The organism is Magnetovibrio sp. PR-2, from assembly GCF_036689815.1.
GTDB lineage: Bacteria > Pseudomonadota > Alphaproteobacteria > Rhodospirillales > Magnetovibrionaceae > Magnetovibrio.
Genome location: NZ_JBAHUR010000005.1, coordinates 47,501 through 105,171 on the forward strand (window position 1 = coordinate 47,501; position 57,671 = coordinate 105,171).

Genomic DNA, 57,671 nt, shown 5'->3' on the forward strand with positions numbered 1-57,671 from the left:
AGCACATTAGGTCCTTGAGTAGGGCGGGACACGTGAAATCCTGTCTGAACATGGGGGGACCATCCTCCAAGCCTAAGTACTCCTATATGACCGATAGTGAACAAGTACCGTGAGGGAAAGGTGAAAAGCACCCCGATAAGGGGAGTGAAAGAGACCCTGAAACGGATTGCCTACAAGCAGTCGGAGGAGCCTTGAGCTCTGACGGCGTACCTTTTGTATAATGGGCCAGCGACTTAATTTTGCGAGCAAGCTTAAACCGTTAGGTGTAGGCGTAGGGAAACCGAGTCTTAATAGGGCGCCCAGTTCGTAGGATTAGACCCGAAACCGAGTGATCTAGCCATGAGCAGGTTGAAGGTGCAGTAACATGCACTGGAGGACCGAACCCACTTATGTTGAAAAATGAGGGGATGACTTGTGGTTAGGGGTGAAAGGCCAATCAAACTCGGAGATAGCTGGTTCTCCGCGAAATCTATTTAGGTAGAGCGTCATGTATTACCTTCGGGGGTAGAGCACTGGAAGGGCTAGGGGGTCCCACAGACTTACCAAACCTTACCAAACTCCGAATACCGAAGAGTAGAGCATGGCAGACAGACATCGGGTGCTAAGGTCCGGTGTCGAGAGGGAAACAGCCCAGACCATCATCTAAGGTCCCCAAGTTATGGCTAAGTGGGAAAGGATGTGGGAAGGCCAAGACAGCCAGGAGGTTGGCTTAGAAGCAGCCACCCTTTAAAGAAAGCGTAACAGCTCACTGGTCTAGTTAAGCCGTCCTGCGCCGAAAATGTACCGGGGCTTAAGTCATACACCGAAGATATGGATTTGATCTTTAGATCAAGTGGTAGCGGAGCGTTCTGTAGGTCTGTGAAGGGTAGTCGCGAGATTACCTGGAGATATCAGAAGTGAGAATGCTGGCATGAGTAGCGACAAAGCGTGTGAGAAACACGCTCGCCGAAAGTCCAAGGGTTCCTGCGCAAGGTTAATCCGCGCAGGGTGAGTCGGCCCCTAAGCCGAGGCCGAAAGGCGTAGGCGATGGGAAACGGGTTAATATTCCCGTACCTGTTGGAAGTGACGGTTACCGGCAGTCGTGTGCACTTAACGGATTGTGTGCGCGGCGAAGGTGGCCCAGGAAATAACTCCAACGTATAGACCGTACCCGAAACCAACACAGGTGGACTGGTAGAGCATACCAAGGCGCTTGAGAGAACTACATTGAAGGAACTCGGCAAATTGCATGCGTAACTTCGGGATAAGCATGCCCCGTTTGAAGGCAACTTTGAGCGGGGGTCACAAAATTGGGGGTGGCGACTGTTTACTAAAAACATAGGGCTCTGCTAAGCCGCAAGGCGACGTATAGGGTCTGACGCCTGCCCGGTGCTGGAAGGTTAAAAGGAGTGGTGCAAGCCGCGAATTGAAGCCCCAGTAAACGGCGGCCGTAACTATAACGGTCCTAAGGTAGCGAAATTCCTTGTCGGGTAAGTTCCGACCTGCACGAATGGCGTAACGACTTCCCCACTGTCTCCAATGTAGACTCAGCGAAATTGAATTCTGAGTGAAGATGCTCAGTACCCGCGGTTAGACGGAAAGACCCCGTGCACCTTTACTATAGCTTTACAGTGGCACTAGAAAATGACTGTGTAGGATAGGTGGGAGCCTTTGAAGCGTCGGCGCCAGTCGACGTGGAGGCAACCTTGAAATACCACCCTTTTGTTTTTTGGTGTCTAACCGAGGCCCGTAATCCGGGTCCGGGACCCTGTATGGTGGGTAGTTTGACTGGGGCGGTCGCCTCCTAAAGAGTAACGGAGGCGCGCGATGGTAGGCTCAGGCCGGTCGGAAATCGGTCGTCGAGTGCAATGGCATAAGCCTGCCTGACTGCGAGACTGACAAGTCGAGCAGAGACGAAAGTCGGTCATAGTGATCCGGTGGTCCCGCATGGAAGGGCCATCGCTCAACGGATAAAAGGTACGCCGGGGATAACAGGCTGATCTCCCCCAAGAGTCCACATCGACGGGGAGGTTTGGCACCTCGATGTCGGCTCATCACATCCTGGGGCTGGAGCAGGTCCCAAGGGTTCGGCTGTTCGCCGATTAAAGTGGTACGTGAGCTGGGTTTAGAACGTCGTGAGACAGTTCGGTCCCTATCTGCCGTGGGAGTAGGAGAATTGAGAGGATTTGCCCCTAGTACGAGAGGACCGGGGTGAACAGACCTCTGGTGGACCTGTTGTTACGCCAGTAGCATAGCAGGGTAGCTAAGTTTGGACGGGATAACCGCTGAAAGCATCTAAGCGGGAAACCCACCTCAATACTAGTTCTCCCTTGAGAACCGTGGAAGACCACCACGTTGATAGGCCAGGTGTGGAAGCGCAGCAATGCGTGTAGCTAACTGGTACTAATTGTTCGATTGGCTTGATATCTCTCCATGTGCAGGTGAAAACCTGCGAACCCTTTAATGGGAAGTGGACGATGTGTTCCAAGCGGAAAATAGAAAACTAAATATGCCCCTCAAGCGCCGGGCGGAAGCGAAGCTTCCTTGGCTTACGACCATTCGGTCGGCGGCCCTTGGCCTTGCCTCAGGACTTCGTCCTTCGGATTGGTGGCATATATAAAATTGAGTGTTTGCTTTACGGCAAACAAACCTTTACCGATTTTGACGATCTGGTGGTTATGGCGAGAGTGAACCACCCGATCCCATCTCGAACTCGGCCGTGAAACCTCTTAGCGCTGATGGTACTGCATCTTAAGGTGTGGGAGAGTAAGTCGCCGCCAGATCTTCAAAGTCGGTAAAAGTTAAAAATCAAATATCTGACACACAGTATCGAAAACCCCGTCCCACCTCCATCGGGGCGGGGTTTTTACTTCAAAGAACGCAACACATGAACGCGGGGTGGAGCAGCCCCGTCCCGAAGGAGCGAAGCTCCGTGGGACAAACAGCGAAGGGCAAAGCCCGTAGCGAAAAAGCTCCCGGGCATAATAGCCCCGGTAAAACATTGACGCGGGGTGGAGCAGCCCGCCCGCGTTTGCAAAGCGCAGCGTCGCAACGCAAACAAAACAGGGCTACCGGGCTAACGCTCGGTTCTACATTTAACGCGGGGTGGAGCAGCCCGGTAGCTCGTCAGGCTCATAACCTGAAGGTCGTAGGTTCAAATCCTACCCCCGCAACCACTAAAAAAGGTCCACCTTGTGTGGGCCTTTTTTAGTGGCTTTCGAGGTCTAGGACTTGATCCTCGCAAGCCAGGCCTTAGCCTGGATTGCCAAGGTTCGTCACGAGGAGCGCACGCGACGAAGTCGACGGAGCAACGCGACGGTCCGCAGGAGCTTTGCTCCAAGGATGAAGGCAAAGCCTTCACAAATACGACCCCTGCAACCATTTTTACCGAACGTCGGTAAACATCAGGAACAGCCACATCACTTGAGGCGGCTGCTTTTGTCGTGTTGGGATTGCTTTGCTTGCTCAGCCCCATTCCTTCAGCCAATCTTGGAGGTCTGGGCCCGGCAATGGGCGACAGACGAAATACCCTTGGATCAAATCGATCCCTAGGCTTTCGACCAAATCCCAGTCTTCTTGATCCTCGACCCCCTCCGCAACGATGGTCATACCAAGTTTTTTGGCGAGCGTGACGCTGGATTCCAAGATGGAACGGGCCGTATCGTCATTGTGTGCGCCGTTCACAAAAGCGCGGTCGATTTTCAACTCGGTGAACGGAATGCGTTTCAGCTGCTCCATAGATGAATGACCGGTGCCAAAATCGTCAATGCTGAGCGCCAAACCTTTTAGTCTGAGGCGCGTCAGGATTTCCAACGGCTTGACGATGTCTTGCATCAAACGGCTTTCGGTGACTTCCAAGACGACGTGGCTTGGGTTCATTCCGGCATGCTGGGCTGTTTCTATAATGAATTCCGGCAAGTCCAATCGGTTCAAGTTATCCACGGATAAGTTGACGGCGATCTTGATGTCGAGGCCGCTGGCGAGCCATGCTGCACCTTGATCCATGGCGACGTTGAGGACCGTGTTAGTCAGTTGGTCGATCAGGCCATTTTCTTCGGCGACAGAAATAAAGGCATCCGGGGGGATAAAGCCTTTGTCCGGGTCAATCCAGCGCACCAATGTTTCCACACCAATGAGTTCTTTGGTTTGGACCGACACCTTCGGTTGAAAATGCGCGGTGATTTTTCCACCGTCCAGCGCGGCTTTGAGTTCTTCCGGTAAGACTGTGATGCCGGGGCGCGGACCGTGCGTCTTGGCCTCGTGACTAAACTGATCGAGCAGTTTGGTAAGCTCCGGTGGTGTGATGGGCTTGGACAGGGCGCCTAAGATATTGAGGTTTTGGGCTTTGCCCAGTTCCTGTGCCGTTTCCAAAATGCGTTTATCTTCGCCACTGATCATTGCGATACCACCCTTGAACTCGCGTTCGACCAAGTGGCGCAAGAATTCGATCCCGTCCATTTCAGGCATGTTGAGATCACAGAGAACGATGTCCGGTGCACCATCCGCATCAATAGTTTGCAGGGCCGCTTTGCCGCCTTCAGCGGTGCGGATATTTTCTGCGCCTAAGCTTTTGAGAATGCGTTCAACCAACGTACGGATGAATTCTTCGTCATCAACGACAAGATATGAATAACCGGAAATGGCTGTTTTGAGAGTATCAGACATGAAATATCCTATCCGTTTGGAATGAGCGCGGGATCAATCATTGGCGCGGTCAGTGCATGTTTAAGTTTTTTATCCAACATGGTTTTGGAAACCGGTTTAACCAAAAACCCGTGAATGCCAAGCTTTGCGGCCTGGATAATATTGTCACGGTTGGAATGCCCCGTCAGGACCACAATGGGAATTTTTTTGTTGGGAACCTCTTGTGCGTTTCGCACAAATTTTAAAAATTCGAAGCCGCCGACGTTGGGCATTTCCAAATCCAAAATGATGGCCGCTATGGGCGGGGTGGCACTCAGCAATGCTTTGGAGGCTTCTACACCGTCGGCGGCCTGGGTGATCTTTTGATAGCCCATTTCATTGAGCATGCGCATCACCAGCGAGCGAATGAACGCTTCGTCGTCCACCAGTAAAATAGGAAGGTTTGATAAGTCCAATGTCGTCATGGTTTTGATCCGCTTGTATCCTTATAGGTTTTCAATATATGCGGTGACGTCGGCCACAATGCCGGCCAAGCTGGGATGAAGCTCTTCGATACGGCCCCAATCACCACCTTTGCCGGCCGTTTCCAACTCTAAACACAGGTCAGCCAAAGAGTGTGCGCCGACAGCACGTGACGATGATTTGAGCTTGTGTGCTGCAGCCCCGATTTCAGATGGGTTCTTCGCTTCAAATGCAGCATCGATTTCACCTTTGATGACGCGGGCAGGCTCGACAAAGTCTTTCAAGATGCCATTGATCAAATCATCATCATCACCGAAGGTGTCGCGCAAGTAGCTTGGATCGACAATGGCTGTTTCTGTGTCTTGGCTGTCCATGTTTTGCTCCTCGGCTTGGGCCTCTTCGGCTTCATGGGTTTCAGGTGCGATTGCGACACTTGCGTCTCCCGACGCCGCCGGCATCCATTTGGCCAAAGTACGTTTCAGTTTCGCCATCTCCAACGGTTTAGAGAGGTAATCATCCATCCCTGCCGACAAGCAACGGTCCGCTTCGCCTTGCAATGCGTTGGCCGTGATGGCGACGATGGGGGTGTGATCGATCCCGCCGTCCTCTTCTTCCAGCTTGCGGATAGCCCCGGTCATTTCATAACCATCCATGTTTGGCATGTGGCAATCCGTCAAGATCAGGCTGTACCGGCCACGCTGCCAGCCTTGCAGGCCTTCGGCCCCATCTTCATAAATCTCACAGGCATAACCCAACGAATTGAGTTGACGCTTGATCACGTCTTGGTTGGTGGGGTTGTCTTCTGCGATCATGATTAGGCGACCAAGGGCAGCGGCTTCGTCGGGGGTTGGGGCTTTGCCGGCACCGGCTGTGAGTTTTTCGTGGGTGTCTTCCACATCCGGGCTGGCACGGCCACTGGCGACCCCGAGACCGCGCATGAACGAGGAGCGCTTCATCGGGTTGGCATCGACCACCACCATGTCTGGGGTGATCATGCCTTTTTTGGTTTTGCGTTCTGCCGTCAGAATGACGTAGCGCAGGTCTTTGGTCTGATCGTTTTGGCGCAAAATGTTGATGATCATATCGACCATGGAGCGTTCAGCCTCGACCCCAAAGACAACGATGTTAAAGGGTTTGCCAGCCTCGGCTGCGCCGACCACGGCTTGCTCGATATCGAACAATTCGCTGACGCTGTCGTAGGTACCGTCCCGTCCCGTGATGTAGGGCGGGATGTGTTCGAAAAAATGTTCGTCATTGCTGACCAACAAGATATGTAGACCGTCCAAGCTGGGCTCATCAGCGGGCGGATTGTAGTCGAAGTTCACTTCGAACGGTAAGGTGACGGTAAAGGTCGAACCTTGGCCTTCTACGCTGGTGACCGCAACCTCGCCGCCCATGATGTCGCTCAAGCTTTTGCAAATGGATAAGCCTAAGCCCGTACCGCCGAAGCGTCGTGTGGTGGAACTTTCTGCCTGGGTGAAGGGTTTGAACAAATTGTTTACCGCGTTTTGCGACATGCCGATGCCGTTATCAATGATGGAAAATTTGACGTTGGCAACACCGTCTGTGATCTCGCCCACCAAGTCAGCACGTAATTTCACCAGACCTTGATGGTCGTCTGTGGTTTCGGTGAACTTGATGGCATTCCCCAACAAATTGAACATAACTTGGCGCAAGCGCACTTGATCGCTCATGACCCAGTGCGGGATGGCCGGGTCAATAAAGTTCATAAACCGGACTTTTTTCGCGCTGGCGTTGGGGACCAAGGTTTCCGATACGCCTTCAGCCACATCGCGGATGGAAATGGGCACGGATTCGATTTGCAGTTTACCCGCTTCGATTTTGGAGAAGTCCAAGATGTCGTTGATGATCTGCAACAACGCAAAAGCACTGTCGCGCACAGTCTTCATCATTTGGCGCTGTTCGGTGTCCAGGCGGGTTTCGCGCAGCAGATCTATCATGCCCACGACGCCGTTCATAGGCGTGCGGATTTCGTGGCTCATGGCTGCCAAGAACGAAGACTTCGCGCGTGTCGCACTTTCCGCCTTTTCTTTGGAGAGCATCAGTTCGACTTCCATGCGCTTGCGTTCGGTAATGTCGGTCGACATGCCGCACAGCCCATCCACTTTTCCACTCACATCGAATAATGGAACTTTAAGGCTTAGGAAGGTCCGGTTGCCCATTTCGCCTTCGACGGTTTCTTCGAACTCTTGTGGGGCTTTGCTTGCCATGATTTTTACGTCGTTAGCAATGAGATCTTTGGCTATATCATCTGGGAAGACGTCAAAATCTGTTTTGCCAATGGTTTCATCACGCGACATTCCCGTGAGCTGTTCCCACTCCTTGTTCACTAATGTATAGCGCCCTCCGGCGTCTTTGGCGAAGATGACGGCGGTGGAATTGTCGATGACGCTGTCCAACAATTGCTGGCTTTCACGCAAGGTCTCTTCGGCTTCCTTGCGTTCGGTAATGTCGCGGATCGACCCGGTAAAGATGCGCCGTCCATTGGCTTCGGCTTCACCCACGGCCAGCTCCAACGGGAAGACCGAACCATCTTTGCGTTTGCCTTCGACTTCGCGGTTGGTGCCCAGAATTTTTCGCTCACCTGTGAGGAAATAGTTCTGCAAATAACCGTCGTGCTCACTGTGATAGGGCTCGGGCATCAACATGTTGAGGTTTTGACCCAGAACCTCTTCTTCGGACCAACCGAAGATACGCTCAGCCGCCGGGCTGAAGCTTTCAATGGTGCCGGCCTCGCTGATGACAATGATGCCATCGGCTGCATTTTCAAAGATGGACCGGATACGGCTTTCGTTGGCCCGAAGAGCTTCTTCGGCTTGTTTACGCTTGGTGATGTCGCTGACCGAACCACTGGTGCGGTACGCCTTGCCGTTTTCATCACGCAAAGATTTGCCCCGCGCACGGAACCACATGAATTGGCCGTTGCGCGTGATCATGCGGTATTCGATATCGTAAGGAACGTCTTTGTCCAGGTGATCGATAAACGCTTGGGTCGCGCGTTGCAGGTCATCGGGATGGACCAGCTCTTGCCATGTGTCCAGCGTGAAGGTCAAATCACCTTCATCGAAACCGAGCATTTCTGTGAAGCGCGGGGAGAACCAGTTTTCGCCCGTGCGTGCATCGTATTCCCACAGCCCGTCGCCGCTGCCCCGCGTGGTCAGCTCGAAACGTTCTTGGCTTTCACGAAGCGCTTCTTCAGCATGCTTGCGTTCGGTCACGTCACTGAACGTCACCACCGCACCCAGCAGCTCCTCACCTTTGCGAATGGGTGTGGAGGTATACTCCACCGGGAAACATGTGCCGTCTTGACGCCACAGAACTTCGTCTTCAACCCTATGGATTTCGCCATCGGTGAAGGCCTTGCGCATATAACAGTCTTCAATGGGGTACGCGTCGCCGTTCGCGTGGGTGTGGTGAATCAGAGTATGAATGGACTGACCAATGAGATCCTCGGGTGAGAAACCCAACATTTGACACGCCGCACGGTTCACAAACGTGGTGGTGCCGTCGACGTCCAATCCAAACACACCTTCACCGGCGGATTCCAAAATTAGGCGGTTGTGCTCTTCCGCCTCACGGATGGCTTCTTCGGCAAGCTTACGGTCGGTGATGTCCATGACGGTGCCGACCATGCGCGTTGGCGTACCGTCGTCGGCATAGTCCACCGTTGCACCTTTTGACGTCATCCAGCGAATATCACCGCTTTTGGTCACGGCCCGGTATTCGACTTCGTACGTGTTGAGTTGGCCATGACGGTAATTATGACCTGTGTCCAAAACGGTTTGTAGATCGTCTGGATGAATGGATATGTGCCACAGATCTTGAACGTTTTCGACCTCTTCACGTGTGTAGCCCAACATTTCCAAGTAGCGATCGTTGACCACCGTCTCACGGTTGACGAGATCAACGTCCCAAGAGCCCAAATCGCCGCCTTTCAGGGCCAAGTCAAAGCGTTCGCCACTACGTTTGAGCTCTTCTTCATTGCGCTTCATGTTGGTGATGTCGTTGAACACCACTACAGTGTCACCATTTTCAGTGCGGCGATTGCGGAACTCCAACACGCGCCCGGTGGGGGCGGTTATGACGATGGATGTGTATTTGCCTTCACGAAGGCTTTCAAGGCGGTCTTGCACGGCAGTATCGATGTCATCAATTGGCCCGTAATCACCGCGTTCAGACATAAAGCGAATGACGGCCTCTACCGGATAGCCCGGCTGGATCAACTCACCGGGTAAGTCCAGCGCCGTTTGATAGTAGCTGTTGGAAATGATGTAATTCATATCCTTGTCGAGCACATACAGCCCGTTGGACATGTTATCCATGGCCAGGGTTAACTGGTCCGTGGCCGAAGCCAATTCTTGGGTGCGGTCATGGACGCGGTCTTCCAACTCTTCTTTCGCTTGCAGCAACGACCCACTGGCGCGTTCGCCCAAGGCCAACGTGAACAAGGTTGCACCGGCAGACAGTGTAAGCGTCAGACCTAAGATCGTAATTAAGGTGTAGCCTAAGGTTTCGACAGGACCGTGTGCTTCGTGGGCATCAATTTCCGTGGTGATACCGATGTTGAGCTCATCATCCCATTTCCACGCACCGTAGACTTCGATGCCACGATAGTCTTCATAGCCCGACACATTCACACCGTTCCGGCCCGACAAGGCGCTGTCTGCCATGGCGGTCAACGCCCGTGCATCACTGTTGCGCTTGGTCTTCGCGGGAACACGGATGAGGGTGTGCATGGCGCTGGGAAGTCCCTTGGCCAGCAACCCCATTTCCACGAGTTGGTCGTCAAAGCGCGAGCCGGAAATCATCATGGCTGTGTCGCTGAAGGCGTAACTTTCACCCGTTTCACCGACGTTACCGGTTTGCATGATACGGGTGAAATCTCCGCTCGGGTCAATGCGCTTCGTCACAACCGCCAGCACAGATCCGTCTATGTCGACGATGGGCGCTGCAAAAAACATGGTCATCGGTTTTTTGTCATTGCGCTGCGAACCGCTCAAATGAACATCGGACTGGATCGGAGAAACAAAGCTCGGTTGTCCGGCGACAACGCGTTTGAACACGTTCGGTTTTGTCTGCGCGATCAAGTTTTGTGAGCCTAAATTTTCATCGCGCATCGATCCGATGGAACGGCCATCTTTGGTGATGATGAAAAAGCCCTGCGCGCCCCTCATATGATCGACATCGCGGAAATAACGGCGCATGTCTTCAAGTTCGGCCGATGATTTCAAGGCTTGTTTGTCGACGGGAACGGTGAGCAGTTTTTTGGTCAGGCTCACCAGTTGTTGATCGTGACCCAGAAGAGAGATGTTGTCCTTTTCATCTTCGACCCAAATGCGCAGACGTTCGTCGGTACTGTTGAGCACGGTCTGAAGGTTCACACCGACCACATTCAAAATTCGGCCCCGGTTGTAGTCGTAGGCCAGCCACGTCACGGCGGACACGAATACCACCAACAGGCCTAAGCTGGTCATGATCAGCATGCGAAAGCGGCGCGAACCCATTTGCAAAGCTAGGCCTTCGGTCTTTTGCGAGCGCATCAACAAACGCACACCCAGGGCAATGGCCGCGAACAACAGAACCGTTGCCCCCAACAACATCCAAAAACTCAGTGTGGATTGCTCGGTCGTCACATCCACGTTGTTGGATGCATTGATCAAAGCATTGTCGAGGGAAATCCATTGCGATTGCAGTTCACGGTGTTCGTCTGCCGAAATCGAATTGAGGCCCTTTTGCAAGATGCTTTGCAAAACCGGCCAGTCGTCGCGAGAAAAGAGGTGGATCGGCGAAGCGTCGAAGGACCTTTGATTGATGCCCTTCAGGCCGACGATGGCGTTTTCGCGCAGAGCCTGTTCAACCACGATCTGCGCTTCGAGCAGGGCATCCGCATCCCCGTTCAACACCGCGTTGATGGACCCTGCCAAATCTTTTGTCTCAAGGATTTGGGCGTCGGGGAAGCGTTCGCGCAACATCGGAATGGTGCCATACCCCTTAACCACAGCAATGCGGCCTTCGGAAATATCGTCGAAGCTTTGGATGTCCGTGTTGTCGCTTTTGATATACAGGAATTCACGCATTTGGAAATACGGCGTGGTGTATAAGCCATACGTGGCGCGCTCGTCGGTGTAATAGGTCGCGGGCAGCAGATCGACTTCTTTATGCTCCAGCCCCGTCAGCAGCGTCGCCCATTCATCGGACACAATTTTAAACCGCAGTCCGGTTTTTTCAGACAATAGGTCTAAATACCCACCAGCCAATCCCCCGGCGTTGCCGTCAGATTGGGTGTAAACCACCGGGGCCCATTCTTCCACGCCGACACGCACGACATTTTGCACGACCCATCTGCGTTCGTCGGCCGTCAACTCAGCGACCGGTTTTTTCATCAAAGACTTACTGGTTTGCTTGTCGACGTAAGTGCGCAACAAGCCGTTCCATTCTTTGTCGGAAATGGACGCCAAAGCTTTTTCAAGAATACTGTTCAAGATGGGCTGGTCTTTGCGCGATCCAATCGCCAAGACCGAACCGGGGCCCAGTCGGCGCCCATGCACACTCAGGTTGGTGAACAAATCGCGCTGAATAATATATGCCGCAACGGCACGGTTTCCGATATAGGCATCCGCAAGCCCGGTGCTCACAGCTTCAAGAGCCGCCACTGTATTTTTTACTTCGGTGATTTGAATGTCGGGATACTTCTCGCGCAGGGTTTGCACAGTGCCAAACCCCTTTTCCAAAGCAACGGTTTTACCAGCCAAGGCGTCCAGAGTTTCAAACTGCGGACCGTTGGTTTTGGCGACGATGGAATGCGGTACGGACAAATAGGGCGTGGTAAAATTGAAGTAAGGCTCACGCTCAGGCTTTGGCGTTAAATCCATCACCGCGTCCAGCCGTGAGGCTTTAACCTCTTCCAGCAAGTCTTTCCATTTTCCGGGCACGGGTCGCAGTTGTCCGTTCAGGCGCTCATTGATCAAAGCCAATACATCCATGGTGATACCGCGTCGTTCACCATGGATGCCCTTAACGTGAAACGGTGGCCAGTCTTCCATCACACCGACAGAGATGGCTGGGTTCTCACTCAGCCAGCGCTGCTCGCGTGTTGTTAGCGTATCGACTTTTGCGATCTTCGGCGTATAGACCAGCCAGCGTGTGCGCATGTCAGTGAGTTCATCGCGGCTGATGGCTTCCAGGCCCTTTTTGATGATCGAAAACAAAATTGGGTTGGATTTGTGGATGCCGATGCGCAACGCACCACCTTCGAGGTTACGGCTAGCCGCAATTTTCAAGTTTGGAACGTACGTTTTGCGTTGGGCATTGCCATAGAGAATCTGTGCCGACACATGGGCTTCGATGTCCCCCGCAGCCAACTTCTTTAGGGCGGTGGGATCGTCGTTGATTTCAACCACACGCCCGTTTGGACCAACCAGTTCCAACAACTCCGTCTTAAACGCCAAGTCCTTCAAAATGCCGACGGTGCGCCCGCTTAAGTCCGAAAATCTATTTATCTCTGTATTCCCGCTTTGGGTAATCACAATCACGGGATCGTACGCGTAGGGGGCTGTGAACAAGACATGTTGTTCGCGTTCGGGCGTGCGGGACAGGCTCAGCCCGCCTTCTACGTTTCCGGACAAAACATTGTCCACCACGTCTGTCCACCGCGGATAGAATTCCGGCTTGATGGAGGTGCCCAGTTTTTGATTGAGCATGCTGATCAAGTCTGCGTTTAGGCCTGAGAAATTGCCTTGGTCATCGACAATATCTACAGGGGTGATAAACGTGGTCACCGCCAAGCGGATCAGCGGATTGTTTTTAAGCCACTGTTCTTCGGCATATGACAGTTTAACTTTGCTTCCGGCGGGGCGGTAGAATCGGTCCTGCAGGTCCGTCAACCAGCGCTCATCCATGCGGATCAGTTTGTCCACGGGGATTTGGCGAAAGCCTTCGTTGATTTCGCGGGCAAGGTCGGGCCGGTCAATGGCAACTGCGGCGTGCACAGCATTGCTGAGCAAATCTTCGGGGCTGCGCATTACCGCACCGCGAAGCCCCATGGCGTCAATGAGGGAATAAGTGTAGGGGACTTCGTTCACGACAGCTTCGAGCTGACCGTTGAACAGACCGCGTAACATTTCGTCACCGTCTTCATAGGGCACAATGATTAGCTTGGGAAAATGTTCCACCAAATAGCGGTGTTGAAAGGTGTTGCCCATGACGCCGACCCGCTGACCCGCCATGTCGGACAGCGGCTGAACGCCATTTTCATGATTTGACCGAAAAAACACACCGGTTTTAATGGAATGGATGGGGTCGGAAAACGCCAGCCATTGGGTGCGTTCGGGGTTTTCGAACAGGCCGGAATGAATGTCGGCTTGGCCGGAGCGCACATTATCCAGAGTTTGGGTCCAGCCGGAGACCACAAATTCAATATCGCGCCCCGTGGTTTCTGACCAGGCATTCCACAGGTCAATCAACAGGCCGGCAGGCTGACCGTCCGGCCCCAACACCGTGAACGGGGCATAATTCCCATAAACCGCGATCTTTAAGGGAGGCTTTGGATCGTCCGCGGCCTGAGAAAGGGTTGCCGGCAGGACAATTGCCATTGCCACAATAAGCAATCGGCTAAATGCGATAACGCTCTTCAGCAACGCGAGAGGCTTGCCTTCGCGTTGACAAAACCAAGGAAAACTCTGTCCCGGAGTAGTCTTCGCTCCCATCGAGCACCACCTTTTTTTAAGCATCCCAGTTGTATTATATTGCAATTACTTAAAGGATAGAACAGGCTTATTCTATAAACAGCATGTAAAGGTTGTAAGGGTGCGACAAAGCAGAGGGATTGGGCTATGCGCCGTGTTCTCATAATTGACGATGATACCTTTTACGGCGGCTTGGTCGCCAAGACCTTCGGTCAACGCCGCTGGCTTCCGGTGACGTGCCTGAATATGGAAGACGCCTTAAAAGAGATAGAGGCCTTAAAGGTCGATCTCATCGTTACCGACATTTTCATGCCCGGAATCGGCGGAATTGAAGGCATTCCGTTTTTGAAATCCAAAGCACCAGACGTTCCGATCATCGCCATTTCCGGCGGGTGGGATAAGTTGCCGCCCGACGAAGCGGTCAAAGCCGCCGTTAAGGTTGGCGCGAACGGTGGTTTGTCGAAACCCATTAAAGGCGACCTTCTAGACAAACTTTTGGCGGACCTAAACCTCGGCGGCACCAGCATGGGCGAGCCCAACTGGCCGCAAACCTTTGATGAAACCACCGATTGGGATGAGGTTTTCGACGCTCCCACCAATGGCTTGATCGCGTGGATCGGAAACGCCGACACCTTCGAAGTTTTGAAAGTCAGTGCCGTGAATATGTTCGCGCATCTGTTTCAAAACACCCGCTCAACTTTGGATTCCAAGGCTTATATAGAGCGTCTCAAAGACATCTTGGCCCAAGACACGTCTTTGACCCGCGACGACACCTTAAAGCAAATCCAGTCGTTATTGAACGAGATCAAGACCAAGTTCAAACAAGAAGACGCAAAATTCATTGCTGAAAAACGTTTGGAAAAATTCGAACAGCACCGCGCCAAACGCATGGCTGTGCCCAAAGCCCCTAAGAAAAAACCCTGGTATGAAAAGTACGCCCTGCCCATCGGCGGAGGCGTTGTCGCGTGCCTTGTGGCGATCGGCGTATTGCTGATGGTGCAAGAAGAGCCGCCCCAAGAGCCTAAAGAAGATAAAATCACCCAAACGGAAAAGAAACTCATCACCCGCACCCCCATGGGCACGACGGAGCGCAGCACGCTAGACGGTCCGCGCCAAGACCCGGACAAGCTTTACCGTGCGCCTGAACGGGGCGGCAAAGCGTGGCGCGCGCCTTCGCAAAATTTCGAAAAGCCTGCCGATGCCCCACCCGACATGCCTGCCGTTTTGGCCTTGGGCGCGGTGCAGTGGGCATCTTCGCCTTATCGGTCAGAACGTGCATTGCTGCGCATGGCCCCTCTTTTGACCGTAAAAGATTGGGAGAGCATGCCCATCATCTGTGACCGTGTGCCGGCGATCACTGACTTGATCAACACCGAACTGTCGCAACTTGCCAGTGCTACACGGGTGCCCAGTGCCCAAGAGCTTGATCAATTCAGCCAAAGCTTGCAGCCTGCCATCAATCGGGTATTGGATCTGGAATTGGTGCAAAAGGTGAGCATGGTCTACGGAACACCATTGCAACAAATGGACTTCATCAACGACCCTTGCCGACCTCTTTCACCAAAGGAAATAGATGCTTTAAACCTGCTGTCCTTGCGATAGATTTTATGTTCTGAGCTCTTTAGCACGGAGTTGCAACAGTTCTGATTTGGGTGTGAAGCGGCTGTTAACGCTAATCCCAATGCTGTTCCGCTACACACCTATCAGCGGATGTCAGCTCAAATACAGTGCGTCTAAAGCTCTGAAGTCGTTGTCATTTCGAGGTGAGATGTTCGGTATGTTACGGAAGTTCGGTAAAGGTGGCCTCGAGCCCCCGCAACCAAACGTCAAAGGTCGCCCTTCGGGGGCGGTCTTTTGCGTTTAGCTGTCGGGGACTAGGACTTTGACGTGCGACCCAAGTTCCCTCCAGTTATGAGGAGAGCCCGGTTTCTAAACTTTGCCCTTTATGGGCGCTTTGTACAAGCCGATATGGGGCATGCCCCATATCGGCTTTTCTCGTGAATTCAATCGGTGTCATGCCGCCATGTGCAGAATCGGGTCGCACGTCACAGCGCGGGCGGTCGTTTCCCTTCGAGGGAGTCGGGTTTGGTGTGTGCACGATTGGCTTATGGACGGGCCACAGCCATCATTGAAAGGAGAGAAAAGATAAAACAACAGACCATGAAAAACCGCCGGTTGAACCATCAAAACAAAGCGGCTTAAACTAAAACTGGATGAACCAGAGCCTCTGTTAACTCAAATGCTCAGGTAGACCATATGTTTTGACGATGGACAGTTTCAGGTGATGAATAAGATTAAGAAGAAGTATGCAATTGGGCATGTTTGCGCGTTGTTGGTCGTCGTTGTGATGTCTGGCTGTTTGATGGGGGCTGATCGAGAGGTGTACAGCGGCCCACATCAAGTTCAACATGAAGAAACTGTTCCCGAGCATAAGATTTCGCAAACAATATCTTTAAAGAGCGCACATCAGATCATCATAAATCTAGAGTTGTTGACACGCAATGTCACTCGTATAGGAACAACTCAATACCTAGAGTATACACATTACAAAGGCATTGCTCGGATCTACGGGTTTCGGAATTTTATATGGCCGTTTAAATGTGATCACTGTGAATTGCCTCAGTTTTCGCGTCATTGTGATGACTGTGAGAAATATGCAAATACATATATTTCCTACGAGAAGCCTTATCTTGAGAACAAAGTAACTGTCAAAACTTCGCCGTGGCTGAAAAGCAAAGCACCTGACTTTGATATCAGTTACAACAAGAGCCTCATTTCAATTCGTGAAACCATCATCGAAGATGGTGTTGTTCAGTTGGAGATCGTGGCCAAACCCGGCGCGTATCTATCCCCACCAGATAATGGTCATGTCAAAGAAACGAGAACGGATATCATGATCAAACATCACAGCGCCAGTCTTACCTCTGCAATCGCTGTGTGGATTGCGAACTAAATTATCTTCGCAATAAAGGGCAAACACGAAGATCTTGTTGTTATTTAGGCCGCAGGAAGATTTTGGTCCTCTCTAAACGGGCAAAGACGGATTTTGCCAAACTAATCTCTAGCTCCAACGGAAATGAGATAGTCGGTAATATCCTGCACCCCCTTTTCTTTGGCTATCGAGAGAGCCGTATAGTTTTCCCTTGTCGAGATATTCACATCTGCACCGCCCTCACAGAGCAGGCGTATGATCGGAAGGTTGCCATAACTGCAGGCCATCATGAGAGCTGTCATTCCATGTTTTTTTTCTTGTTGGTCAAGCTCGGATTGATGTTGGATCAAAACCTTAACAACCTCTTTGTGTCCTTTCGCAGAGGCAAACATCAAACTGTTGTAGACATTTTCGTTTAAGAAATTGACGTCAGCACCGTGCTGGATCAGAAGTTCAACGATGTCCAATTGACCACTCATTGCGGCGAGCATGAGGGGGGACGTGTTTAATCCATCATGATTGATCTTTGCGCCGTGATCGATCAGGGATGTGACAGTTTCGATATGCCCTTCTTGAGCGGCATTTGTTAAGGCTGTTGAGCCATGTCGTGAAGTGCGGTTAATTTCGGCACCTTTGGACAGCAGGAAATTGACGAGTTCTGTGTAACCTTCTGCTGCTGCGAGCATCAACGACGTATGATCATCACTGTCAATTTCATCAACCTCATCACCTAAATCAATCAAGTAATTAACAACATTGAGATGCCCGTTTTGCGCTGCAAGGATCAGGGCTGTTTGTCTGGTGTATTCAGTTGAATATACCTTGCTGCCGTGCTCGACCAGATACTGAACGACATCCAATTGACCGTGTTCGGCGGCAAGCAACATTGCTGTTTTGCCGTGCCTATCGATCTCATCAATCTCAGCACCGTTGGACAATAAGGATTTGACCTCATCCAGCAGGCCTCCAATTGCGGCCGTTATCAAAGGTGTTTGATTATCTTTTTGCATGAAATCCATGTTACAGCCTGCCCCCAGAAGGAACAGAATTACAGCCCACTTTCGTGGAGCAGTCAATTTTCCTGCTTTCACAGTAGAACAGTCCCTGAACCATGGAAATCGTTTACACACTCATATTCGTTCTAACTTTTGTTTTATATTTCAATAAAATACCCTCCATCACAACAATACGATATTCAATATATATCGACACGCCTACCGGGCATAAAGTTTCGAAAACAATATCTTCTAGGAACACACATCAGTCTTTAATATAATCTGATGCATTTCTCAGTATCTCAACTATCTCCGCATGACCTCGCTCTTGAGCAAAAGAAAGTGCCGTGTCACCCTTATCGTTACGCGTAATCACGTCAGCTCCCGCTGAAATCAGTTCTTTGGTCACATCATGATGGCCTGAGAGGGAGTTGTACATTAAAGCCGTAACACCTGTATCGTTACGCGCATTCACATCAGCTCCCGCTGAAATCAGCTCTTTGACCACATCTAGTTTGCCTGCAACGGAGCTGAGCATCAAAGCCGTATCACCCTCATCGTCACGCGCATTCACATCAGCACCCGCTGAAATCAGCTCTTTGACCACATCAAGTTCGCCCATATAGGAACAGCTGGTAATCAAAGGCGTTAAGCCCTCATCGTCACGCGCATTCACATCAGCACCCGCTGAAATCAGCTCTTTGACCACATCAAGTTGGCCCATATAGGAGCCGATCATCAAAGCCGAGGAATTCTTATAGTCATGCGTATTCACGTCAGCACCCGCTGAAATCAGCTCTTTGACCACGTCAAGTCCGCCCATATAGGCGCTGAACATTAAAGCCGTAGACCCCTCATAGTCATGTGCATCCACGTCAGCACCCGCTGAAATCAGCTCTTTGACCACGTCAAGTTCGCCCATATAGGCGCTGAGCATTAAAGCCGTAGAACCCTCATAGTCATGCGCATTCACGTCAGCACCCGCTGAAATCAGCCCTTTAACCTCATTAAGGTCGCCCTCTTGCGCCGCAGCAAAGAGCATGATTTCATAATCGACCTCATTGGCATAAGCCGTGTCGAAGAGAGCAAGCCCAAAACAAAAAGATAAGAAAATAGCAACTAATCGTTTCATATCTAGATCTCTCATCCAGCCTCAATGAATTACTGAATAATATTAAGATTATAGTTTTGAGGATGTAAATTTTCTCATTAATGAAAGAAAGTTCTTTCGCACTTTGCTAAACCCGGGTTTTAGCCACATGACGATTATGCCCGTAATTTGGGGAAAAGCGGAAGTGAAATGCCGACTTTCCCGAAGTCGTATTGAGGGTGTGAACGCTACTTAACATTGAGGAACGAAATTCATGGTTTTAAGATGAATGTCAATTGGGGAAAATTCTTGTAGAATTTGGATGCCATTTGGGAAATGTTAAAGAGGAGGAATACATGAAACCCACGAAAATGTTGAAAAGCGTATCAATGGGTTTTGGCATTATGGCCTTAGGCTTCATCACAGATACCGCCACCAACGAAGCCCACGCCACATGCGTACCCGAACCTTATATAGGGTCGGTCTGCATCACGGCAGGCCCCTACTGCCCGCGCGATTATGTTGAACTCAACGGTGGTGTTTTGCCGATCTCCGAGTACATGGCCCTGTTCGCTTTGATTAACACGTCCTTTGGCGGCAACGGCACAACCACCATGGGCATTCCCGACCTTCGAGGTCGTTCGCCCATTCACCACGGTACGGGCCCAGGTTTATTACCCGCAGATTTTGGTGTTGCCCGTGGCGGCGGCACGGTCACCGTGGCGAACACTGGTGAAGGCGAGCCCATAACTAACCTTCCCCCGCAGTTGTCCATGCGCTTTTGCATGGCGGTCGATGGTGTGTTCCCGCCGCGCGGTGATACTACCGTGTGGTTGGGTCCTTCAAAGTAGAACGGTTATGCGGCCCTGACATATCAATATGTTGCGGTTGTTTAGAATAAGTGGCACTGGGCCCCTGAAACCACTTTTTTCGAACATTTAAACACGCATTGAAATTGTAGGGTCTTGAACAAATCCTACCCCCGCAACCAAACGTCAAAGGCCGCCACCTCGGGGCGGTCTTTTGCGTTTAGCTGACGGGGACTAGGCTTTAAAACTCGCAAGACAGGCCTTAGCCTGGATTGCAAAGGTTAATTGCCTGCAAAGCTCCAGAACCATTGAAGGAAAAATGACTGCTCGGATTGCCTCCCCCCGCCTCATTAAGTTGAAGCCGCGTGCTTGCACTTGGGTTCGGGCGGTGTGCTCACTTGACCATCGTGTAGATGTAAACGCCGCGTTTCAATGCGCCGGCGAAAGTGCGGGTCGTGGGAGACGAGAATCATGGATTGCGGTAAATCGTTTAAGATTTCGATGAGGCGTTCCGTGACGGCTTCATCCAAAGCATTGCTGGGTTCGTCTAACAATAAAACTTTGGGTTCCATGGCCAAGACGGCGGCTAAGGTCACCAGACGCTTTTCCCCCCCCGATAATTTGTGCGTGATTCGGTCATGAAAACCTGTGAGATGTAAACGCGCCAAAACATCGTCGACGATGGCCATGGTTTCGTCGCGTGTTTTCCCTAAGTTCAGGGGGCCAAAAGCCACGTCTTCGGCAACCGTGGGACAAAACAATTGATCGTCCGGGTCTTGGAAGACATAACCCGCAAGGCGCCGGACTTCGTGGAAGTCTTTTTCTTCGCGTCGCTCTTGGCCGAACGCACACACGCTGCCGAGCGAAGGTTTAAGCAAGCCCACAGCGATGCGCAACAAGGTGCTTTTGCCCGCGCCATTGGCACCCGTCAACGAAAGCCGCTCGCCTTCGTTTAAGGTCAAACATGCCCCGTTCAAAACGGGTGCGTGGGCGGGGTAGGAAAAATGAATGTTGTTGAGTTCAATAAGCGACGGCATAGGCCCACTCCACTGACAGCAGGGCCACAACCGTGGACGCGCCAATTGCACTGAACCAAACATCACGCACAGAAAAGGTGAGATGATCAATCACATGAATTTGTCCGGAAAAGCCACGGCACTTCATGGCGGCGAGGACGCGCTCGGACCGTTCCATCGCCCGCACCAACATCATCCCCACTAAGTAGCCAAAGCTCACATATGTATGGCGGGAATTTTGCGGGCGAAAGCCCCGTGCCTTCATGGCTGTGCGCAGGCGTTGGTATTCTTGGTGCAAGACATCAATATAGCGCACCGTAAACATAAGCAAATGGACCAAAGTGTCGGGTGTGCGCAGGCGGTATAAGCTGTGGCACAAGGTGGTGGATTCCATTGTGCCCACCAACGCCATCAGCATCAAAACGATGGCGTTCGCTTTCAACGCAATGCGTGCCGCCTGTAAAAAACCTTCCCAGCTGGCGGGGAAACCGAACACATGAAACATGGCCTCGCCGGGTACGGTAAACGGTAACATGGCCAGCATGAAAATGATGAAGCTGTCCATGGCAATCATGCGTTTGAGTGTACGGCGGATGGGCATGCGCGCCGTCGCCATGACCAGCACGGATGCCCCAACGGCGGCTGCCAAAGCGACAAACTGGTGCAGGGCCACGACCGTGACGGCAAACACAACGGACCCGATGATGCGGGCACGGGGATCAATCCCGCGTACCGCATTGGGTGCGTGGGAAAAACCGTTGAGCGTACTGACAGCACGCCCGCTACCGCCGAGAAGGTGACTCACGCAGAGGCCTCCTTCAGCTTTTGACGCGCCGCCACATACATGCCCATTCCAAAGATGCCGACGATGTAACCAATACCGCCCAAGATGGTTTGCAAATCGTTCTTCTCTTTGTAGGCCGAAATCTCACGCCGCAAAGGGCGCAATTCGTCGCGGATCATTTTCGCCAACGCGGCTTTGTCGACCGAAGCGCCTGTTGCGATAGGTGCGGCGGCAGCCATTTGTGTGGGCGCAGGTGCATCTGTTTCAGGCTGTCCGATTCCGGTCACTGCTGCGACGTCCTCTGCACTCATGGACGTTGTCGCGATGTGGCCGGCTCCCAGGTCCGCTTGGAAGATATGGGCGACGGACTGGGTGGGCTTAAAGGTGAAGAAACCGTCCTCGTCGGTTTTGGTTTCCCCCAGTTTGTTTTGGTTTTCATCAAAGACTTCGATCAATTGATCGACGGACATAACGCCGTTGGAAAAGCCAAGTTCCCCTTCGATAACGTCGCCGCTCTCGAAAACCGCCATGATCACTTTGTGTGCGCTGGCTGGTGAAGTTGCCAAAAACACCGCCACAACGGCCACCGCAAGAAACTTATGCATTTTGCGTTCCTTCCAGGGTGTTGGGGGTCAGGGCGTAGAACAGCTCTGGCTTGACGCGGTGCGCCAACAAAACCGCTGCGCCCGTCAAAATGCCTTCGATGGCCATGACTGGGATGTGCGCAAAGAATACGAGTTTCGCGGCTGCAAAAAACTCTTCGCCGGATAGCATCAAGGCAACCGCAACGAACACCGTCGTTAAAGCAATGGCCAATGCGCCGCCGAACGCTCCCCAGGCGGCGGCGATTTTTGCAGACCCCTGGTTCAAGCCCGGGCGGCAGATGTAAGACACCAACACAGCAGGCAAGGCAATGGCAACCGTATTGACACCCAAAACCGTAATGCCCCCAAATCCAAAAAATATGGCTTGCAATAAAAGACCAACGAACAAAGCCGGGAAGGCCGCCCATCCGAGGATAACTCCAGCCATGCCGTTGAGGATCAGGTGAACGCTCGACGGTCCGATGGGCACATGAATAAGTGATGCGATAAAGAACGTGGCGCTTAAAACCCCAGCGGCCGGGATGCGGTCCACATCGAGCTTTTTCAAACCCAGTCCAAGGCCTGCAACAGCTAAGATGCCGCCGCCAATGACGACTTCAGTTGCCAGTGCTCCGTCAACAATGTGCATGGTTGGTCACTCCCTGTTTGTGCATCACGGCTTATTTCACGTCGTAGGCGCGAATCCACAAGACGGCGTCTTGGGACAATTCTTTGCCTTGGTGTTCAGTTTTTGGGCCGGAGCCCAACGCGGCGAATCCCCAGAAACCGGCACGCGGAATACCGAATGTGAAGTAGCCATTTTCATCGCTGATGGCGACGACGGAACCGCCCGGCATTGGACCTGCAACAGGTTGCTTGGCGGTGTTTGAAGTCATATCCGGTTCTGCCGCCATGAACTCAATTTCGATTTCACCACCCGCGACGGGTTTGCCTTCGGACAACAAGCGGCCCGTAAACGTTGAACCTGCCAAAATATTGGTGGGCTTATTCAGAGGCACGATTTCGGTCGGCAAGCCCAACGGTTCGTTCCATCCCCCCGGAATGCCACCGCGGTTGACGTAGCTTTTGGTGATTTGTTGGATGTAGGTATCTTCGCTGCCCTCAAGATACGGTGCGGGGGTCAACGCGAAGATGTAATCACCGGTGCGCTTCAATGGTACGGTGGCTTCATAGGCGGCAGCGACATTGTCTTTGCCCTGGAACGTGATCGGTTTCAGCGCTCCCCGTAAATCTTTCTTTTTGCCTTTGAGCACATAATAGAATTCTTCCGGCTGCCCCATATCCATGACATGAGCGTTTTCGAACGGATGCCAGAAAATCAGCTTGAACGGGACATTGCCGGCTTTTTCCAGGTTAACGTCCGGGGTGTAGATCAACTGAAAGTGTGCGAGAGCGGGTAAAGAAATGGTCGCGCCCAAGCATAGGCCGGCAGCTGCTGCGAGAATTTTTTTCATGAACTTCGGTTCCTTAAACAGCAATAAACTTTGCGCCAAAGCAGGGAGCAAGAACCGAGATTTCGAGTGTTTGAAATTTCTAAACCCCATAACGGCAGACTCCGCAGTTCAGCGCACGATTAAAATCGCCACCGAAGACGGAACAATCCGCACCACCAGCTTTCCCCGGCTGGAAGTAGAGGTGACGCGTCCTAAGGCAGGTCTCCTGGCTCGCGGGTCGTTAACGCTCGGTCCGTCTTCCCTGAAAACACCTCTTGGGATGTTCGCAAGTGACTATAAGGACTGGCGTCTCGCCGCTCACAGTTGCGGGGACAGCCGCAGATTACATCCCCCTGATGGGTAAGACGCTTCTGCAGTTCCCTTTTAATCCCCCGGATCTTCTCCGTTTATGGGGAACCAAAGGCCACGGGGGGCATACTACTGTTGCACTGCGAAAATTCAATAGCGAAATTGAATTGGATGGGCCGAAGGCACGGGCGTTTTTCTCAGACAAATTGACCAAGGTGTTTGAATTGTTAGCGTATTACGCTTGCGTCAGACATAAAAAAAACCGCCCCAGTTGGGCGGCTTTTTTGTTAGAGAAACGTGATCAGTTTCCTGTGGCCTCTTGCGCAATGGTGTCGAGCAAGTTTTCAATCGCCAATAAAGCTTGGCGGGACTCGATGGAGCCGCCCCGCTTGGGAACGCGATAGCCAACATGAACGGTGCCGGGTTCGTCGGCCAGTTCAAACACCATCATGGAATACGGGCAGAACATGATGTTGGTCGGGTCCGCTTCGACCGCTTCGCGGGTGTATTTGGCGGAACAAAACATCAGCATTTTGGCGTTGTTGTAGACCTTTTTCTTGCCACCCACATCCTTCATGGTGCGCGCCAGCATTTCGCCCACATCGGCGCGAAAATCAATCACCAGGCCTTGGTTGATAACGGCGTTTTCAGCGTCGCTGACGACATCGTCAAACGCGGCTTTGACGCTGTAGGTTTTAAACGGGCCGTGGGCTGAAGCCGTACCCGCGTTGACTAGAAAAATCAGAGTAAAAACAGATAGTGTCGTGAACAAAAAGTGTCTCATGAAACCCTCCCAGTATTTCACCTTGCTTTCGCAATATAGCATGCCTGATTAGACATTTGTTTTCCCAAGGCTGAGGACAAGCTTTTTTATGTCTAATTCCGCAAGAAAAGGGCCCCCAGCCGGGGCCCTTTTGGGATTTAAGCGCGAAGCAGTTTGTTGTACAACTTGAACAGGGTCAAGATTGTTTTGGCCTGAACCAAGACCAAGGGCAACAACACAATGAAATACATTGGCGAGAACTTGTCCATTAAACCCGTTTTCACCAGACCGAGGGTCAGGAAAAACATGCCGAAGACAAACAAGCCCACGCCAGGGCAAATCAGAGCATAGCTGCCGGGGCTTTGCTCCGGTCCGCGCAGGAAGTCGGTGAAATAACCGACTTTGCGCATGGCCACGAATCCAAGCATGCCAAACATGACTTGCAGGCCCAAAAAGCTCGACGTCAGCAAGAACCGCAAGGAATCGCTGCTTTCGGAATGAAACAGCGTGTGCATGCCGCGAAAGCCCAACACAATTTTGACTAGGCCTAAGAAAATGGCGGCGCTGAGAAACAATATCGAACCCAATGCGCCAACCACAATGGTCGCCGTCACATGGCTCATGGCCGTGGAGGCCGCGAAGCCGACACCGACCATGGCAAAGGCAAAGATTGCCAACATCTGACTAAGATTGTTGTTGCTCGTGCAATCAAAATGGCCTTTGGACAAAACACGCCAAAAAACGCCATGGCGGCCATCGCCAAGACGATCAAAATCTGCACGGGCAAACTCGCGTTGAAAAAATAAGGGGACAGCACATCAAAAGTGATGATCGGTGTGCCTGGGTGCGGAACCATAAACATCAAATAGACGAAAAAGGTTACGGCTAAGCTACCGTTGCCAAGGGCGACGAGAAAATACAAAGGCGAATAGTCTTGGCCTAAGTGTTGTTCGCTGAATTTTCGCTTTAGCGAAACGCTTTGAGGTAGTGCTTCTCAAACCAGCGTTTCGACCAGTGGCCGAGCTTGGACATGGGCACCATCATGGTGCGTTTGGGATCGCGATAAACCATGGTGCCGGACGTGAGCGTATCGACAATACAGATCAATTCGACGCGGAATGTATCGTCGGCTTTTTGCCCTGACATCTCTGCCATAAGGTTGGTTGCCGCCGTGTTGGCTTGCAAATCTGCCATGTGGGCTTGCTTGGGCATCCAATCTGGACCGCCTTGATACGATCCGGTGTCGCCAACCACATATGTTTTGTCCCAACTGTCAATCTTGCAGGTCATGTCGGCTTGCACCATGCCGCCGGGGGACAGGGGCAGGCCGCTGTCTTGCACCCACGCGGGACCTGTGAGGCCCGGCATAAACAAAATCAGGTCGGTGGCAAATTCGCCGCCTTCGGTAATCACTTTGTCCGCTTCGAATTTTTTCATCTTGTTGCCAAGGTGCGTTTCGATGCCGCAGGTTTTCATTTTTCCCAACAGGCGTTCAACCGCCTTTTCCCCCATGCGGATGCCCGGCTTGGGCGCGGGGGAGAAAAACACCAGCTTGAACTTGTCGCGCTTGCCCTGTTGGCGCAGGTAAGTGTCGATGCCGAACAGGAATTCGAACATCGGTCCGCCGCGCACGCCGCTGGGTTCTTTGGGATTGCCGCCAAAACCCATGGCAATGGTACCCCCACTGCCGTCCATCATGGCGTGGAGCTTGTCGTGGATTTCTTGCGCTTCCTTGACCCCGGAGCACGGCACGATGGCGTTTTCAATGCCTGGCAGTTTGCGGATGAAGCGTCCGCCCGACGCGATGATTAAACCGTCGTTGGCAACCTTGCCGTTGTCGGTCACCACTGTCCGTCCGCCATCTTCCAAGCCCGTGACCCCGCCTTGGTGAAAGTCTACGCGGTTGGCGTTCAAGAAGTGATCCAACGGAACGACTAAGTCTTCGGCCTTGCGCAGCTTGGTCGGCACCCAAATGAGGCTCGGGTAATACACGAACTCTTTTTTCGGGGCGATGAGGGTGATGGACGCGTTCGGGTCGCGTTTGCGCAAAGCTTTGGCGGCGGTCAGCGCGCCGAATCCTGCGCCGATGACGGCAAATTGAACCATGGTCGTTCCTTTTCGGAAATTCATTTTCCCCGACGTTATCAAGGCTTGGACGGTTTTTCAAACCTTCTCCAAATTTGCTGAAAAAAGCAGCATTTGGAATGTGGTCTTTGCGACAATTATAAGCAGAGGGAAAAGCTAATGCCTTGAATTCATGGAAAAAAGGTTTTGGCACAGGGTTTGCTCATATTCGCAGAGAAAACCGCCAACCGCCAAAGGAAGCGTACCGTCGTGTCGGCCAAACGCCTTTTACTCGTGCTCGCCCTGATTTTCGTGCCCCTGAATGCCTGGGCCGCAAAGACCACCATTGCGGTCGCGGCCAATTTTACGGCAGCGGCCAAAGACATCGCCAAGGCGTTCGAAGCCCAAACCGGACACAAAGCCGTGTTGGCTTTTGGCTCCACCGGAAAGTTGTTTGCACAAATCGCCTATGGTGCGCCGTTTGATGCATTTTTGGCGGCAGACGTGGTTCGGCCGGGCAAAGCGGTGCAAGACGGTTTCGCGGTGCAAGGGTCACAGTTCACCTACGCCCTGGGCAAAATTGTTTTGTTCAGCGCGGATGAAAGCTTGGTCGATGGAAATGGTGATGTGTTGGGTAAAGGCGATTTATTTAACAAAATCGCCATCGCCAACCCCAAAACGGCACCGTATGGTGCGGCCGCTGTTGACGTGCTGCAAAAGCTTGGCCTCTACGTGCAAGCACGAACGAAGCTCGTCAAAGGTGACAACATCGCGCAGACCTATCAGTTTGTGATGACGCAAAATGCCCAACTGGGTTTTGTGGCGTACGCGCAAGTGATCTTTGCCGAGGGTGGCTCGACGTGGGTGGTTCCTGAAAACCTCTACACCCCCATTCGCCAAGACGCCGTCTTGTTGGACCAGGGCAAAGACAATCCGGCGGCCAAAGCGTTTCTTGAGTTTCTCAAATCCGATCAAGGCCGCGCGATCATTCAAAAGTACGGCTATGGGGTGGATGAGTGATGTTCGACCCCGCCATCTGGCTGACCTTAAAACTCGCCACCGTGGTGACCATCGTGCTGATGATCATCGGCACGCCCTTGGCGTGGTGGCTGGCGCGGTCCAAAGCGTGGTGGAAAGAAGCGGTGGGCGCGGTGGTGGCCCTGCCTTTGGTGTTGCCGCCAACTGTGCTGGGCTTTTATTTGCTGATCGCCATGGGCCCGCAAAGTCCCTTGGGCGCGTTTGTCAAAGACGTGTTTGGACAAACGCTGCCGTTCACGTTTGAAGGTCTGGTGGTGGGCTCGGTCATATATTCATTACCGTTTGTGGTCCAACCCATCCGCAATGCGTTTGAGGCCTTTGGGGAGCGGCCGTTGGAAGTCGCTGCCACCCTGCGGGCTTCCCCCCTAAATACATTTTTTACCGTGGCACTTCCTCTTGCGCGCCCGGGCATGCTCACAGGCGCGGTGTTGGGCTTTGCCCACACGGTGGGTGAGTTCGGCGTTGTGTTGATGATCGGCGGTAACATTCCCGGCGAAACCAAAGTGCTCTCGGTCGCCATTTATGACCATGTGGAAGCCCTGGAATGGGGCCAAGCCCACATTCTTGCGGGCGGCATGTTGGCGTTTTCCTTTGCGGTCATCTTAGCCATGATGGTGATTGAAAAGCGCTGGAGGAATAGGCTCGCATGACTATCCGCACGCGCTTTGGCGAAACCTTGGGTGACTTTGAACTGGATGTGGAATTCAGCTTCCCCGAACGCGGTGTGACAGCGCTGTTCGGGCCGTCGGGCTGTGGTAAGACATCCGTTCTGCGCTGCATGGCGGGCTTGAACCGTGTCGGGCTGGGTCAATTCGGCGTGGATGGTGAAGTCTGGCAAGACGATTATAAGTTCGTGCCGCCGCACAAACGCGACGTGGGTTACGTCTTTCAAGAAGCCAGCCTGTTTCCCCACATGAATGTGCGCGAAAATCTGTTGTTTGGGGCAAAGCGCTCCAGGGCCAAGCACAGCCTTGTGCCCTTTGATGAGTTGGTAGGTTTGTTGGGCTTGACGGAGATGTTGGACCGCTCCCCCTTAAAGCTGTCGGGTGGTGAACGTCAACGCGTCGCCATTGGCCGGGCACTGTTAAGCTCGCCTAAAATCTTGTTGATGGACGAGCCGCTCTCCGCGCTTGATCACAAGAACAAGAACGAAATTTTGCCCTATCTGCAAAAGCTCCACGACACGTTATCCATTCCTGTGGTCTACGTCACACACGATCCTGACGAGGTCGCGCGCTTGGCCGATCACTTAGTCGTGTTGGACAAAGGCAAGGTCGTGGCCTCTGGCCCCGTGACGCAAACCATGTCGCGTATGGACGTGTCCGTGCAGCAAGGCGAGGACTTAGGTGTCCCCATCAAAGCACACGTGGTGGAAAAGGACGAAGACTGGCACTTGGCCCGTGCCGAGTTTGTCGGTGGGGCCTTGTGGGTGCGGGACACTGGGTTTGAAATCGGCCAACAAATTCGACTTTACGTTCTGGCCCGTGATGTCAGCTTGGCGCTGAGCCCGGCTGAAGACGCCAGCTTCATGAACGTGATGAAGGCAACCGTCACCGCCATGGGTGACAGCAATCACCCGGCGGTTAAGGTCGTGCGCATCCAAGTCGGCACCACGCCTTTGTTGGCGCGCTTAACGGCGCGCTCAGCCGATGCTTTGGGCTTGGAAACCCGCAAAGAGGTCTGGGCGCAAATCAAAACCGTGGCAGTGGTTGATTAATCGCCTTTGGGTTTTTTTCGTTTCAAAGGACGAGAGCCCGGCTTGCCGCCCGCAAAGGACTTGCCGGATTTGAACTTTCCAGATTTTGTCTTGCCTGCGTGGGGCTTGTCCCCTTTGGGCTTGAAGGACGGTTTCTTTTTCTTTTTGAACTTAGACGGTTCATCCGCAGACGGTGAGCGGTCAACCAGATCGTTGACGTCAATGGGGCCGCCGGAAAACGGCTTGTCCGCATGGCGCTTGCTCGCGGGCTTGCCTTTGTTTTTCCCTTTGTACTTGTCCTTGTCATAAGGCTTTCTGGGGCCAAAGGGTTTGCGCCGACCTTCGTCATCGCCGTCTTTGAAGTTGCCTTTGAATTTATCTTTATGGCCGTGCTTGTCTTTGGGCGCTTCAGGCACGCCTTTCATGCGGTCAACGGTGATGGATTTTTCTACCTTGCGCGATGGGCCGATGGCTTCCATGAACTTTTCGGAAGCTTCAGGCGTCAATTCCACGTGGGTTTCATCGCCATGAATTTTAATGGCGCCAATGTCACGCTTGGTGATGTGTCCGGCGCGGCACAACATGGGCAGCAACCAACGCGGTTCGGCCTGGTGCTTGCGGCCAACGGACAGGCGGAACCAAACACCGTTGTCAAAGTCTTGGCGCTGGGCGCGGGGGCCGCGGTCTTGTTTGTCGTTAAAATCGCGCGGATTGCCTTCGATCAGTTCTTCGGCGGCAGGCTTGCCGGCGTTGTGCAAACGCAAGAACGCCACGGCCAGCTGTTCGGCGCTGAATTTTTGCAAAAGGTCTTGGGCATCGGCAACTTCGTCAACGCTCAACGGTTCGCTTAAGCGCGGGTCGTCCATGATGCGTTCTTTGTCGAGCTTAGCGATGTCTTCGACAGACGGGGGCTTGGCCCAGTCGGCTGTGATCTTGGCATTTTCCAACAGACGTTCGGTGCGTTTGCGCCAGTTGAACGGTACGATCAACGCGCTGACACCTTTGCGGCCCGCGCGGCCCGTGCGGCCACTGCGGTGCAAGAGCGATTCTTTCCCCTTCGGGATGTCGGCGTGAATGACCAAGTCCAAGTTCGGCAAGTCGATACCGCGTGCAGCTACATCGGTGGCAACGCACACACGCGCACGTCCGTCACGCATGGCTTGCAGCGCGTGGGTGCGTTCGTTCTGGCTGAGTTCACCCGACAAGGCCACGACCGAGAACCCCCGGTTGTTGAGGCGGCTGGTCATGTGGTTCACATTGGCGCGGGTGCCGCAAAAGATGATGGTGTTTTTCGCATCATAATAACGCAGCACGTTGATGATGGCGTTTTCACGATCGTTGGGGGCCACCATGAACGAACGGTATTCGATGTCTAAGTGCTGACCTTTTTCGCCTTGGGTGGTGATGCGCACTGCGTCGTTTTGATAACGCTTGGCCAAGTTGGCGATGGTGCGGCCAACGGTTGCGGAAAACATCAAGGTGCGGCGGTCTTTGGGTGCGGCGTCCAAGATGTATTCCAAGTCATCGCGAAAGCCCAAGTCCAGCATTTCGTCCGCTTCGTCGAGGACTACAGCTTTAAAGGCAGAGGTGTCGAGGGATCCGCGCTCGATATGATCGCGCAAACGGCCCGGCGTGCCGACCACGATGTGTGCACCCCGGTCCAGGGCGCGGCGTTCTTGGCGCATGTCCATGCCACCCACGCAAGACGCTACGCGCGCCCCTGTTTCGGCGTAAAGCCATTCCAGCTCGCGCTTGACCTGCAAGGCTAGTTCGCGTGTCGGCGCGACAGCCAGGGCAAGCGGGGCGTCGGGGCCGGAGAAGCGCTCGGCTCCACCCAGCAGCGTTGGGGCCAAGGCCATGCCAAACGCGACGGTTTTGCCCGACCCGGTTTGTGCCGACACCAGGGCGTCTGCATTTTCCAGTTCAGGGGCCAAGACAGCTTCTTGGACTTGGGTCAGTTGGGTGTAGCCGCGTTTCGTCAACGCTTGGGCCAGCGGCGCTAATACGCCTGCAAAATCGGTCATGTTTTTACTTTCGGGAGTGTGCAGCGCGTCACAGCGCGCGCGGGCAACCTGACATCAGGCCGCTCAAATCTCATTTGGGGGTGTTGTATAGGGCCAAAGCGGGGGCGTAAAGCGAATAAAACCGCCAAACCCTTCCGTTTTTTGCAAATAGGCATATATCCTTTGAAGTGCAATTGGGACCAAAGGTGATGTGATGAGCACGAACGCAGGCCAACCGGAGCCGGAAATTATTCCGCCAGGCCAAAAATCTTCTTCAGAAACAAAGTCTTCCGTGAATTTTGATGACGTCACAGATGTCTTGGGCCATCCGCTCACTATGCCGCGCATTGCCTATGCCTTGTTTGCCATAGCCTCCATTAGCGGCTTTCCCATGCTGATCGGCTTAATCGCCGCTTATTTGGCGCGCGGAGAAGCGCCCGACTGGTTGGAAGGGCATTATACCTTCCTGATCTACACGTTTTGGGGGGGATTGCTGCTGATCGGCATCGGTTTGGTGACGTGGATTATCGGCATCGGCATGTTGTTGCTGTGGCTTTTGCCGCTGTGGTACGTGATTCGCGTCGTGCGGGGCTGGATTTTGTTGGAAAATCGCCGCCCGGTGCCCAACCCGCAAAGCCTTCTATTCGGCTAGTTTCCGCTTAAGTCCTGATTTTCCCTTGCCATTTTGTGTGACAACGCAAAAATGAAGGATGGGCAAGTGCGTTGGGGAACTGCAAGACGTTATTTAATATTAGGTCCAGACGGTGTGATATTGCGGGTTTGGGAGAAGGTTCGGGTCAAAGGACATGCACAGGAAGTGTTTGATTTCGTTAAAGAAATCCAATCCTGACGGTGATCGACCAACGGTAATTAAAAATTTTCTGACGAAAGTTTTGCGGTGATTTTATTCCCGTGAATTCCCCCCATTCTGACCATTCTGAGACTAGATTGAGACTGGAATGAGACTGGATTGAGACTAGAGACGATCCTAGTCTCACTTTGGAACATGATCTGATCTGATCTATTTGGATTTGCCGCCAAGCTTTTCGATGGTCCGCAAACCGCCAAGCCCGAGCATCCCCAACAGGACGGGCATCATCACGGACAGGTCCAGGGCGGGGAGCGTCGGGGTGTCGATACCGGCGACGGCCATCACGAACAACACGACGGGCTGACCTACGTAGGTCCATGCCAATGCAGAACCACAGGTCCAGCCGATGAACGGACGCCACCCGGCCACGAATATGCTTCGATGCCCGGCTTCGATCTGGTTGATCCCGGCCTGGACCTGGGTCTCGTTCATGGCAAGTTTGATCTTGAGGGACTCGAACGCGCGTTTCTCGTCATCGGTCTCGACGAATTGATCCACGATGTCCGCAACACCTTTGGCCGCTGATACGACCCCACCCCCGAGAAGTTTACCCAAGAAACTCATTTCCCGTTCCACCTTGCTGATCGTTTGCGGGTGTCCACGTGAATGAAGCTCGGATATTTCCCGATCCCTCGGAACCCGGCCCGGATCGCGTTCGCGATCAACACGTCCGGAACACGGCCATCAAGTCGGATATCGAACGCTTTCCCGTACAGGTGTTGAGATCGTTCACCCCCGCCCACGGCCCGGTTGTGGTCCTCGCACCGGACGGCGCTGTTCAGGACCATGGGACGGCCATCGATTTCGCGCAGTCGCTGCAACGCCGAAATCGATTCCGTCTGGACGTGGTCCGTCCCACACCCGCACTGGCAGACAATTTCGTGACGAGAAAAATTCTTAGTTAGATCACCCATACGGGTATTTACGGTCAGTCCCCCGACACCTATCTGGTAAGTAGATAAAACAGGGTGGAAGGTGCGTGCCGGATTACATCAACAACGAAGAATTTTTTGAAGAAATTTGCCGATGCAAGGCGAACTTCGATCCGGACAATCCCGGCGCGGCAATGTCCCCTCGGTTGTCCGAGATGTTCATCACACTGGTCGAGCAGATCGGGAAAAAGAAAAATTGGTATTGGTATTCGTATCTATCAGAAATGAAAGGCGAAGCCTTGATCATCCTGGTTCGGACTTGGCACAAGTTTGATCCCGAAAGAACCCACAATCCGTTTGGCTATTTCACCACCACAGTCGAGCGGGCGTTCCTGACCTACATGGAAAAGGAAAAAAAACAAGTCCGGGTCGGACAGGAAATTACCAAACTGGAATCCGCCAACATGTTGGCGACCGGTCAAGTCAGCAAGACCACAATCGACGCGATCAAAGATATGACCGGGGAGAGCAAGCACATTTCGACCCAACTGGATCAAGACTTGGACGGGACCAAGACGATCAAGTCGGATGGCAGAATTTTACGCGGGAACAAAGCTCGTGGTCGTCGCCTTGCCAAACTGAGGGCCCGATCATGATGGATAAGTTCCGCAAGTCCCAACCCGATCCCGAGACTAAACCCATGGCTTGCCCGGATCATTGACGAGATGATCGGGATAAATACCCCTGGAGAACAATCATGAATCAAATTGATCCGGCTTTCATCCGGGACCAACAAGAGCAAGCGGTTGCGCTTCGGAAGCAAGCCGTCGCCGACACGTTCCGTCCGTTTGTCGAACTGGTCAATGACCGGCTGAACCCGCACCCGTTTTTCGTCAAGGTCGAGTTGTTCATCAAAACAGACGAGACGTTCTATGTGAACCCGGGTGAGCGCACTCGGGTCCTAAACGAGTTGGACACGGACCTCGAACAGATCGCGGCCAAACTTGACGACGAGTTGTACGCCGCTGTGACACAGGTCCGGTTGGCCTACATGCGCCCGATCAGTTATAGGAAGACCCGTGACGATGAACCCGCTTTCGCGCTTCGCGTCGTGTTGGAGTTCGCCGTGGTTAGTGCGGATGCGATTGATGAGGTCCGAGCCGCGTTGACCCCGGATGATCCGGTCGAGATCGACCCGTCCAAGACAACTGAGGTGAACATGTAATGGTTTACGTACAAGGTGGGTTGATTGAAGCCTCGGATTTCAATGGGTTCCGCAACACTGTGATGGACGTCTATGGGACCGGCAACGGCGACCGTGGATACGGCCAAACCGCAATCACGGTTCCGACCGTGTCGGGTGGTTCTGTTGAACTGGTCAAGTCATCGGAGTGGACCAACTTGCGCGCGGCCATAGTCGTGTGTGGGGACCATCAAGGATCGGTGCTCTCTCTCCCCCCATCAGTCGAACAAGAACAAGACGACCTGATCCAGTCCCACCCCACGGGTACCGGTGATATTCCGGTCTCGGTTTCTCTGATCGACACCAACCGCCAAGTCCAAGACCCCGGATCGTTGACCTTGTTCACGTCTGCGTTGACCAGCACCCGTGCGGTGGCGTGGTCCACACAGATTCAGCACGAGTTCACGGTGACCTTCGGTGACGGTGATGATGCCCGTTACTTTTTCAACTCCGGCGGTGATATTCAGGTCCGCGCTAGTCGCGCCGGTGGATCAGCCAGTTCCCAGAACACGGCTTGGACCAACCTGTTGACTTCCATGGGAACGGTCCGGTTCGGTCCCACTCAGACCACCCCGACGGGCTCAGGTACGGGTTCGGCTATCGGGTACTGGGGTGCGACTGGTGCGTGGCAACAAATCTATTCGATCTCGGACGCCGGTGCATATTCGGCCAACAACGCGACCATGTATGTCCGTCGTGACACCTCCTCGGACACCAGTGGGAACGGGGATAATGGATTCCGGTTCTCGTTTCGGATCGACTTCAACGACGCCCACGCGAACGGCTGGTTTGATTCCGTTGATGGCACATTCAGCTCGATCATCGATTACAACTTGGCGACCACCCATTTGAGTGTTGCCGGACCAACCCTGTCCACCACGACCGAACTGACGGTGGGCTCATAAGCCTGATTTGGTCAACGCGATGTTCGCGGCACAATTACACGTGGCCTGATCGCAGATGACCGGATCGGTAAACCTTACAAGTCCCTGTTCGACCAGTCGGGTCCCGTCCTTGATCCCGCACCCGGCCCGCTTGAGCACCCCGCCCGAGATCGACACCCCATCACAGCCCGCCCGACAAGACCAACCCCGATACCGGTTCTGACCCTGTTGGAGTACGACTTCGGGATTGGTATCGATCCACCCGTCCGGACCCAACACCCTGATAGAGGTGAAATTGGTCACGTCCAGTTCGGTCAGCCATCTCTCTTGCTGGTCCGTGTAAGCGCGTCCATCGGGAAACTGAATTCGGCGCACACAGTAGCGAAGACCGTGCCGGTTGCAGTAGTCGATCCCCCGGAGAATATCCTGTTCGTGTCCGGGCAAATACATGAACGTGATAACGACCCGACCGGCCCCGTCCTGGTCCACGTGCCGGACCCGTTCCAGTAAGACACGTTGTTGATCGAACTCAGTCAGATGTTCGTAATGGACCGAGAAGAACATCACACGCATGATCCGGGACAGGTCCAGATAATACTGATCCGAACGGGTCCCATTCGTGACCACCCCTTGCATGAACCCGTTCTGGTGTGCCCGCTCGACCCAGTCCGTGAACCAGGGAATCACACACGGCTCCCCACCGGCGTAAAAGATGAACCCCTCAGAATAAACCCGGGTGATCTCGTCGATCAGGTCCAACCCGTACTGACGATCCATCAACGAGGACACCTGATCGGACTGCGTACAGTACGTACAGGCGTAATTGCACCGATCACCGGTGTTCAGGTCGATCCGAAAGGTCCGATAACTGGGCTGACACGCCCGAATGTCCGGTAACGCAGCCATCAGAACAGCTTCCCCGCGATCCGGGCCAAAGTCTCCTTTATGTCGGACAGGGTATGGGTGATGCTGGAACGATCCTCGTGGTACCGATCCAACAGTGCCATTAAAGTTTCCGTCTGTTCGTCATGGTGCTGGTGTTGGTGCTGGATCATCTCTTCGAGCTGACGGATTAGCGTGTTCCTATCGGTCCACATCCGCCTGATCACATAGGCCAGTGCGACAACCAGCAACAGAAGGATCGCAGCGACCGATCCGGTCCCGCCCGCGATGATGATTCCAAAAGATTGATTAAGTACGTCCCACATATCCGGTCCCCTTTGCGTCCCACACAAGTAGTTATCCGATTGGGGTCTTGCGGGTGAACCGCGCGGATATCATATAGGTGGTATCGAACCGGAATGTGTGTTTTGAGGGTGCGTCCCGAACACGGGCTACCATTGCGGTTCGGTATGTCCCTGACGGGGCTTGTGCATGTAGGTTGAATACGGTCATCGGGTCTTGAACACGCCCGGTGGCCGTACTCGTTTCCACCCTGGTGCACCAAACCGATCCTGTTCGGGTAAGTAAGAACAGAGCAACCGGAGAACCCGAATGTACGTGGTCAAATTCCCGAATGGCGAATACCAATATCACAGGAGACCAACCCGAACCCAGTACGAGTCCCGAATGGCTCGAGGACCCGACCTGAATCAGGCCCGCGTGTTCACCACACGTACAGCCGCCAAGAACAGCGATGGTATCCGCGAGCAGGGCGTTCCGGTCGAGATCGAAATCAAGGAGAAAGTATCATGCTGACCGTGTTGTCCCTGACCATGCTGACCCTGTCCGTGATCTGCGCGTTGACCGAGCTGGGTCGATCCGTCTGGTTCACGATCAAGGAGTACGCACAGTGACATTACCTCGTACAGCCACCCAACCGGACCGTCCCTATGACAGGACCGAAGTCTTGAACCGGTCCGAGGAAATGGCGCATCGGATGGACCCGACCTATGAACGGTTACAGTCGGGCTTTCTGTCCCCGTTGATCGAACGCACCTATGCGATATTGCTGTCCACGTACACGATCTGCCCCCTGGAATGGGTCGAGGTGAAAGACGACCTGTTCGAATCCGAAACCTGTGGAGTCCATTATCAGGTGTGGGACAACCAGACGTTCCCCCCAACCGGACCCAATGGGGCACGTTATCTGACCCCACCCGCGCCGGGATGGTGCGCAAGCGGTAATGAGATCGAATGCACCCTACACGAGACCCAGGCCCAGGCCATGGCGGTGTGCGAGGCGGACTGGCACAAGCGTATCCTTCCGGCCCTGAAAACGACCGGGACCCGACCTGAATCCGTGGAGACCAGATAGAAATGGAACTGAACATAGATTTCGCAAACACTGATTCAAACTGGGCAGAAGCGAAGGAATGGGAAACCTGGATCAACCAAGACAAGGGAGGTTCTCACGAAGAACCAAATTGGTCATTTGATTGCAGCTTCAAACTCGATTTTGATGGCCCAATCTTGTCGTTCTCATCCCGGTTTTATCCGCCCGCTCGACATTACGGTGATGGCTGGGACGGGTCTGTAACTGTGTATCACAAGGATGAGGTCCTAGCCGTAACAGAGTTTCAAGCAGAGACGCTAAACGGTCTTGTTGAAATGGTTGAAACGCATTGCCGTGACTATGAGCGCAAGGTGGTTGCCGCCATTAAAGATTACGTTAGCTAAGAAACCAACCCGATCAAAGGACGTGCCCGGTCGATGTTCTCAGAGATGTTGCAGTTCCCCAATACCCAATAGCCGATATGGGAGACCGTGGACTCAATTTGTCCATAACCTAATCACATTTTCCGCGTTTAATCGTTAGGGTGTTTATGTCAAAGTCAGTAAACGTTTTGTCTACCGGAAAATAATGAATTCCATGCACCACGCTATCGATATAATAACCGATTAAGTCGCTATACTCATCATGGTACTGTTGAATATAGAAGGGGATCAAACCAGCTCCTCTTGAGAGATTGTTTTCTATATACCCCTGTCCCAGTTTTATTCGTGAATTGGGTATCATTTTGTCGTTGTCAAACACTCCCCAAATCAAGTCGGTTCGACGGTTTGGTAAAATTATTTTGTATTTTTCAGTTGTGTTGCGGCCTGTCCATGGGTCTTTATAGCTGGTAGTGCACTCGATCACCTCTCCATGTGAGGGAGAGGCAATTAGGGTAAGAGCAAGGGCAAGTAATATATTTTTTACTCGAAACATAACGAATTCCAATCGTTCACTTTTATGCATTGCATCCTAATTTTATAATAGCTTCACTTTTTAGGTGCAACACCAGGGCGTGGACTCAACTTGTCCATCCTGATCGGTGTCCGCCCTAGTCGATGTTGCAGCCCATGACGTGACCATGTTGGGCCCACCCTGAATCCATGTTGATCTCAGGTTCACATCCAGGTTCACATCCAGGTTCACATCCAGGTTCACATCCAGGTTCACATCCAGGTTCACATCCAGGTTCACATCCAGGTTTGCTTGATTCGACAGCGAAAATGACCAAGGGCAAACTCGTCCCATTTCGGCCCTATTCCACTGACGATGCCAAGTTGATTTCGTCAGCGAGCCCGAAAAGATCAATGATTTCAAAGTGTTGAAAATCCATGGATCAGGCTAGGCTCAGAACAGGCTCAAAAATCGTTCACCCGCGTTGCATCCGGGTGGGCATCCGGTGGGGTCCCTTGGACCCCCCATGGGGGGGATTCTTCGCGCCGGAATCCTTTACTTGGCAAATATCGCGGCGGAAAATTTTTGGCACTAATCGAGGTCATGATGGCCCCATTCTGTGTCCCACAACACACCCCACAGCCCCCCACAGCGCCCCCATGATGGACCCGCCCTGCGCAACCCCACTCTGATCCCCACCATGATCCAGTATGGGCCTCGCTGAACGCTCGGTCAGTTCGTTCCCCCGGTCATCATCCCACAGCACCCCGACATCATCCTGTACGCATCCTGGTCCCGATCCTGGACACCCATTTCGGTGTACCCGCGTAAATACCAGTGTTGAGTTTACATCATCAACGAATCTCCTCGAACCGGTCTTGGCATAGCGCCGTTTCGAATGGCATGGACCCCTGATCAGTTTGTCAGTTTTCTGATCAGGGGTTCTTTTTTGTCCAGACCGAACCTGTGCACGATTCCGAGCTTGTCCCGGTAAGTAGTAGAGATCGGTTGCTCATCGATCACTCCCGTGTGTTCGAACCATATGGGATGTACACCTCGGGTGGCTTTGCCATTGTCCCCCGGTACCTTGTCGGGTCGGCCTTCGGGTCGGCCCGTTTTGGTTCAGTCCGGAAATCATCGTCGATCCGTAAATACCTCTAGCCGCTAATGAGAGGTAACGAGATGGCCTTGAACAATTCTTTCACTTTCACCGCCGCTGGGGAGACCAGTGACCCGATTGGGGTTCGATCCACATCGATCCCGATGACCATTCACGGGGCTGGTCCGACCTGGACGGCTGGATCAACCACGGTCCGGATCGAAGCCAGTACCGATTTGACCGATTGGGTACCGCTGATGGACGCCGACGATCTGTTTCAGGAATCCTATTCCGGGACACTTTCTGGTTCGCACATTCGCGCCCGCGTACTCACGCTCAACCCTGGTGATCAGATCACGATCACCTTTAGCCGTTAAGGGGGTCGATCATGTGTGGTAATCCGTTTTCCCCTCCTAAGCCGCCCGCACCGCCCCCGGTTCCCGATCCGGATACTGCGATCCGCGAACGCGAGGCCAAGGCCAAATCCGAAGCATTGACCGAGCGTAATAAGCGCGGCAAGTCCATTGCTGGTTCCCAGACCATCAATCAGAAGACTGGTTTTTTGGGCGTGGCTGATCTCCTCGGGGGGTCGCCGAAAGTCTAATGGATAATGATCTTCTCAAACAACGCTGGTCCGAGGCCAAGACTCGTCGGGACGAATGGTTTTCCGAGATCGACGAGTCATTCCTGTACACGTACCCGGAACTATCCGTGTACCGGGAAGAGGGACAATTGCCGGTCGAGGATGTGTTATTCGATTCCACACCGGCTGATGCTGTGTCCACCTTGGTCAGCAACGTACTCAATTATGGGATTCCGATTTCATCTCAGTGGGCCAAGGTCCAACCGGGCGAGATCATGCGCTCCCAGGGCGTCCCCGGTGATGTCGAGATCATGCTGGACCATCTCAACCGGTCTTTGTTTGACGAGTTGAACCGGTCCAACTTCTATGTCGCGGCTGGTGATGCCATTCGCAACGCTGTGGTTTGCGGTACCGGTGCGATGTCTGTCCGGCTTGAGCGCGACAACACGTTGCGGTTCACCTCTATCCCGATCAAGAACCTGTACGTGTTGGAGTCCCCGTCCGGTGTGCTGGATACCTTCTTTATCCAGAAGCGTGTCCGCGTTCACACCCTGGTTGATCAATACGAGAATCTGCCCAAATGGCTGAACGACTTGGCTCGGGACAAACCCGATCAACGTGTATCCGTGTTGGAGGTGAGCTTGCCCACTCCGGACGGGTACGATCATCAATTCCTGCTCGAAAAGGACATGCATGTTCTCGAACAGCACACACGGGAATTCCCCTACATTCTGGGGTTCCGTTGGGAACGGATCGACGGCGAAGCCTGGGGCACAAGCCCGGTCCGGCACGCGTTGAACGACATCCGTGTACTCAACAAGATGGTCGAGAACCAATTGAAAGCTTCCGACTTTGCCGCGTTCGGTGCGTGGTACGGCGATGATGAGCTGATCGCCGAGAATGGAATCACTCCGGGCTCGTACAATGTGACCCAGGGTACGATTCATCCTATTTCGTTTCCCGGAAACTTCGCAATAACCGAAAAAACGATTGGGTCGTATCAGAACCGAATTCGTCGTCAACTGCTTGACGTCCAACTTCCCCCGGTAGACACCAATCGGGATCGGATCACCTCGACCGAGATTCAGGTCCGTCAAGGTGAATTCTTGCGCCGGATCGGTCCCGCCGCGTTGCGGCTTGAGCGAGAGTTTTTCCGTCCCGCTGTGAAGCTGGCCTTGGACTTGCTGATCGGGGTCGGGGTCCTACCGGACGTCCGCGTTGACGGCAAGGCGTTCCACATCGATGTCCAATCAGTCATCCGAAAGGGACACGTACTCGAACAGGTCGATAACTCGCTCCGGACCCTGTCGATGTTGGCCCCGTTCGGTCAGATCGCGTTCCAGGGGATCGATTTGCAGGGGTGGATCAATTGGGTTTTGAAGGAAACCGATTTTCCGGCTGAGTTCATCCAACCCGCTCAGGACGACAACCCGGATCAGATCACCACGATCATGAACATGCTGATGCAACAACAGGGCGTCTCGGGTGGACCGGCACAGCCCCCACCGGTTGAGCCGTAAATAAACCTGAACGCGAAACCAAACCCAAACCAGATCAGATCAAATCAATGTCCGACACCTATTCGAAAAGGTTGACCCGTAAAGCGGTCACCACATCCCAGTCCAGTAATGATCTCGTGCGAGCTTACGCCAGTGTGTTTGATACACCCGCTGGTGAACAGGTCATGCTTGATCTGCTTACCCAACTCAACCACCCCAAGATCGACAACACCGCACCGGACCCGACCGCGATAGCGATCCGTCACGGACGTCGCGAGATCGTCGAGTACATCCTGAAAAAGGTCGATAAATCCGAGGAGCTTTAATCATGGCTGCAAAACCAAAAACCAAAACCCCGGCCAAGACCAAACCGGTCGAGCCCCAAACCGATACCCCAGTCCAAGAACAAGAACCGGCCCGGCCCAAGACCCCGACCAAACTGGAAAAGCTTGCGGCTGACCTACACGGGTTGATGGCTGAGCAGAAGATCGCTGTGCAACGGGCGGAAGACGCAAACGCGTCCCTGATTAAAGCACGGTCGGAAGTCACCCGATTGGATCAAGCCGTGAAACGCGGACAGACGATCTTGCTCGAACAAGTACGCCAAGGAGAACCGAAATGACCGAAACCACCACGACCGATACCCAGACCCCAGAACACAAACAAGAACAAGCACCGGCCACGACCCAGGACGACACCGGGCTGGCCGGTATGATTTCTGATCCGGGCCCGTCCCAGGACCAGACCCAAACCGATACAACTGTCACCGATACAACTGTCACCGAAACGACTGACACCACGATGGACGTCAGCATGGGTGAACTTGATATCGCGGCGGTTCCTGAAAAGTTCATCGACAAGGATACCGGCACGTTGAAGATCAACGAACTGGTTGACTCGTATAAGAACGCCGAGTCCGAACTGGGAAAAGCCCGCCGCAACCCCCAGGGTGAAGTCCCCGACTCGTATGATTTCGAGTCCACGTTTGACGAGATCAACGCCCGGATGGATCAAGACGGAACCGGGTTCAAGATGGAACTGTTGGGCGAACAAGAACGTGCGGAATGGCAAGATACGTTCCGCGATCTCAATCTGCCCCAGGACACCGTCAACGTGTTGCTGAACAAGTACGCGGATCGTGTCACTCAAATGATGGCCTCTATGGGTCCGCACGTCGATGCCCAACACGAAATCGGCACGCTCCAACGTGAATGGGGACCCGAAGCGAAAAACCGCGCCGATCAGGTGGTTGACTTCGCCCGCACGTTACCGCCCGAGGTTTTCAACATGCCCCTCAAGAGCACGGCTGAGGGAATGAAGTTTTTGGAAACCGTCATGGCTACGAAGCGCGGACCGGGTGACGGTCCGGTCGATGCTGGTGCGGCCAACCCGACCGATATCAAGGCGGAAATTCAAACTCTCATGGACGACCCCGCGTACTGGACCGATACGGATCGCGGTCGTCAACTCCAATCCAAAGTCCAAAAACTATCTGCCCGGATCAGCTAATCCGGATCACCTGACACCCGTTTCGGGGCTCTTCCGTAAATACTTTTAGAACGACAAGAAGAGCCCCGCCAAACGAGGCCCAATCCCGCTCGGGACCCCTCCTACTACGCGGCTTAACTCGCAACCGGTCGTCATAGCCAACGCGATTTAACCCGACAACATAGGAGGTATCCCCGATGTCGAATACCGTTGATCAATCCTTCATTACTCAGTTCCAATCCGAAGTCGTACACACGTTCCAACAGAACGGCTCAAAACTTCGCGACACCGTCTTTTACAAACCGAATGTGACCGGCTCCAGTGTGGAGTTCCCGGTCCTGGGTCAATCTGGTTCCCAAAAGAACCGTTCCCGACACGCCGATCTGGTCCCTCAGAACATCGGTCACAGCAACGCGACCGCACAGATGGACAACTACGAAGCCATCGAACTCGTCGATGCCCTTGACGAATTCAAGACCAACATTGCGGTCCGTCAGGCGTACTCCAAATCAATTGTCCGACAACTCGGTCGTGATATGGACAACATCATCATCGAAGCCGCGATTAATGGCGCGGGCCTGACCACGGGTGCTGCCGCTGCTTTTGACTTGGCGATGATGACCGAGATCAAAGCCATGGCCGGATCGAACGACTGGGACGAGGGCGACGATGACCGCTGGCTCGTTGTGACCCCGACCGTGATGAAACAACTCGACTCTCTCGAGCAGTTCATCAGCGCGGATTACGGCACATCCGACGCGGCACGAGCCGCACGTTACCCGAAACTTTACGGGTTCAACGTTGTGGAAAGTTCCCGTCTGGAAGACGCCACCTTGTTCCAGACCACGGGTGGTCAGCACACCTGTCTGGCCTACCACAAGAACGCGCTTGGCCTGGGTACGGCACGCGACATCAACATTGTTGGTCCGGAACGGGTCCCGATGAAAAACGCGTGGTCCGTGATCGGCGAAATGTCCGCCGGTGGCACTGCGATCCTCTCGACCGGTGTGATCACGGTAGACGTGACCATCTAAGCGGTCTGAGCACATCAAGCTGATAGGGCGGTCTTCGGACCGCCCTTTCCTTTTGGATCGGTAAATACCTCTAAAGAGAGGAACCGTCGATGTCTCAGACAAAGTTCGATATCGCATCCGGGGCGCTAACCCGGCTTGGCGGAAACACAATCCAGGATTTTTCCGAAGACTCGCACGAGGCGACGGTGGTCGCGAACATTTATGACTCGCTCTTCGAACAGGCCCTCACCGAATACAATTGGAACTTCGCGAAGAAAAACACCCAACTGAGCAAGACCACATCGACCCCGGTTGATCCAAATTGGTCGTACGAGTATGCGCTCCCGTCCGATTATCTCCGCGCGGTCCAGGTCATGAACACGGCGGGTGGTGGTCTGACCTACGCGTCGGACTATTCGATTGAACAGCAATTCGTGTACGCGAACCAAGACGGTTTGCTGATGAAATATCTGTACAAACCGGACGAGTCCAATCTGCCCCCGTGGTTTGTCTATTACTTCCAATCTGCACTGGCCTATCACATTTGCGAACCGATCACCGGGGTGGGATCGACCAAAGAGGTGCTTTGGCGCGAACTCGACGACTACCGCCGCAAAGCCACAGTTCAGGACAAGCTTGAGAACCCGGCCCAATCCGCGTTCCCGATCAGCTCGCTGATTCTGGCTCGGAGGTAACCGGGATGCCTCGTTTCAAGATCGCGCAATTCAGTTTCAACGCCGGAGAGTTCGGCCCGTACGTAGACGGTCGATCCGATTTGGAGTCGTACTCGAAGGGCGCACAACAGATCGACAACTACATGGTGATGTTGCAGGGCGGGCTCAGTCGTCGCCCCGGCTTCAAATACATTGATGACGCGGCTGACGCGGTCCGGTTGACCCGGTTTAGTTTCTCGGACGAACAACAGTACCTGTTCGTGTTGTTTGATCAAAACATCAAGATTTACCGCAACGATGTCGAGGTGTTTGACTTCAACCTCGACGGTCAGTCCGTCCCATATGTGGAGGATGACATTCCGAGTTTGCGGTTCGCTCAGTCGTACGACACCATGTATGTGTTCCACAAGGATTATCCGGTCCGTCAGATCGTCCGTAATGGCGCACACGACGACTGGACCATCTCAGAGGTGAGCTGGTCGAACGAACCGTTCAACCGGATCAACAAGACGGACGGGTGTACCCCTTCGGGCACATCCGGGACGATCACCCTGACCCTGACCGGGGTTTGGTGGACTTCGGACCACGTCGGGAAACGGGTCAAGATCAACGACGGTGTCGTTCTGATTACGGGGTATTCCAGCCCGACCCAGATCACCGGTACGGTCGAGACCAATCTGATCAACTCGAACCAGTCGTACGAATGGTCCGAAAACCCTTGGCAACCCCAGTTCGGGTATCCCCGCTCCGGTACGATCCATCAAGATCGCCTCGTAATTGGCGGGTCCGCCTACTTGCCCCAAACCGTTTGGGGGACACGAACCGGCTCGTATGGGGATTTCGACCAGTCCAAAACCGATGACGATTACGCATGGACCTTTGATATCAGTTCGAACGAGGTCGCGGTGATCCGGGACGTGTTCAGCATCAAGGGGGCTTTGCAGATTTTCACCAACACGACTGAGTTCGTCGATGACAGCACCCCGATCACCCCGTCCAACGTGAACCCGAAACCCCAGACCACCCATGGTGTGGGGGATGTTCCGGTCCTATCTGTCGCGGGTGAAACCCATTTCATTTCCGGCAACCGGGATATGTTGCGGTCAATGTACTACTCGTTCGAGAACGACACATTCTTGGCGAAAAACTACACCGCGTTTGCCCACGACATTCTGTCCGGGGTGAACTCGCTCAGCTTTATCCGGACCTTTTCGGACTACCAGAGTTCGTTTTTGTTTCTCACACAGGACGACGGGGAGATGCGTTGCCTGATGCTGGAGCCGTCCCAACAAGCGTTCGGGTGGTCCCGTATCGTCTCCGATGGTACTTTTCTGGACAGTCAGGTCGTCGATGATGAACTGTACGTGTTGGTCCGCCGCAACGGTGTGATCCGGATTGAGGAGCTTATCCCGGACGCGTTCTGTCTGGACAGTTGGGTCGAGGACACAGATGTGTCTAAAACCAATTGGGGCCCGTACGCGCACTTGGCAGACCGAGAGGTACAAGTCGTCGTGTACAACGACGATGATGTCCCCCTCGAACATGGAACGGTCACGGCTGACCCCAGTGGAAACATCGTGCTGGACGAGGCGTACGCACGGATCGTGGTCGGGCTCCCTTACACGAGTACGGTAACCACAATGCCGTTGCAGTTCGCGATCCGTCAACAACCCATGCGGGGTGAACGCATCCGGAAGATTCGCGCTTGGGTGAACGTGTACAACACACAGGACCTAGCCGTGGACGGGAAGGATATCCCGTTACGCCAATTCGGTGATGAACTTCTGGATCAAGGTGTCCCGGCCCAATCCAAGAACATTTCGGTTCGCATGGGCGGGATCAGTACCGATCCGGTCGTGACCCTGTCCAATGAATCCGTATTCCCGGCCACCATTTTGAACCTCTCGACCGAGGTCAAGGTAGGTATGCCATGACTCTAGAACAGTTTGAAATCCGAGAAGTCCGCGAATCCGATATCCACTACATGTGGGCGAACATGCGCGCATCTGATCGGGCCGAAATGTCCGTGAGCGGGCTGACCCCGGATAACTACTTAGACCGGATGTCTCGAACATTCCAAGAGGTCGTCTTGCACGAGGGCGTCCCCATGGTGCTGTACGGGGCAAACCCTTCGGTTGCCGCTCTGATCTTTGCCCTGATCGGTACTGATCAGCTTGATCGGTTTCCCAAGACGTTCACCCGGTCCAGTCGTTCGTATGTGCGCAACCGTCTGCGCGAACACTTCCCGATGACCGGGCTGGTGTTTCCAGACGTGGAGAATACGAAAACTATCCGTTGGCTTGATCGGATCGGATTCGAACAGGTCCGCCCGGTTAAAGCCCCAAACGGGGCATTCATGCTGATGGAATACAAGGGAGTACGATCTGATGTGTTTTGATCCGATCACAATTGGTGCTTTGACGATCACCGCAATGGACGCGGTGATGGTTGGGGCCGGTTTGGCAGCAACCATGCAAGGGATGAACAGCGCCAAAGCCCAAGCAAAAGCCCAGGCACAACAGTACGAATATCAAGCCCAAGTCACGGAATTGGATTCCGCACTACGCGTGGACGAACAACGTCGTAAAGCCGCTGCCCTGACCTCGACCCAACGGGCCCTATACGGGGCGTCGGGTGCATCGGGCGGTTCTGCAACGGTTCTTGACGTCCTTGGGTCCACCCATGAGAACGCCGGTTTTAACATCTACAACGAACAACTTGCCGGACAACTTGGGGCCGGAGCAAGTCGTACCAGTGCGGGTGCGGCCATTGCGAACGGTCACAATAGTGCGGTTGGGTCAATGATGAACTTCGGGGTCGGCTTGGCTACCCAAATGAACTCGAAAAAAGCATAAGGAGGGAGGCCCACATGGTAAAAATTCCGCGCTCAGAAACTGGTGCCCGTTCGCTCCCGCGTGTCCGTTGGGCTGTCGCATCCGATCAGACTTCGATGTGGAACGGGCTGACCAGCACCGCGCTCAGTCACGTCGGGAAAGGACGCGACCACGAGATGATCATCAAGCAGGCTCAGGATCAAGCAGCCGCTGACGCAGCCGCCGATGCTGAACGTGTCGCCCAAGAGGGTGGCGATCCTTTGATGGCCCTCAAGGATGGTGATTCCGTCTGGGGGACCACCAAAGCGGACGACGCCTATAATGAGGCGCGCAGGATGTACTTCGCGGTTCAGAAAGAAAATCAACTCGCTCAGACCCTGACCCAGCTACACCAGGACAATCCCAACGATATCGAGGCTTATCAAAAAGCAGTCCGCGATCACCGCAAGACGTTTTTGGAATCGGTTCCGGCTGAACAGATCGTCGCATTGGGGGCCAAGTACGACGCACAAGCCACCAATTTGGGCGCAAAGGTCCAGGCCGAACAGGAACGCGTATTCCATGCAGGACGACTGGGCGAATACACACAGACCCTGGAAACGTTGGAGTCCGAAATCACCAATGCGATTTTGCACGGGGACACCATGACGGGTTCCGGGGAAAGCCTGGAATCCGCAACCAGCCGGACACACACGATCTTGATGAACATGTTCGAGCAAAAACTGATCGGGGCTAAAAGTTTGCGCAGTCAGGAACTTGCGATCCGGACCAAGATGCGTCGGGCAGAATGGCGTCGTTCATTCCGGGGGCTGGTCGAACAGAATCCCGAACAGGCCCAAGACGTGATTGACGCGATGAAATCCGGGGACGCATCCACGATGCGTGATCTGGGCATTGACCCGAATGAGTTTCGCGGGACCCCGTTGGATTCGGACGAACGTATTCGTTTGGCGAACACGTTGGAGACCGAGCTGACCCAAGGTAAAGCCAGTCAAACCGTGGCGAAAGGACGCGTGCGTTCGGCCATGCGCGACCAACTCAGTTCGGCCCGCAACACCGGAGAGTTCAACCCGGACATCATCGATCAGGCCGGGACCATGTTCGGGCCTGAGGTTGCCGAAGACTTCCGTCAGGACATCTCTATCGCGCAAGCCGGACATCAGGCGTTTAAGATGGTCCTGAACGATCCCGCACGCACCCGCGAGATTTTCGACCAGCTCAAACCGGAACCGGGTGGTGAAAATTATGATGCACGGATGTCCGCGTACGAGACCGCCCGCAAGCAGTTCGAAACGTTCCAGACCATGATCGACCCGTTTGACAAGAAGTTTGATCCGGTCGGGGCGATCCAGTCCGCCTATGGTACGGATGACCCCGACACGATTTTGGGTATCCAAGAAAAGTGGGGGCTTCGCACACACCAACGGTCAATCCTGACCCGTGGGGATGCTGAGCGTCGGGTCGATGCGATTGACCAATTGGAGCCCGGCCAACGGATCGCGGCCCTGAACGCGCTTCGGGGTGAATACCAGGATGACCAGTTCAAGCTGGTCTACAACGATCTGGTCCGTGCAGGAATGAACCCGTCCACCTCTATCTTGATGAACACGCAAAAGTTCCCCCAACTGAATCGTGCGATGTCCCAGGCCCTTATGATCGACCGTAAGGACCTGAACGAGGAGTACAAGAAACGGTCCGAGGGCGGCAAAAGTTTGCGTCAACTGGTCGAGAAGGTTGATCAGGAAATGTCCGCGTACAAGTTGACGATCACGGGCCCGCTCAGTCAGCACAACACGAACGCGTTCAATTCGGCCCGCTATCGTTCATATCAGGCGTACCGCGACACACTTTCACACACCGCGTTGTTCTTGATGAACTCGGGAATGTCCGCTTCGGATGCGGTCGATGCGACCGTGGGCAAGTTCACCTCGCAATGGGCACTTGAGGGATCATATCGGGTCCCGGCCCAACACAACGCGAACCACGTCCGCGATACCGCCGAAACGTTTTTGAACGACATCGGCTCGCTCATTTCGGATCGTGATCAAGCGGATGCGCTTCGCCGGTCCGGCTATTGGATGACAAACGAGGACGAAACCGGTCTGATCTTGATGACCGAGTTCGGTATGCCCGCGCACGGGAAGGACGGACGGATTGAGATCAAGTTTGAAGACGCCGCCAAGGTCGGACGCAAGGCCGAACGCGATGATCTGAACGATGTCGAGGATGAGGTCCACGACATTCTCCTAGAAAAGGGGATTCCTCATTAATGTCTGATTTTAACTTTTTGATCCCGATGGACTACGAGGATGATCCGGACCACTGGGATCGGATGAAACACCTCTCGATCACCTCTACTGGTGACGCAATGGACGCGGCTGTAGACCGGGCTTGGTACTACAACCCGATGCAATCGGTTCGACGCATGTGGGAATTCGATGACGCTCGATCCGAGACGTCCCGTTTCCTGACCGAGGACGAGTACAAGGAGTCGGAATATGCCCGTCCAGGTGTGTTCTTTGACGACGGTGTCAAAGAGAGCGTTGCCGCGATCACCGCAAAACGGTTTGATGAGCGGGCACAGTTCAACGACGTTATCAATCGGGCCCCGGACGGGTTTTGGACCCAGGCCGGAATCATCGGTACGGAATTCGCGGTCAGCATGGCTGACCCGTTCAACTTGGCAACCGCACTGATTCCCGGCCTGGGTCTGGGCTTGCGTGCCGGTTCATTTGGTGCAGCCGCCGCACGTGGTGCGACTGCGGGTGTGATCGGTGCAGCCGCTGTTGAACCGTTGATCTATACCGCTGCCCGTCAAGAGCAAGACAACGATTACACCGCGTTGGACTCGTTGATGAACATGACCGTGGGCGGTGTCTTGGGTGGATCGTTTGGTGTGGCGGGTAAAAAGTTTTCGGACTGGCGTGCAAGCCGGGCCAAGACCGATCCCGAAGCGCGCCAACTCAATCCGCTTGATTTTCGTGAATCGATCACCCCGGACACACACATCGGTGCATTCCGAACCGCCCTGGCACAAATCGCCTCAGATCGTGCCGTCGATGTCAGCACAGTATTGGAGTTAGACCCGATTAGTGGTGCACATGCCCGTTCGGGTGCTACCGGCAACCCCAAACGGTTTGTCCCGATTGATGCTGAATTTGAGACCGAGATCGGTGCTAAGCGTGCACTGACGGCACTTCGGGGAAACGGTATCAAACTGGGGGGTTCTGGAACGGTTCGCGTATCTGGTGATCGTGCCGTACGTATCCAACAGACCCCAGGCGGCAAGTGGACCATACAGGTCGAGACCGCAAGCCAACCCGTAACCAACACGAACGGAAAAATCCGCGCATTCACCACGGAAGAACAAGCCGTGAAATTCGTTCGTGAATCCGGTGAACGTGGTTTGCGTCACGTCGAAATGGGCGACGGCTTGTGGATGGTTCTTCGTAACAGCACCCCGGACGATGCCCGTGTTCAGGTTGATCTCAACCGGACGGTTCGGGCAAAAGCCAATTTGGACGAACCGGTTGACGTCGCATACGAACGGATCGTTCAGGAAGCCGGTGGGGAACCCGTATTGAGCCAAACAGGTTCACCGAAACACGTTCTGGGTCCAGATGAAATTCGTGAACGCGCGCGGGCCAACCACGCGAGTCGTGTTGGTCCGGGTGCAATGGACGACGATCCGGTTGAACTTCATTCCGTAGATAACAGCATGGATGAATTGGTCAAACAGGTCGAACAGGTCGATGCTGATCTAGCCGCGATTGAACGAAGCAATCCGGAATTTCTTGACGAAATTCGCGACGAGATGACTGAGGTCGATCTCGAATTGAAACGATTGGACGATTTTGAACAAGCCGCGTCGATTGCGATTGCGTGCGGTATTGGGAAACAAATATGAGCACAAAGAAAAAATGTCGCGTCATGATCCAGAACGCTGGATTGGACCTGTCCGAAAAAGACATCAATGATCTCGTCACGAAACTTGACCGTGACGCGCAACGTGCGCGCCATTTCGGGGACACCCGCACGTTCGAAGAGGTCGCAATGGAACGGTTCGAAGAGCGGATCAGCGAAAAGCGAAAGGAAGTTTTCGTCAAGAAGCGTCGTGTCCAGTTCAAGGCGTTGGCCCAAAAGCGCGCGTTCGATTATATCGACCGATACCGCGAAGGTGTTTATGAACAGACCGGACAAGAGGCCAACTATTACGACGCGTTCAAAGCGTACTTGGTCGGCACAGAGGACGGGATGGCGTTTGGCTCTCGTCAATCCGTGGATGCGCGCCAAAAAGCATTGGAGCGAGAATTCGCGGGCCGATTTCTGAACGACCTTGAGAAAGCCGACTTGACCGAGATTGCGGTCCGAGGTGACTTGGATCGGGATGTCGCACGTGAAATGTTTGGCGGACTTGACGAGTCTGTAACCGGCAACAAGCAGGCGTTCGAGTACGCGAAGATTCTACGCCGGTCCCAGGATCACATTCTGGCTCGGATGAACCGGGCCGGTGCATGGATCGATCAGGACCCCAGCTACATCATCCGTCAACAGCATGACCGCCAAAAGATGTTCAAGCATGGCGAACAGGCTTGGATCGACCACATCAAAGGTAAACTGGACTGGAACCGGATCGCCCGTGAACAAGATTTGCTCCCGGAAGAGTACGACCGGTTCCTCTCGAATGTTTGGAAAAACCTGACCATCGGGAAAAAATTCGAGGGCCGGTCCATGGCTGGTTCCGGTAACCTTGCGGAACGCGTATCGGCGGAACGGATTCTCCATTTCAAGGACGCGTACTCGTTTTTGGACTACCACATGGGCGATCAGTTTGGTGCACAGACCACATTGTCCCAGACCAGCACGCACGCGATTTATCAGGCCGCGAACAACACCGGCTTGATGGAATCGTTCGGGACCAACCCGGATGATTTGTTCGAGACCATCGTGGGGAAAATCGGAAACGCGTTGCGTGATGATCCCACAAGTGCCCGTGCGTTCAGCCGGAAACGGGGACAGCTTGACGACTATTGGAACCAGATCACCGGTAAGGTCAACCAGACCAACAACCCGACCAGGGCCGCGATTGGTTCGGACATTCGCGCGCTCCAATCCATGAGCAAATTGGGCGGGGCGTTGTTGGCGTCGTTCGCGGACTTCGGCACGAAAGCCTCAGAGTTGAATTTCCAGGGCATGGGGCTGACCCAATCTTGGGCTAAGTCGCTCACTGGTTTCACTCGTAACCTTGGGGATGGCGAACGCGACGAGGCGTTGCGTTTGATCGGTATCGGGATGGACGGAATCCTCGGTCGTATTCATGCGCGCTTTCACGGGGTTGATGAGGTCCCCGGTCGGATGTCGCGCCACCTGAATACGTTCTTTCGGTTGAATGGTCTGCAATGGTGGACCGAGGCACAACAGGCCGGTACGGTCAAAATTTTATCCGCGCACCTGGGCAATCACGCGGACAAGCCCATGGCTGAACTAAACCAGAGTATGCAGCGAGTCATGCGCATGTACGGGTTTGATGAGGCCGAATGGAATCTACTCCGGACGCAAGCCGTCAAAACAATCGACGGTCAAAAGTATTTGGTGACCGATCCGCTACGCAAACTGTCCAGTCAAAAGATTCGCACTCACTTGGTCGAACAACGCGGTCTTGATCCCAAAGAGGTCAGCCCGGCTGAAATTGCGCGGTATCGTGACGACCTGGAAACTCGCGTCCGTTCGTACTTTGAAGACTCCGCAACACACACGATCCCGGAGCCGAGCGCGAAAGAGCAAGCTTGGCTGACCCAGGGGACCGATCCCGGTTCGATTGTGGGCATGGCGATGCGGTTTATAACTCAATTTAAAGCGTTCCCGGTCAGCTACACCAGCAAGACCCTGGGACGTCAAATTCGCGGTCGTGGCCTGCAATACGGGCCAAAGGTTTGGCTCCAGAATGGGGGGGCGTCCGGTGTTGCTCACCTGATCGCGGCCAGTACCGTCATGGGTTACCTGAGTATGACCGCAAAAGATTTTGTAGCCGGTCGTACCCCGCGCGACCTGAGCAAGCCAGAGACTTGGCAGGAGTCCCTATTGAGGGGTGGCGGACTGGGCATTTACGGAGATTTCCTGTTCGGGCAATTCAACCGGTACGGATCGAGCCCGCTTGAGGTGCTCACCGGTCCGACCATCGGAATGGGCTCGCAATTGCTCCGGGCCTACGGGAAGGTCCTCGAAGGTGATCCCGAAGGTGGGGCCGAACTCGGATTCAAGACCGGTGTCGGAATGGTCCCATATGGGAATATGTTTTACACAAAGTTGGCTGTGGATTATTTGATCCTGAACGAGATCAACGAGATGATCAATCCCGGTTACAAGACACGGATGCAACTTCGCGCGCAAGATCGGGGTCAAGACTATTGGCTCCCGCCAAACTGATCCAGCCCGATAAATACCCTTGAATCAAAATTGAGGGTATTTATCGATGTCCGTACTTTCCCAGGACCCGCGCCTGCAATATACAGCCGCTGTTGATCAGACCATATTCACAATCGCATTCCGTTTCCTACAGGATGACGACGTGGACGTGTATGTGGACGGCACTCTACAGACCGATGGTGTCGATTACAATCTGAGCGGTGCGGGTGACGTCACCGGGGGCGAATGCACATTTGTGTCCCCGATGACCGGCGGGGAAGAGGTTACGATCTATCGCAACATGGACCTTTCGCGTTCCGCTGATTACCAGCAAAAGGGGCCCTTCCGGTCATCTGTGGTGAACAACGATCTTGACCGTATATGGATGGCAATGCAGGGGCTGGACGAGTCGATCACGCGGACGATTAATTTCGCGGTGACCTCTCGCCTGGATTTGCCGATTGATTTCCCTGACCCGCTAGCGGATCACTATATCGGGTGGGATCACGCCGGGGAAAACTTGGTCAATAAAGATTTGAATGGTCTGGTTCAAGTCCCGGTAAGTGAATTTTTCGAACCCGTGTTGTTGGCGAATGACTACGCGGATTTCCTCGATCTGGTCGGCGCATCCCCGTTCATGCAAACCCTTTTACAAGCCAACAACACTACTGAGTTCCAAGGCGCTGTAGGTACGATCAATGCGTACTACGCGGATTTGGCCGAAATGTACCGCGCACAATTCGAGATCAAACCCGGCACAGTCGTGCGGTTGTCAGATCATGATGTGTACGAGATCGAGCCCACCAACGGGTACGCAGATGACGCGGTGTTCGGGGTGATCAGTACCGAACCGCACACGATCATGAACCATATGAAAGACCGGTCAGAGCATTGGTTGCCGGTCGCCCTTACCGGACGGGTTCCGTGTCGCGTGATCGGTCCTGTGAAGAAAGGTGATCGACTGGTCCCCAGTCAACATCCGGGTGTTGGTCAATCCGGTCAACCGGGACGAGGTGTGTTCGCCCGCGCGCTTGAGACCAAAACATCAGGCGAAGTTGGTCTTATTGAGGTCGCCATCGTCACCACAAACTAACTCGCTCGGTAAATATAGATAAACCTGAGTGAGGTGCATCTATCTATGCCACGACTACGCGACCCCGGAAAGCTACTCGACGATGAACTAAAACAAAACATTCGTGATGAGATTCACGAGTATGCCCGGCTATACGAGTTCACCGCTGCGATCCCGAAACCGGAAATTCCCGAAAATCCGACCGAGTCAGACTTTGACAAACTCGTCGCCTACTCAAAGGTGCGGACGTTTTATTCGAACAGCAAACGCGCTCAACTTCGCTTGATCACGGATATGGACAAAATCTCCGGTGGTCAACTCTTGGGCGGAAACAAAGTTCCGAATCCGGATCGAGAAGCCGACGAACTCGACGCGATGTTGAAAGACGTCGAGGACCGCCTCGGATGAAACTAGCTGAGATCGACTTCCCCCGGTTCGTCGCGATTTACCAAAAGATGATCGGCTATGACACCCCGGATATTCACATCGAAATTGCCCGCTGGTTGGAGGCGACCGATGGACAAGATCAACGTCTCTTACAAGTGTTCCGCAACGCAGGCAAATCAAATCTGGTTTGTCTTTATGTGGCTTGGAAGCTGGTGCGAGACCCGAACACGACCATCCTGGTGATGTCCGCGAAGTATCCACTGGCTGTGAAGAACGCAGAATTCATTAAAAAGATTATCGAAGAACACCCCATTTGTCAGAAGGTGCTCAAGCCGGACCAGAAAAACTGGGCTAAGGAAAGTTTCTCGGTTCAGCGCCCGGTTGCGCGACGTGATCCGTCTGTCTGCGTGAGTTCAGTTGATTCCGGGTTTACCGGGTATCACGCCGATTTGATCTTGGCCGATGACATCGAGATTCAAAATAACGTCGAAAATGAAGAAATGCGCGCGAAGCTGCGCAAACGGGTTCAGGATTTTGACTCGGTTGCACCCGCGACATTGTTTGTGGGGACACCACACTGTGTGGAGACGATCTACAATGATATCCAGGAATGGGACGGAATTGAGATTCTTCGGATTCCGTTTTGGACCGAATTACCCAATGGGGTGAAAAAACTGGCTTGGCCGGAACGGTTTCCGATGGACTGGTACAAACGGTACAAGTCAAAGAAAACATTGAATTATGTGAACAGTCAGTTGTTCTTGATCCCGTCTGATGTCCGGGAAACCCTGATTGATCCTGATTTGGTTGACACTGTCGATTGCGAACTTGAGACCGTTGAGATTTTTGCACCCCTGGGTAAGCTATCGAAGCCCGAGCTGCGTTTACGGATCGGTGATGAAACCGTTCGCGTGACCGGGTACGGCACATACTATGATCCGGCCTTGGGTATTGAAGGTCGCGACAACGCGGTGTTCGCGTTTGCGGTCCGGACCGAACACGGTGACATCATTGTGTTGCATTGCGAGACCCTTCCCGCGACCTCACCTCAAACCGGCTGGCAACCTCAACTTGACAGAATTATTGATATCGCTCTGGAGTACGGACTGCCCTCGGTCACGGTCGAGGGCGGTAACACAAATGTCACGTTGGACACGGACCTGAAAGCAGCCGCGTCCCGTCGGGGTATCCGGTTGGGCACGAACAAAGTCAGCCGTAACAAGATCAACAAAAAGGTCCGTATCGCGGAAACGTTGGAGCCGTTGGTCCGGGGCAAACGGCTTAAGGTTCACCCACGGGTACACGAGCACGGACGGTTCAACGGGGAGCTTGGGGAGTTTCCGGGCGGGAAAAGGGATGACCACATTGACGCCACCACGGGCGCACTCAATCAGATGGACTTGAATCCGTCCGTGCTGACCAAGGGGCTAAAAAAGATCAAGTCCGCACTGTCCGGGATGTCCGCCCCCCGCCAAGTCGTTGGTAAGCCCGGTTTGGGCAGACGGCTGCGCGGTCACCGATAAATACCTTCGTAATCTTTGAGGGTATCCCACATGACTGTCACTATCTATTCGAACACGATCATTGCGTCTAATCCGTCCGAGTCCGATCCCGAATTTGACTCAATCACGCTGAACTTGCCCGATGGTAATGCTGCCGGGATCACCGCGACGGGACAATCCGGGTCCGGCTTGGGCGCACGACCGCACATTTTCGAGATTGGTTCCGGTGTATCATTAGCGGATGATGGCGGTGCGCTTGATTTTTATTCGCGGGTTGGCTCGGGATTTGGTACCTCTTTTGAATATCGGTTCCGAGGTGGCGATAGCTCGACCAATGATAATGACGTTTTTTTCTATGATGGTCATATCACGCACGGCCAAGGGTGGCGCGCAGTCGTTGCCCCGTTCACGTACCCAGGGACCGGCGCAAACGCGCCGACTGAGGTCGTTGCCTCGAACGGAATCACCCGGTTGTCCTTCGATAATGGTGATCACATATCAACTAAACTGGTCATCGGCCATGACTACGCGGAAGGCACTAACGTGTACCCGCAAATCCACATGGCCCCGACCACAGCTATGAGCGCGGGCGAAGTCGTCGTGTGGGAATTCAGCTATGTCGTGGCACGTGGTAATCAGGGCGATAGTTCGACCGGGTCAGCCAACATCATCACGATGACGTATACCGCCGATGGTACAGAATTGGCCGGGGATCATTTGATTGTTGAGGCCGCTGATGTGGACGCGTTCGACGCGCTGGAACCAAACAGCATGATTTATGCACATTGCTCTCGTGGTGGGCTCGGCGA

General features: G+C 53.8%; 51 protein-coding genes, 1 tRNA gene, 2 rRNA genes and 1 riboswitch (2 of these 55 running past the window's edge). Of the genes, 34 read left to right on the forward strand and 20 right to left on the reverse strand.

Features of this window, described 5'->3' with window-relative positions; genetic code table 11:
* From V5T82_RS07060 to V5T82_RS07070, 3 genes are all read left to right on the forward strand, one after another.
* Nucleotides 1–2,407 (forward strand): 23S ribosomal RNA (locus tag V5T82_RS07060); it begins 338 nt to the left of the window's first position.
* 240 nt (nt 2,408–2,647) lie between these two features.
* Nucleotides 2,648–2,762 (forward strand): 5S ribosomal RNA (rrf, locus tag V5T82_RS07065).
* 316 nt (nt 2,763–3,078) lie between these two features.
* A tRNA-Met gene (locus V5T82_RS07070) sits at nt 3,079–3,155 on the forward strand.
* A gap of 289 nt (nt 3,156–3,444) precedes the next feature.
* Here the strand turns inward: V5T82_RS07070 and V5T82_RS07075 are convergent.
* The 3 genes from V5T82_RS07075 to V5T82_RS07085 are packed head-to-tail and all read right to left on the reverse strand — an operon-like array spanning nt 3,445 to nt 13,697.
* Nucleotides 3,445–4,644, reverse strand: coding sequence for an EAL domain-containing response regulator (locus V5T82_RS07075; protein WP_332894907.1), 1,200 nt, complete (start codon nt 4,642–4,644; stop codon nt 3,445–3,447).
* A gap of 8 nt (nt 4,645–4,652) precedes the next feature.
* Nucleotides 4,653–5,087 carry a response regulator gene (locus tag V5T82_RS07080; protein ID WP_332894908.1) on the reverse strand — a complete coding sequence of 145 codons (435 nt, stop codon included), beginning with the start codon at nt 5,085–5,087 and terminating at the stop codon, nt 4,653–4,655.
* Between the two features lie 21 nt (nt 5,088–5,108).
* Nucleotides 5,109–13,697, reverse strand: a complete 8,589-nt coding sequence (locus V5T82_RS07085) for a PAS domain S-box protein (RefSeq protein ID WP_332894909.1) — start codon at nt 13,695–13,697, stop codon at nt 5,109–5,111.
* A gap of 240 nt (nt 13,698–13,937) precedes the next feature.
* Between V5T82_RS07085 and V5T82_RS07090 the strand changes: the two genes are divergently transcribed.
* Both V5T82_RS07090 and V5T82_RS07095 read left to right on the forward strand, forming a co-directional pair.
* A complete protein-coding gene (locus tag V5T82_RS07090; RefSeq protein ID WP_332894910.1) occupies nt 13,938–15,392 on the forward strand; it encodes a response regulator in 1,455 nt (484 codons plus the stop codon).
* A 679-nt stretch (nt 15,393–16,071) separates the two neighbouring features.
* Nucleotides 16,072–16,743 carry a hypothetical protein gene (locus V5T82_RS07095; protein WP_332894911.1) on the forward strand — a complete coding sequence of 224 codons (672 nt, stop codon included), beginning with the start codon at nt 16,072–16,074 and terminating at the stop codon, nt 16,741–16,743.
* 101 nt (nt 16,744–16,844) lie between these two features.
* Here V5T82_RS07095 and V5T82_RS07100 read toward each other — a convergent pair whose 3' ends face one another.
* Together V5T82_RS07100 and V5T82_RS07105 are read right to left on the reverse strand one after the other, a co-directional pair.
* Nucleotides 16,845–17,852, reverse strand: coding sequence for an ankyrin repeat domain-containing protein (locus V5T82_RS07100; RefSeq protein WP_332894912.1), 1,008 nt, complete (start codon nt 17,850–17,852; stop codon nt 16,845–16,847).
* Nucleotides 17,853–17,982: 130 nt separating this feature from the next.
* Nucleotides 17,983–18,849 (reverse strand): ankyrin repeat domain-containing protein, encoded by an 867-nt coding sequence (locus V5T82_RS07105; RefSeq protein ID WP_332894913.1) that lies wholly within the window; start codon nt 18,847–18,849, stop codon nt 17,983–17,985.
* 314 nt (nt 18,850–19,163) lie between these two features.
* Here V5T82_RS07105 and V5T82_RS07110 point away from each other — a divergent pair, with 314 nt between their 5' ends.
* A complete protein-coding gene (locus V5T82_RS07110; RefSeq protein WP_332894914.1) occupies nt 19,164–19,658 on the forward strand; it encodes a phage tail protein in 495 nt (164 codons plus the stop codon).
* Nucleotides 19,659–19,966: 308 nt separating this feature from the next.
* On the opposite strand, the gene V5T82_RS07115 is transcribed toward V5T82_RS07110, so the two are convergent.
* The 7 genes from V5T82_RS07115 to V5T82_RS07145 all read right to left on the reverse strand — a co-directional run bounded on the left by V5T82_RS07115 (nt 19,967) and on the right by V5T82_RS07145 (nt 25,149).
* The gene (locus tag V5T82_RS07115) at nt 19,967–20,653 is read right to left on the reverse strand and encodes an energy-coupling factor ABC transporter ATP-binding protein (RefSeq protein WP_332894915.1); all 687 of its coding nucleotides are present in this window, start codon (nt 20,651–20,653) and stop codon (nt 19,967–19,969) included.
* On the reverse strand, nt 20,637–21,437 hold the full coding sequence (gene cbiQ / locus V5T82_RS07120) for a cobalt ECF transporter T component CbiQ (protein ID WP_332894916.1): 801 nt from the start codon (nt 21,435–21,437) through the stop codon (nt 20,637–20,639). The genes V5T82_RS07115 and cbiQ overlap by 17 nt, the downstream gene beginning before the upstream one ends.
* Nucleotides 21,434–22,021 (reverse strand): NikL family nickel/cobalt ECF transporter subunit, encoded by a 588-nt coding sequence (locus tag V5T82_RS07125; protein ID WP_332894917.1) that lies wholly within the window; start codon nt 22,019–22,021, stop codon nt 21,434–21,436. The genes cbiQ and V5T82_RS07125 overlap by 4 nt, the downstream gene beginning before the upstream one ends.
* On the reverse strand, nt 22,014–22,649 hold the full coding sequence (gene cbiM / locus V5T82_RS07130) for a cobalt transporter CbiM (protein WP_332894918.1): 636 nt from the start codon (nt 22,647–22,649) through the stop codon (nt 22,014–22,016). The genes V5T82_RS07125 and cbiM overlap by 8 nt, the downstream gene beginning before the upstream one ends.
* A 31-nt stretch (nt 22,650–22,680) precedes the next feature.
* Entirely contained in the window at nt 22,681–23,475 is a 795-nt protein-coding gene (locus tag V5T82_RS07135; RefSeq protein ID WP_332894919.1) for a DUF4198 domain-containing protein, read from the reverse strand.
* Nucleotides 23,476–23,653: 178 nt separating this feature from the next.
* Nucleotides 23,654–23,891, reverse strand: a riboswitch (cobalamin riboswitch).
* Nucleotides 23,892–24,064: 173 nt separating this feature from the next.
* Nucleotides 24,065–24,547 carry a DUF302 domain-containing protein gene (locus V5T82_RS07140; RefSeq protein ID WP_332894920.1) on the reverse strand — a complete coding sequence of 161 codons (483 nt, stop codon included), beginning with the start codon at nt 24,545–24,547 and terminating at the stop codon, nt 24,065–24,067.
* 137 nt (nt 24,548–24,684) lie between these two features.
* On the reverse strand, nt 24,685–25,149 hold the full coding sequence (locus V5T82_RS07145; RefSeq protein ID WP_332894921.1) for a hypothetical protein: 465 nt from the start codon (nt 25,147–25,149) through the stop codon (nt 24,685–24,687).
* Here V5T82_RS07145 and V5T82_RS07150 point away from each other — a divergent pair.
* Nucleotides 25,141–25,332: a hypothetical protein gene (locus V5T82_RS07150; protein ID WP_332894922.1), complete on the forward strand. Its 192-nt coding sequence runs from the start codon at nt 25,141–25,143 to the stop codon at nt 25,330–25,332. The genes V5T82_RS07145 and V5T82_RS07150 overlap by 9 nt on opposite strands.
* A gap of 160 nt (nt 25,333–25,492) precedes the next feature.
* Here the strand turns inward: V5T82_RS07150 and V5T82_RS07155 are convergent, their stop codons facing one another.
* Nucleotides 25,493–26,632 carry an NAD(P)/FAD-dependent oxidoreductase gene (locus V5T82_RS07155; RefSeq protein ID WP_332894923.1) on the reverse strand — a complete coding sequence of 380 codons (1,140 nt, stop codon included), beginning with the start codon at nt 26,630–26,632 and terminating at the stop codon, nt 25,493–25,495.
* A 228-nt stretch (nt 26,633–26,860) separates the two neighbouring features.
* Here V5T82_RS07155 and modA point away from each other — a divergent pair, with 228 nt between their 5' ends.
* The 3 genes from modA to modC are packed head-to-tail and all read left to right on the forward strand — an operon-like array spanning nt 26,861 to nt 29,345.
* Nucleotides 26,861–27,610: a molybdate ABC transporter substrate-binding protein gene (gene modA / locus V5T82_RS07160; protein WP_332894924.1), complete on the forward strand. Its 750-nt coding sequence runs from the start codon at nt 26,861–26,863 to the stop codon at nt 27,608–27,610.
* Nucleotides 27,610–28,278, forward strand: a complete 669-nt coding sequence (gene modB, locus V5T82_RS07165; RefSeq protein WP_332894925.1) for a molybdate ABC transporter permease subunit — start codon at nt 27,610–27,612, stop codon at nt 28,276–28,278. Before modA ends, modB begins: the two co-directional genes overlap by 1 nt.
* A complete protein-coding gene (modC, locus tag V5T82_RS07170; RefSeq protein WP_332894926.1) occupies nt 28,275–29,345 on the forward strand; it encodes a molybdenum ABC transporter ATP-binding protein in 1,071 nt (356 codons plus the stop codon). The genes modB and modC overlap by 4 nt, the downstream gene beginning before the upstream one ends.
* Here modC and V5T82_RS07175 read toward each other — a convergent pair.
* Complete coding sequence (locus V5T82_RS07175; protein ID WP_332894927.1) at nt 29,342–31,348, reverse strand: DEAD/DEAH box helicase; 2,007 nt, start codon at nt 31,346–31,348, stop codon at nt 29,342–29,344. The genes modC and V5T82_RS07175 overlap by 4 nt on opposite strands.
* Nucleotides 31,349–31,541: 193 nt before the next feature.
* Here V5T82_RS07175 and V5T82_RS07180 point away from each other — a divergent pair, with 193 nt between their 5' ends.
* Entirely contained in the window at nt 31,542–31,979 is a 438-nt protein-coding gene (locus V5T82_RS07180) for a DUF4870 family protein (RefSeq protein ID WP_332894928.1), read from the forward strand.
* A 369-nt stretch (nt 31,980–32,348) separates the two neighbouring features.
* Here the strand turns inward: V5T82_RS07180 and V5T82_RS07185 are convergent, their stop codons facing one another.
* Entirely contained in the window at nt 32,349–32,762 is a 414-nt protein-coding gene (locus tag V5T82_RS07185) for a 3TM-type holin (RefSeq protein ID WP_332894929.1), read from the reverse strand.
* Nucleotides 32,759–33,112 carry a D-Ala-D-Ala carboxypeptidase family metallohydrolase gene (locus V5T82_RS18215; protein WP_442917363.1) on the reverse strand — a complete coding sequence of 118 codons (354 nt, stop codon included), beginning with the start codon at nt 33,110–33,112 and terminating at the stop codon, nt 32,759–32,761. The genes V5T82_RS07185 and V5T82_RS18215 overlap by 4 nt, the downstream gene beginning before the upstream one ends.
* A 65-nt stretch (nt 33,113–33,177) precedes the next feature.
* On the opposite strand from V5T82_RS18215, the gene V5T82_RS07190 reads away from it, so the two are divergent.
* The 3 genes from V5T82_RS07190 to V5T82_RS07200 all read left to right on the forward strand — a co-directional run bounded on the left by V5T82_RS07190 (nt 33,178) and on the right by V5T82_RS07200 (nt 35,218).
* A complete protein-coding gene (locus V5T82_RS07190) occupies nt 33,178–33,726 on the forward strand; it encodes a hypothetical protein (protein WP_332894930.1) in 549 nt (182 codons plus the stop codon).
* Nucleotides 33,727–33,827: 101 nt separating this feature from the next.
* Nucleotides 33,828–34,295 carry a hypothetical protein gene (locus V5T82_RS07195; RefSeq protein ID WP_332894931.1) on the forward strand — a complete coding sequence of 156 codons (468 nt, stop codon included), beginning with the start codon at nt 33,828–33,830 and terminating at the stop codon, nt 34,293–34,295.
* Complete coding sequence (locus V5T82_RS07200; RefSeq protein WP_332894932.1) at nt 34,295–35,218, forward strand: hypothetical protein; 924 nt, start codon at nt 34,295–34,297, stop codon at nt 35,216–35,218. Before V5T82_RS07195 ends, V5T82_RS07200 begins: the two co-directional genes overlap by 1 nt.
* Here V5T82_RS07200 and V5T82_RS07205 read toward each other — a convergent pair.
* A complete protein-coding gene (locus V5T82_RS07205; protein ID WP_332894933.1) occupies nt 35,213–36,103 on the reverse strand; it encodes a radical SAM protein in 891 nt (296 codons plus the stop codon). The genes V5T82_RS07200 and V5T82_RS07205 overlap by 6 nt on opposite strands.
* Nucleotides 36,103–36,405: a hypothetical protein gene (locus V5T82_RS07210; protein ID WP_332894934.1), complete on the reverse strand. Its 303-nt coding sequence runs from the start codon at nt 36,403–36,405 to the stop codon at nt 36,103–36,105. Before V5T82_RS07210 ends, V5T82_RS07205 begins: the two co-directional genes overlap by 1 nt.
* Nucleotides 36,406–36,989: 584 nt before the next feature.
* Between V5T82_RS07210 and V5T82_RS07215 the strand changes: the two genes are divergently transcribed.
* Both V5T82_RS07215 and V5T82_RS07220 read left to right on the forward strand, forming a co-directional pair.
* A complete protein-coding gene (locus V5T82_RS07215; protein WP_332894935.1) occupies nt 36,990–37,454 on the forward strand; it encodes a portal protein in 465 nt (154 codons plus the stop codon).
* 2 nt (nt 37,455–37,456) lie between these two features.
* Nucleotides 37,457–37,816, forward strand: coding sequence for a hypothetical protein (locus tag V5T82_RS07220; protein WP_332894936.1), 360 nt, complete (start codon nt 37,457–37,459; stop codon nt 37,814–37,816).
* Nucleotides 37,817–37,925: 109 nt separating this feature from the next.
* Here the strand turns inward: V5T82_RS07220 and V5T82_RS07225 are convergent, their stop codons facing one another.
* A complete protein-coding gene (locus tag V5T82_RS07225) occupies nt 37,926–38,348 on the reverse strand; it encodes a hypothetical protein (protein ID WP_332894937.1) in 423 nt (140 codons plus the stop codon).
* A gap of 60 nt (nt 38,349–38,408) precedes the next feature.
* Nucleotides 38,409–38,660, reverse strand: coding sequence for a hypothetical protein (locus V5T82_RS07230; protein ID WP_332894938.1), 252 nt, complete (start codon nt 38,658–38,660; stop codon nt 38,409–38,411).
* Between the two features lie 834 nt (nt 38,661–39,494).
* Between V5T82_RS07230 and V5T82_RS07235 the strand changes: the two genes are divergently transcribed.
* From V5T82_RS07235 to V5T82_RS07320, 18 genes are all read left to right on the forward strand, one after another.
* A complete protein-coding gene (locus tag V5T82_RS07235) occupies nt 39,495–39,782 on the forward strand; it encodes a hypothetical protein (protein ID WP_332894939.1) in 288 nt (95 codons plus the stop codon).
* An 11-nt stretch (nt 39,783–39,793) separates the two neighbouring features.
* Nucleotides 39,794–40,009, forward strand: coding sequence for a hypothetical protein (locus V5T82_RS07240; RefSeq protein ID WP_332894940.1), 216 nt, complete (start codon nt 39,794–39,796; stop codon nt 40,007–40,009).
* Nucleotides 40,009–41,508 (forward strand): portal protein, encoded by a 1,500-nt coding sequence (locus V5T82_RS07245; RefSeq protein WP_332894941.1) that lies wholly within the window; start codon nt 40,009–40,011, stop codon nt 41,506–41,508. The genes V5T82_RS07240 and V5T82_RS07245 overlap by 1 nt, the downstream gene beginning before the upstream one ends.
* Before the next feature lie 47 nt (nt 41,509–41,555).
* Nucleotides 41,556–41,813, forward strand: a complete 258-nt coding sequence (locus V5T82_RS07250; protein WP_332894942.1) for a Bbp19 family protein — start codon at nt 41,556–41,558, stop codon at nt 41,811–41,813.
* 2 nt (nt 41,814–41,815) lie between these two features.
* Complete coding sequence (locus tag V5T82_RS07255; protein ID WP_332894943.1) at nt 41,816–42,109, forward strand: hypothetical protein; 294 nt, start codon at nt 41,816–41,818, stop codon at nt 42,107–42,109.
* Nucleotides 42,106–42,996, forward strand: a complete 891-nt coding sequence (locus V5T82_RS07260; RefSeq protein WP_332894944.1) for a hypothetical protein — start codon at nt 42,106–42,108, stop codon at nt 42,994–42,996. The genes V5T82_RS07255 and V5T82_RS07260 overlap by 4 nt, the downstream gene beginning before the upstream one ends.
* A 176-nt stretch (nt 42,997–43,172) precedes the next feature.
* A complete protein-coding gene (locus tag V5T82_RS07265) occupies nt 43,173–44,009 on the forward strand; it encodes a phage capsid protein (protein WP_332894945.1) in 837 nt (278 codons plus the stop codon).
* A gap of 89 nt (nt 44,010–44,098) precedes the next feature.
* Nucleotides 44,099–44,683, forward strand: coding sequence for a phage connector family protein (locus V5T82_RS07270; protein ID WP_332894946.1), 585 nt, complete (start codon nt 44,099–44,101; stop codon nt 44,681–44,683).
* A gap of 80 nt (nt 44,684–44,763) precedes the next feature.
* On the forward strand, nt 44,764–46,596 hold the full coding sequence (locus V5T82_RS07275) for a phage tail protein (protein WP_332894947.1): 1,833 nt from the start codon (nt 44,764–44,766) through the stop codon (nt 46,594–46,596).
* Nucleotides 46,593–47,060: a hypothetical protein gene (locus tag V5T82_RS07280; protein WP_332894948.1), complete on the forward strand. Its 468-nt coding sequence runs from the start codon at nt 46,593–46,595 to the stop codon at nt 47,058–47,060. The genes V5T82_RS07275 and V5T82_RS07280 overlap by 4 nt, the downstream gene beginning before the upstream one ends.
* Nucleotides 47,050–47,517, forward strand: coding sequence for a hypothetical protein (locus V5T82_RS07285; protein WP_332894949.1), 468 nt, complete (start codon nt 47,050–47,052; stop codon nt 47,515–47,517). The genes V5T82_RS07280 and V5T82_RS07285 overlap by 11 nt, the downstream gene beginning before the upstream one ends.
* Nucleotides 47,518–47,531: 14 nt before the next feature.
* Nucleotides 47,532–49,766 carry a hypothetical protein gene (locus V5T82_RS07290; protein WP_332894950.1) on the forward strand — a complete coding sequence of 745 codons (2,235 nt, stop codon included), beginning with the start codon at nt 47,532–47,534 and terminating at the stop codon, nt 49,764–49,766.
* Nucleotides 49,766–51,403, forward strand: coding sequence for a hypothetical protein (locus V5T82_RS07295; RefSeq protein ID WP_332894951.1), 1,638 nt, complete (start codon nt 49,766–49,768; stop codon nt 51,401–51,403). Before V5T82_RS07290 ends, V5T82_RS07295 begins: the two co-directional genes overlap by 1 nt.
* Nucleotides 51,379–53,922: a hypothetical protein gene (locus V5T82_RS07300; protein ID WP_332894952.1), complete on the forward strand. Its 2,544-nt coding sequence runs from the start codon at nt 51,379–51,381 to the stop codon at nt 53,920–53,922. The genes V5T82_RS07295 and V5T82_RS07300 overlap by 25 nt, the downstream gene beginning before the upstream one ends.
* A gap of 46 nt (nt 53,923–53,968) precedes the next feature.
* On the forward strand, nt 53,969–54,994 hold the full coding sequence (locus tag V5T82_RS07305; RefSeq protein WP_332894953.1) for a hypothetical protein: 1,026 nt from the start codon (nt 53,969–53,971) through the stop codon (nt 54,992–54,994).
* A 45-nt stretch (nt 54,995–55,039) separates the two neighbouring features.
* Nucleotides 55,040–55,381, forward strand: coding sequence for a hypothetical protein (locus V5T82_RS07310; RefSeq protein WP_332894954.1), 342 nt, complete (start codon nt 55,040–55,042; stop codon nt 55,379–55,381).
* Complete coding sequence (gene terL / locus V5T82_RS07315; RefSeq protein WP_332894955.1) at nt 55,378–56,883, forward strand: phage terminase large subunit; 1,506 nt, start codon at nt 55,378–55,380, stop codon at nt 56,881–56,883. Before V5T82_RS07310 ends, terL begins: the two co-directional genes overlap by 4 nt.
* Nucleotides 56,884–56,913: 30 nt before the next feature.
* Nucleotides 56,914–57,671: the 5' portion of a hypothetical protein gene (locus tag V5T82_RS07320; protein ID WP_332894956.1), read on the forward strand. Its footprint extends 94 nt past the window's final position; 758 of the gene's 852 nt are visible here — the first part of the coding sequence; its start codon is at nt 56,914–56,916; the stop codon falls past the right edge of the window.

Excerpts from the sequence above, each read along its gene's own strand:
- V5T82_RS07075 (WP_332894907.1), bottom strand. The coding sequence starts at position 4,644 with ATGTCTGATACTCTCAAAACAGCCATTTCCGGTTATTCATATCTTGTC.
- V5T82_RS07080 (WP_332894908.1), bottom strand. The coding sequence starts at position 5,087 with ATGACGACATTGGACTTATCAAACCTTCCTATTTTACTGGTGGACGAC.
- V5T82_RS07085 (WP_332894909.1), bottom strand. The coding sequence starts at position 13,697 with ATGGCAATTGTCCTGCCGGCAACCCTTTCTCAGGCCGCGGACGATCCA.
- V5T82_RS07090 (WP_332894910.1), top strand. The coding sequence starts at position 13,938 with ATGCGCCGTGTTCTCATAATTGACGATGATACCTTTTACGGCGGCTTG.
- V5T82_RS07105 (WP_332894913.1), bottom strand. The coding sequence starts at position 18,849 with ATGAAACGATTAGTTGCTATTTTCTTATCTTTTTGTTTTGGGCTTGCT.
- V5T82_RS07110 (WP_332894914.1), top strand. The coding sequence starts at position 19,164 with ATGAAACCCACGAAAATGTTGAAAAGCGTATCAATGGGTTTTGGCATT.
- V5T82_RS07115 (WP_332894915.1), bottom strand. The coding sequence starts at position 20,653 with ATGCCGTCGCTTATTGAACTCAACAACATTCATTTTTCCTACCCCGCC.
- V5T82_RS07125 (WP_332894917.1), bottom strand. The coding sequence starts at position 22,021 with ATGCATAAGTTTCTTGCGGTGGCCGTTGTGGCGGTGTTTTTGGCAACT.
- cbiM (WP_332894918.1), bottom strand. The coding sequence starts at position 22,649 with ATGCACATTGTTGACGGAGCACTGGCAACTGAAGTCGTCATTGGCGGC.
- V5T82_RS07135 (WP_332894919.1), bottom strand. The coding sequence starts at position 23,475 with ATGAAAAAAATTCTCGCAGCAGCTGCCGGCCTATGCTTGGGCGCGACC.
- V5T82_RS07140 (WP_332894920.1), bottom strand. The coding sequence starts at position 24,547 with ATGAGACACTTTTTGTTCACGACACTATCTGTTTTTACTCTGATTTTT.
- V5T82_RS07150 (WP_332894922.1), top strand. The coding sequence starts at position 25,141 with ATGGCTCATGGCCGTGGAGGCCGCGAAGCCGACACCGACCATGGCAAA.
- V5T82_RS07145 (WP_332894921.1), bottom strand. The coding sequence starts at position 25,149 with ATGAGCCATGTGACGGCGACCATTGTGGTTGGCGCATTGGGTTCGATA.
- V5T82_RS07155 (WP_332894923.1), bottom strand. The coding sequence starts at position 26,632 with ATGGTTCAATTTGCCGTCATCGGCGCAGGATTCGGCGCGCTGACCGCC.
- modB (WP_332894925.1), top strand. The coding sequence starts at position 27,610 with ATGTTCGACCCCGCCATCTGGCTGACCTTAAAACTCGCCACCGTGGTG.
- modC (WP_332894926.1), top strand. The coding sequence starts at position 28,275 with ATGACTATCCGCACGCGCTTTGGCGAAACCTTGGGTGACTTTGAACTG.
- V5T82_RS07175 (WP_332894927.1), bottom strand. The coding sequence starts at position 31,348 with ATGACCGATTTTGCAGGCGTATTAGCGCCGCTGGCCCAAGCGTTGACG.
- V5T82_RS07180 (WP_332894928.1), top strand. The coding sequence starts at position 31,542 with ATGAGCACGAACGCAGGCCAACCGGAGCCGGAAATTATTCCGCCAGGC.
- V5T82_RS07185 (WP_332894929.1), bottom strand. The coding sequence starts at position 32,762 with ATGAGTTTCTTGGGTAAACTTCTCGGGGGTGGGGTCGTATCAGCGGCC.
- V5T82_RS18215 (WP_442917363.1), bottom strand. The coding sequence starts at position 33,112 with ATGGGTGATCTAACTAAGAATTTTTCTCGTCACGAAATTGTCTGCCAG.
- V5T82_RS07195 (WP_332894931.1), top strand. The coding sequence starts at position 33,828 with ATGAATCAAATTGATCCGGCTTTCATCCGGGACCAACAAGAGCAAGCG.
- V5T82_RS07200 (WP_332894932.1), top strand. The coding sequence starts at position 34,295 with ATGGTTTACGTACAAGGTGGGTTGATTGAAGCCTCGGATTTCAATGGG.
- V5T82_RS07205 (WP_332894933.1), bottom strand. The coding sequence starts at position 36,103 with ATGGCTGCGTTACCGGACATTCGGGCGTGTCAGCCCAGTTATCGGACC.
- V5T82_RS07210 (WP_332894934.1), bottom strand. The coding sequence starts at position 36,405 with ATGTGGGACGTACTTAATCAATCTTTTGGAATCATCATCGCGGGCGGG.
- V5T82_RS07220 (WP_332894936.1), top strand. The coding sequence starts at position 37,457 with ATGGAACTGAACATAGATTTCGCAAACACTGATTCAAACTGGGCAGAA.
- V5T82_RS07225 (WP_332894937.1), bottom strand. The coding sequence starts at position 38,348 with ATGTTTCGAGTAAAAAATATATTACTTGCCCTTGCTCTTACCCTAATT.
- V5T82_RS07230 (WP_332894938.1), bottom strand. The coding sequence starts at position 38,660 with ATGGGACGAGTTTGCCCTTGGTCATTTTCGCTGTCGAATCAAGCAAAC.
- V5T82_RS07240 (WP_332894940.1), top strand. The coding sequence starts at position 39,794 with ATGTGTGGTAATCCGTTTTCCCCTCCTAAGCCGCCCGCACCGCCCCCG.
- V5T82_RS07245 (WP_332894941.1), top strand. The coding sequence starts at position 40,009 with ATGGATAATGATCTTCTCAAACAACGCTGGTCCGAGGCCAAGACTCGT.
- V5T82_RS07250 (WP_332894942.1), top strand. The coding sequence starts at position 41,556 with ATGTCCGACACCTATTCGAAAAGGTTGACCCGTAAAGCGGTCACCACA.
- V5T82_RS07255 (WP_332894943.1), top strand. The coding sequence starts at position 41,816 with ATGGCTGCAAAACCAAAAACCAAAACCCCGGCCAAGACCAAACCGGTC.
- V5T82_RS07260 (WP_332894944.1), top strand. The coding sequence starts at position 42,106 with ATGACCGAAACCACCACGACCGATACCCAGACCCCAGAACACAAACAA.
- V5T82_RS07265 (WP_332894945.1), top strand. The coding sequence starts at position 43,173 with ATGTCGAATACCGTTGATCAATCCTTCATTACTCAGTTCCAATCCGAA.
- V5T82_RS07270 (WP_332894946.1), top strand. The coding sequence starts at position 44,099 with ATGTCTCAGACAAAGTTCGATATCGCATCCGGGGCGCTAACCCGGCTT.
- V5T82_RS07280 (WP_332894948.1), top strand. The coding sequence starts at position 46,593 with ATGACTCTAGAACAGTTTGAAATCCGAGAAGTCCGCGAATCCGATATC.
- V5T82_RS07285 (WP_332894949.1), top strand. The coding sequence starts at position 47,050 with ATGTGTTTTGATCCGATCACAATTGGTGCTTTGACGATCACCGCAATG.
- V5T82_RS07290 (WP_332894950.1), top strand. The coding sequence starts at position 47,532 with ATGGTAAAAATTCCGCGCTCAGAAACTGGTGCCCGTTCGCTCCCGCGT.
- V5T82_RS07295 (WP_332894951.1), top strand. The coding sequence starts at position 49,766 with ATGTCTGATTTTAACTTTTTGATCCCGATGGACTACGAGGATGATCCG.
- V5T82_RS07305 (WP_332894953.1), top strand. The coding sequence starts at position 53,969 with ATGTCCGTACTTTCCCAGGACCCGCGCCTGCAATATACAGCCGCTGTT.
- V5T82_RS07310 (WP_332894954.1), top strand. The coding sequence starts at position 55,040 with ATGCCACGACTACGCGACCCCGGAAAGCTACTCGACGATGAACTAAAA.
- terL (WP_332894955.1), top strand. The coding sequence starts at position 55,378 with ATGAAACTAGCTGAGATCGACTTCCCCCGGTTCGTCGCGATTTACCAA.